Below are 57025 nucleotides of genomic sequence, written 5' to 3' on the forward strand. Positions count from 1 at the left end.
GTACGGCGGTCGATTCGAAACCTTCAATTACAGTGGGCAGCAACGATTGAGTGTAGTCGAGGTGGCGACGGACGCCACGGAACGCAAAACCAGGTCGGGTTGGTGGTCTAGTCTGGTTATGACACCTCCTTGACATGGAGGAGGCCGGCAGTTCAAATCTGCCCCAACCCATTTTTCGAGCGACAAATTGTGAGGAGCGGAGTCGTTCGAAACGGCTTCGCCGTTTCGTGATGACGAAAGACGCGCCGCGTTTTTCGAACCACGACGAACACGTCGCTCGAAAATTGTTACGGGGAGATTTAAACCAGACGAGTCGCAGCGCCCGAACGCAGTGAGGGCGACCGTCTCGGCGTAGTTCGAATCTGTCCCAACCCGTTTTGACGGAATAACTCCGACGAGCGACCCGTGACGCTATAGGCCACGGGATCGCGAACGATAGCGCCGAACACGGCGAGACGACCGTCGCACTGGGTTTAGATCTGGACGGTTGCTCGCTCTGTTCTCGAGGAGTCAGAAGACGATGTCTTCGGTGAGTCTATCGCATCGACGTCTCATTTCGAAGGATTCAGCTAGTCGAGTATCATCTACGAAACTGGCGATCTGATCGATCACCGCAGTAGTACTACAAGGTGCAGGGAAAAGCGTAACTGACGCCTGAGCGAACTCACTAGGAAATGGACAGTGAACCGTCCGCAAACTGGGAGTACAAAGTTATCGAGCCGCCGAGCGAGTTGACGAAACGCGAATCCTCGAACCCCGAGAGGCGGCTCAACGAACTAGCTGCCGACGGATGGCGACTCGTCGAGACCGTCTCGTACGACGGCGGCGGTACGAAGTTTTTGATCTTCGAGCGCTCGCTCGAGGACTGACTCTCGAGCCACACGATGAAGGATCTCTCGACCGACGACACGATGCGGGAGCGAGCCGACGAGAACCGCTACAAGCTCTGGGTACTGCTCAATGCGAATCGATGGCTACTCTCCGGGGTGATGGCGGCTGGCGTTTTTTTCGCGTTGATGCTCTGGGGCGTGTCGCGGCCGCCGTCGGCTCACCATGTAATGGCGACGACCGACTGGGTCAAGATGTCGTTTCAGGCGTTGATCGGTGCGCTCATCACGGGAACCACACTCGTCGTCTCGATCAATCAGCTGGTTCTCTCCCAGGAGATCGGACCGCTCGGCAGCCAGCGCCGTCGGATGGACCTCGCGATGGACTTCTACAAGAACACGGACGACCTGCTCGATTTTCCGAGCCCCGCCAACCCCGCCCTGTTCCTCAAGGAGCTAATCGATGCAAGCAGCGACCGGGCCCGCGCGTTCGAGGATACGGTACAGCGCAGCGACGACGAAGATCTCCGTACGCACGCCGAGGAGTACGTCGAGGACCTCCGCGAGAACGCGCAGGTAGCGACGGACGATCTGGAAAACGCCGATTTCGGGTCGTTCGACGTGATGAAGGCGGCGCTGAACTACAACTACGATCGGAAAATGTACGACCTCCGCTGGCTGTTGAACGAGTACGAGGGGAGTCTCACGAGCGAGCAGCGCGACGCGGGTACGGAGACGCTGACGGCGCTCACGATGTACGGACCCGCGCGTGAATACATCAAGACACTCTACTTCCAGTGGTCGCTCGTCAAACTCTCACAGGGAATTCTGTATCTCGCGGTGCCGGCACTCGTCGTCGCTGGTGGAATGGTGATGCTCGTCGATGGAAGTACGTTCGTCGGCACCATCCTCGGCGTCGATGTCTGGTTGTGGGTGATCAGTGCCGCGTACACGATCTGCGTGCTTCCGTTCTTGCTGTTCGTCTCGTACATTCTCCGTCTGGCAACGATCGCGAAGCGAACGTCCGCCATGGGTCCGCTCGTTCTCCGCGGAGACTGAGATCGCGACGATCGCTGAATCCTCGCCCCGCTTCCCGCTATTGTCCGCCGAAAACTCCCGATCGAGTTCCGTCCAGTCTCGTGCCACATGTTACTCACTTCCGCTCTCCTCACCCACAATCCGGGAGTACTTACGTGCGGAGTGCTGTTGTTTATCTAACCGAAAGAGGCGCTGTCCCTGGCACAGCTGGGACTGAACGTTCGTTTTTGGAATTCCCAAGAACGTGACCGAGACGCTTGCTCACGTTGCCGAACGTTTGCGTTCTCACGCGAGCGGCCACTCCGGCCGCGAGGCTGTGTTCTCCGGACTGCTATGATCGGATCTACCAATGGAAATTGAAATTGCGACGATTGGCGGCTACGAGGAAGTCGGCCGACAGATGACCGCTGTTCGCGCCGGTGACGACATCGTGATCTTCGACATGGGACTGAACCTGTCGAAGGTCCTGATTCACGACAATATCCGAACGGAAGGGATGCACAGTCTCGACCTGATCGACATGGGTGCGATCCCCGACGACCGGGTGATGAGCGACCTGGAGGGTGACGTGCAGGCTATCGTGCCGACGCACGGCCACCTCGACCACATCGGCGCCATCTCGAAACTGGCCCACCGATACGACGCACCCATCGTCGCGACGCCGTTCACGATCGAACTGGTGAAGGACGAGTTCGACGACGAGCAGAAGTTCGGCTCCGACAACGAGCTGATCAAGATGGAGGCCGGCGAGACGATGTCGATCGGCGACTCCGACGAGGTCGACCTCGAGTTCGTCAACGTCACCCACTCGATCATCGACGCGATCAACCCGGTTCTTCACACGCCCGAGGGCGCCGTCGTCTACGGACTGGACAAGCGCATGGACCACACGCCGGTCATCGGCGATCCGATCGACATGGAGCGATTCCGCGAGATCGGCCGCGAAGGCGTCCTCTGTTACATCGAGGACTGTACGAACGCGAACAAGAAGGGTCGGACGCCCAGCGAGAGCGTCGCCCGCGAGCACCTCCGCGACGTCCTCTACAGCATGGAGGACTACGACGGCGGCATCGTCGCCACCACCTTCTCCTCCCACATCGCCCGCGTGAAGAGTCTCGTCGAGTTCGCACGAGATATCGATCGACAGCCGATCCTGCTCGGCCGCTCGATGGAAGGGTACTCGGGAACCGCGAAGCGACTCGACGTGGATTTCCCGTCGGATGTCGAGATGGTCGGCTACCGCCAGTCCATCGAGCAGACGCTCGGACGGATCATGAACGAGGGCAAGGAGAACTTCCTGCCCGTCGTGACTGGCCACCAGGGCGAGCCGCGCGCGATGCTCACCCGGATGGCCCGAGGCGAGACGCCGTACGAACTCGACGAGGGTGACAAGGTCGTCTTCTCCGCGCGAGTGATTCCGGAGCCGACCAACGAGGGGCAGCGCTACCAGGCCGAGAAGCTCCTCGGCATGCAGGGCGCCCGCATCTACGACGACATCCACGTTTCGGGTCACCTCTGTCAGGAGGGCCACTACGAGATGCTCGACGCGCTCCAGCCCGAGCACATTATCCCCGCCCACCAGAACATGAGCGGCTTCTCGGGATACGTCGATCTCGCATCCAATCAGGGATACAAACTCGGACGCGATATTCACGTCACCTCGAACGGAGATATCATCGAACTAGCGTGAGGTAACACTCACCGTTTCGGTGAGTGGGATACCAGTAGCGGAGTCGCTGACCCGCCGTTTTCCGGCAGCGGTGCTGAACGTTGGAAACGTCTTGCAGGAGTGCTCTCGTGGCCAGCGCTACAGTAGCCACTGAAAGTCAGTGTACAGCCGACCGACGTCACCTCGAGGTCGACACCACCGACCTCGCCCACGACGGGTGTGCGATCGGTGTGTGACCCGTTCCAGTTGTTACGATAACGGTCAGATCGCAAGTGACCGGTGAAAGTACCGGAGTAATCGCGTTCGCCCGTCCGGTTGTCAGGTGCGACAACGAATGCGAGCGTCGTTTCCCTCAGCATGGAGCTTCATAGGGGAGGTAGCCAACGGTCGAGGAGTGTTACTCCTCTTTGGCTTCCTTGCTCTCTTTGATATCCTGTAGCTGTCCGATCAGATCGTCGGCCGAGCCGCCGGTCTCGAGTGTCATTTCCCCTTCGTAGTCGTTTTCGTGGACGTTTACGGCGGCGTCTTCGTCGTCTTCGTCGGCCACGTTTTGCTGCTGCTGCTCGGACTCGTCGTAGCTACCAAAACCCATAGTAGGAACTGAAACGCCCAGATATATAGCTCCCGTGGTTCACTCGCTCGCACCGTACCGACCGAAACGATTCACACCCGATCGCGCGACGGCTGTGCGACGAGCGTGCATCGGCTTTCAGCGACTCCCCTTCTCCGGGCAGTACTCGAGACTGTATCCGTCCGACGAGCGACCGGCGCCGAGCGCGAGACCGTTTCCGGGAGGATACCCGGAGTACGACGACCGGTTCCTGCGGACGGACTGAACGGCGAGGTTTTCGCCTCGAACGTCCCGTAACCGCGCGAGAGCGACGAACGCGGCGATCTCTCGAGGGCGGGTATCAGTCTAGCGCCCGGCTCGAGGGGCGCCTAGCGTCATGCCCGATTTGTACTTTCGTCGACGGCCGTTCTAGTCGAGTGCAATGTTCGAACCAGGACTTCTCACGACTTCGAAGGGGGTGTCCCGATAATGGCGTGGCAGGACTTCGTCTTCCTCGCGGGCAGTCTGCTGTCGGTCGCGTTCCTGTTCCCGACGTTGCGCGATTCGGCCGCCTGCGTTCCGCGAGCGACGAGCGTGCCGTCGATGGTAATCGGCGCAGTCTACTCGTTTACGTTCCTCACGCTCGGCATGTCGTTCTCCGCGTTCGGCGCGTTCGCAGCCTGCTCGATGTGGTCGCTCATCGTCTGTTTCCGCGCGCCGGGAACCGATCTGGTGGACGCGATCGCGACGCGAACCGGCGGTCGATGGTCGCTGCTCGTCGACGACTGCTACCGGTGGACGCGTCGGCTGTTCGTCCCCGCTCGGTACTCGAGTGACCGATACGTGAACGCGTTCGAGTAACGCCGCCGAGCCGGACTCGTGCGACCGTATCGACCTCTTCTCGCGGATTCTCGCGCTCGCTTTCGCCGCGGCGAGCGAGTACGCTCGTGGCAGTGCTCGGTACACTGCGGTACATTGGCTTTCTCTGCCGGATAAAGAGCCAAGGCCATAGCCGGCGGATGAGAGAACATGCCGTCTTCGCCACCCGCTCCCGAGCGACACTTCGAGACGATCGCACAGTGTGCTCGAGACGGGATCATTACGATCTCGCCCGATCTGACGGTGCGGTACGCGAACCCCGCGGTCGAGGAGATCTTCGGCTACTCGCCCGGCGAACTCGAGGGAGAATCGCTGGCCGGGGTCCTGTCGGAGGACCACGCGAGCGACCTCGAGGAGTGGATCGAGGGATTCCTCGACACCGGCGAAGAACCCGTCGACTGGGGTGACATTCGGCTTCAGGGGCGTCACAGCGACGGACGAACGGTTCCGCTCAGCCTTTCGCTCACCGACTTCGAACAGGACGGCCAGCGATACTTCAGCGGTATCGTTCGAGACGTGACGGAACAGGAGCGACGGGAGGCCCGACTGACGGGACTGAACCGGCTCGGACAGGAACTGAACGACGCGGAGTCGACCGGCGAAATCTGCGACCGGACCGTCGACGCCGCTCGTACGATACTCGAGCATCCGATAGCGGCGATCGGCCTGTACGACGACGAGGGCGGGCGGATCGAGCCGTGCGCCTGGACGCCGGAGGTGGACGAGATCGCGGATTCGGGACGGCTGTTCGCGACCGACCGATCGGTGCCGTGGGACGTATTCGTCACCCAGGAGCGACGCGTCGTGAACGACATCCTCGCCGAAACCGACCTCGAGGCGACCGACACGCAACTCCGGAGTGCGGTGTTCCACCCGATCGGCACCTACGGCGTCTTCGTCGCCGGAGCGACGGAGACGGACGCATTTCACGACGACGTCGATATCACGAGCGTGCTGGTCGGGAACGCGTACTCGTCGATGGAGCGCGTCGACCGGGAGCAAGCGCTGCGCGAACAGCGAAACGAACTCGCCGAGAAGACGGAGTCGCTCGACCGTCTTCGCCGAATTAACGACGTGATCCGGGAGCTGACGACGGCTCTGACAGAGGCGACGGGTCGCGACGAAATCACGACGGAGGTCTGTACGCAGCTCGCGGAGTCCAATCCGTACCAGTTCGCCTGGTTCGGATCGCGCGATCCGACCAGCGGCGAGGTCGTTCCGGAGGCGGCCGCCGGCGGCGAGAGCGGGTATCTCGAGGCGATTACGGTCACCGACAGCGATGACGAGCCCGCGTCGGATCCGACCGGCCGCGCGGTACGGACCCAGACGGTTCAGATCGAAAACGAGATCTACCGAAATCCGCCGTTCGAGCCGTGGCAACAGGAGGCGATCCAGCGCGGCTACCGGTCGAGTATCGCCATCCCGATTATCCACCAGGAGACGCTATACGGCGCCCTCACACTGTACGCGGCCGAGGAAGACGTCTTCGACGCTCTCGAGGTGTCAGTCCTACAGGAGCTCGGAGAAACGATCGCGTACGCGTTGAACACGGCCGAGCGCAAGCAGGCGTTCACCAGCGAGCAGTCCGTCGACCTCGCGTTCGAGATCGGCGAGCGCGAGGGTTCGGTCCTCGCAATCGCCGACGAACTGGGTGGGCGGTTCGAACTCGAGAACCTCGTCGAGCGGAGCGACGGATCGACGACCATGTTCTTCGCCGTTCGGGGACCGGACTCGGACGCGGTCGTCGAATGGGCGAAGCAACGGGCGCAGCTTCACGAGATCCAGCTGCTGGCCGATCGAGACGAGGAGTACCTGTTCGAGTGCATGCTCGAGGAATCGACCGTCTGGTCGCAACTGCAACAACGCGGAAGCGTGATTCGCGAGGCGGTCGCAACGCCCGACTCGGCGCGGATCGTTATCCGCATCCCCCGAAGTGCGGATCCGCGGTCGTTCGATGCGCTCCTGGAGGAAGCGTTCGGAGCCGTCGAACTCGTCGCCCGTCGAGAGCGCGACGAACCGGTGATGACCCCGGAGGAGTTCGAGGCCGAGTTCAGGGACCGACTGACCGACCGCCAGGACGAAGTGCTCCAGACGGCGTACTACGCGGGGTTCTTCGAGTGGCCGCGGGAGACGCAGTCCGGCGAGCTCGCCGACATCCTCGGAATCGCTCAGCCGACGGTGAGCCGTCACATCCGCTCCGGCGAGGAGAAGTTCCTCTCGATGCTGTACGAGGACGAGGACGAAGACGAGGATCGGTGACCGGCTATGATGTTAGCCCCCGCTGTGCGGCGGTGATATCCTGATACTGGCAACGCCTACCCGGCGAGGGCTACAAGGAGTGAATACGATGACTCACTACACCCCGACGGAGTTCGGCGCCGGTGAAGCCGAATCGATGCCGGTCAGCCAGCGCGTCGTTCGCGCGGTCGCGGCCGAGATTGGCGCCGACCCGCTGGAGATGGAGCCGCTCTACGGCGCGATCGATCCGGAGGGCCTGAACGCGCTCTTCGAACCGACGAGGTCCGGTCTCACCCGATCGACGGGAACGGTGACGTTTCGGTACGCGGACTGTACGGTGACCGTCCACGCCGACGGCGGCGTCGAGGTTGCCGCGGAACGCACGAATTGCTCGGTCTCGCAGACCGATCCGAACGCGGTGAACTGATTCGAGATGACTACCCACGGGACGACGAACGCGCTCACACGGTGCGATCAGTGCGGTGACGCCATCGAAACCGCGACGTGGCATCCCGCCGTCCTCGACCGGAACGGCGAGCGGCGGCTGCTCACGTTCTGCGGGCCGGCGTGTCAGGAACGCTGGCAACGACGCCACCGATAACCCCATACGACGACCATGAAATACTGTCTTCACTGCGACTGGTACGCCAGTCGAACGGACGGCTTCGATGCACACGAACAGTCTCGAGAAGCGATCGACCACTTCCTCGATACGGGCCACGCGATCGATTCGATGCCCGAACCGTCGAACGCCGAACCGAATCCCTCTCCGGAGTTCGACGCCGAGGGAGCGACGCGGATTCCGGTGACCGGCGTTCGAGAAGGCGAGTGACGACCGGTGTCGGTTCCACCGCGGCACCTGTAAGCGATCGACACCGGTCACGATCTGCCTGGACCGAACGGTAGAAAAGTCCGGATCGACTCCACCGGGATATGGAGGTTCTCGGCCGGCTGCTGGCGATGCTCGCGGTGTTGCTACTCGGTACCGGATTGCGCTCGTCCGGCCTGTTGAACGCGGCCAGAACCGCGAAATTGAACGCCACCGCCTACTACGCCGCCCTCCCGGCGCTCGTGTTCGTCGCGACTTACGATCAGTCGATCGGCGAACTCCTCTCGGCGGAGCTGCTCGCCGGGTCGCTGATCGTCGTGTTTGCAACCGGCGGAATCGCCTGGCTCGCCCACCGAAACCGGTTCTCGAAGGGGCGCCAGGGCGTCGCGATCATCCAGTCCTATCACTCCAACCTCGGCTATCTCGGACTGCCGCTCGTCGCCGCCACGTTCGACGCGCGAGTGACCGCCATCGCGAGCGTAATCCTCGGGTTCGTCACGCTGGTCCAGTTACCGCTGACGATCGTCGTCCTCAGCACGTTCAGCGGTGCGGACGCCGCGATCGGCCGGGAACTGCGAAACCTCGCGACGAATCCCGTACTGGGTGCGCTGGTGGCCGGGCTGGCGATCGGTGCGTCCGGACTCTCGATTCCGGCACCCGCAGCGGCGGGACTCGACGCCCTCGGTGCCCTCGCGCTTCCGATCGCGTTGCTCTGTGTCGGCGCCGCGCTGCAGGTCGACTCGCCCTCGTTCAGCCTCGAGGCGACCGGTTCGGTCGTGGCGATGAAACTCGGCTGCATGCCGCTGCTCGCCTGGGTGGTCTTCTCGCTACTCGCCGTCGACGCCGCGACGTTCACCGCGAGCGTCGTCATGCTCGGGATGCCGACCGCGGTCTCGACGTACGTCTACGCGAACGAACTCGGCGCTGACGCGGAGTTCGCCTCGCTGAACGTCTTCGTCACGACGGTCGCGTCCGTCGCGACGCTGTTCGTGCTCATCACGGTGATCGGATAGTGCGGCCGCGAAACCGCGCTAGGTGATCCCGTTCACCTCGAGAAGAATCCCACGAGACGGCCGAACAGGCCGCTCTTGCCGTCATCGTTCTCGCCGTCTCCGTCGTCGCCGTCGTCGCGTCCGATCGATCCGGCGAGCGGTCCGGCGTCGGAAGAGCCGCCGCCGATAGCGGACTCCGAATTCTCGAGATCGTCGACGCTCAGTTCGATCTCGTCGATCTCCGGCGTCGTTTCGCGGCCGTCGCCGGCTTCGGCCGCTCGGACGTCCGCACCCGTGACCGTTCCCCGCTCGACGCGGGCCTCGAGGTTTTCGAGCGGCTCCGCCGACGTCTCGCTCGGAAGCGACGCGGCCGCGTCGTCGACGGAGGAAGACGAGTTCGCCTCGGTGTCGGCGTCCTCGTCCCGTCCGTCGGCGTCGGCAGTCGGCTCGTTCGTCTCGTCGGCCGCGGTCGTCTTCGCCGCCGAGTCGTCGGTCCCGCCCGGTGTGGTCGCACGGGACGATCCGTCCGTTCCGTCTTCGACTGCGGTCTCGGTCGTCGCGCCCTCGCGAGTCGCCTCGCGTTTCCGTTCGTCCGCGTCGTCCGTCTCGGATTCGATCGTCGCGGTACTGCTCGAGGACTCCGGCTCCGAGTCGTCCAGCGAGTCGAGAATGTCGTCGACGCTCCGGTCGGAGACGACCCGCTGCGGGCCGCCGCCGGGTTCGAGGTCGTCACCGGAGTCGGCGCCGTCGGCCGACGCGCTCGAGTCGGAAGCCGACGAGTCCGTGAATCGGTCGCTCATGGTGGAGGTGTGTCGCTGCCGACGGCATAATCTTTCCCCATGAAACCGGTTCGAAGAACGAACGGTTGACGCACCGCTGAACGCCGTTTGCCCTCTTACTCAGGTTCTTCCGCCAGAGTTGGATGCGAGCGGACGACGTTGATGACGGCACCTACGAGGATCAGTATGCCGGCGAAGTACAGCCAGGTGACGAACAGAATGACGGCACCAACGGCGCCGTAGGCGGCGTACCGGCCGGCGTTCGCCGCGTAAATCTGGAAGCCGGCCTGGAGAACCGTCCAGCCGACGGCGGCGAAGATCGCACCCGGGAAAACCTCGCGGACGGTGACGGAGATCGGCGGCAGCACGTAGTAGATCGGCAGGAAGACCAGAACGAGCCCGATCAACAGCGTCACCCAGCTAAGCAGGCCGGCGAACGGGATCACGCCGGCCGCGATACCGAGCAGCGTTCCGACGACGATCATCAGGACGATCGCACCCGTTCCGGCGAGGATCACGGTGAAGCCGTCCCGGATCTCGTCGAGCAGCGTATCCTCCGCAACCTCGTCGTAGACTCTGTCGAACGCGAGGCTGAGTCCGCGAAAGACCTTGAGGGCGCCCCAGGAGGCGACGCCGAGGGCGACGACCGTCGCCTGCGTACGGCCCGACTCCGTCGTGAGCGCCTCGGTCACCAGCTCTTCGCCCGCGGGCGGAAGAAAGTCACCGGTGACCAGTATCAGCCGCTCGGCGGCCGCCTGTCCGCCGAGCAACGAACCGACGACGAGCGCGAGCAGGACCAGCGGGATCAGCGAGACGAACGCGTAGTAGGCGAATCCGGCCGCGAGAAAGGAGACGTCGCGGTCGCTCGCCGTCCGGTAGATCGAAACGACCGTCTCCGACAGCTCCGTCGTATCCATACGGGGTTCTACGCGAACGAGAACCAAGAGTCTTCGACTTGCTTACAGTACAGAACCGCTGACGGGCAGCCCGATATTCGGCAATCCTTACCACTCGTGACAGAAGTTGTGCGTCGCGAAGACGCGGCCGTCGTCCTCGAGGACGATCCCGACGCCGCCGCGGTCCCAGGCGTGGGGGACGTTCTCCTCTAAGATCGCCTCCCGGTGATCGGTGGAGTTCATCCACTGATTGACGAGCCCCTCCGCCAGCCCCTCCGCGGTCTGGTACTCGACGGTTCCGTCGTCGCCGGGCTGTTCGACCGGTCTGTCGATCCAGGTCATGGCGATGTTCTCGCCGTAGCCCCGGCAGTAGTTGTCGACATCGTTAAACCGGTCGTAGGGTTGCTCCCCGTCGGGGTTCGTGTGAGCGAAGTACTCGCGCTCGGCCATGTCGCCGCTGTGTGCGCGCGAGACGGAGGCGACCGTCCCGTCCCACTCGAGCGGCTCGAGGCCGTGTTCGGCTCGTCGGTCGTTGACCTCGGCGTGGACGAAGTCCTCGACACCCGGGGAGGAGACCGTCTCGACGCGGGTCTCGTAGCTCGTCTCACCGGGATCGTCCGGATCGGTCACGTCCGGATTGCGTTCGCCGGCCGGCGGCGGGTCGGAACTCGGCGACGGCTGTCCGTCGATACCGATCTCGTCGATCTCCGCTACGTCGTCGACGAGCGACGGACCGATCAGGGCGGCACCGAGGACGATCCCGCCGAGGAGGGCGGCGACGACGAGGAAGTTGATGATTCCGCGCACCACAGCGCGGTCGGTCTGCCGATCGTCCGGGGCCGAACTCACGGGACGGCGGTCTCCCATCGTACCGAACGATGAGCCTGCGAGACAAGAGCGTCGCGGTTGCTCGCAGTCGCTGACACACCGTTGAAACGATCGCGAACGCCGCCGGCTTCGGGCGCGTCACTCTTCGCCGAAGATCGTCTCGTGGAAGCCGATCACGAGTCCGGGCACGACGGCCATGAAGAGGTGTTCTTCGAGCGGAATGCCGGCGACGTCGATACCGGTCCGGAGTTTGATGTCGAAGACGCCTACCGCGAGGGTGTACCGGTCCCAGACGTAGGCGATCGGGTAGAGCGCGAGGATCGTCACGCCCGCCTTGCGAAGCGCGTTCGCGCGTCGAAGCAGGAGGGCGGCGACGGCTCCCCAGAACAGCTCCGTCACGAGGTACGTGTATCGGCCGAAGACGCTGATATCGGGCACCATATTCCCCATACGGCGTCTATCACAAAAGTACGCCGACGGTCCCCACCCGGCAACACCGTGCGGTATGTTAAATACGCCGGCGTGAGTACGTTCGGTCCGTACGATGAATATCGCTGATATCGCCACGAAGGATTACATCGAAGTCGACGTTGGCAAGCGCATGGGGAAGGTCCGTTCCACGTTCGAGGACGGCAACCCCAAGGGGATCATCGTCACCGACGACGGAGCATACGAGGGCGTCATCAGCGAGCGGGAGGTCCTCCAGTCTCACGTCGAAGACGACGCGAAGGTGGCCGCACTAATCAAACCCAGCCGAAACTCGCCGGCCCCGAAGATCGACCGGCAGGAAGACGTCCGAGAGACCGCTCGGATGCTGATCGAGAGCAACGCGAAGGTCGCACCGGTCTTCGAGAACGACGAACTCTGGGGCGTCATCACCGACGACGCCATCCTCGAGGCGGTCCTCGAGAACCTCGACGCGCTCACCGTCGAGGACATCTACACGTCCGATCCCGTCACGCTGCAGGAGGGCGACGGGGTCGGCAAGGCGATCAATCACCTGCGAGAACACGGCATCTCGCGGCTGCCGATTCTGAACGAGAACGGGTTCCTCACCGGCGTCGTGACGACGTACGATATCGCCGACTTCGTCATTCGCGAGAACCACTCGACGACGACCGGTGACCGGGTCGGAGACACCCAGCGGCTGCTCGACGTCCCGATCTACGATATCATGACCAGTCCCGTCAAGACGACGACGCTCGACGCCACCGCCCAGGAGGCCGTCGAGACGATGCTCGAGGAGGACTACGCGGGGCTGATGGTCACGCCGGAGGACGACGCCCGGGTCGTTATCGGCGTCATCACCAAAACCGACGTGCTGCGGGCACTGACGTTCACCGAGGAGGAGCACATGGACGTCCAGATCACGAACATCTCGATGCTGGATACGATCACCCGGGAGGGGATCGTCGAGAGCATCCAGGACGTCTCCGAGAAGTACGCCGACATGCAGGTGATGCACGCTCACGTCCGCTTCAAAGAACACAAGGAGAAGCTTCGGGGCACGCCGCTGGTTCAGTGTCAGATCCGCCTGCGGACCAACAAGGGTCAGGTCGCCGGCACCGGCGAGGGGTACGGCGCCGAGAACGCCTTCCGCGTCGCGCTGGACAAACTCGAGCGCAACGTGCTCGAACTCAAGGGCGTCACCAGCGACGAGGAGTACCGCGGCCAGCTGCTACGGAAGTTGAACGAACTGTAACCGCGTAACCGAACTGCTGCCGTCTCGCGTTTTTGACCGAGCCGTTCGTTGCCGCGCGATCGACCCAGGAGTCAGAACTGCGTCGTCTCGTCGCCCCCCTCGAGTCCCGTCTCCGTGATCCGGAACTGGACCGAGCCGCCGACGGACTTCGAGCGGTGCTTCTCGAGGGTTGCGCGGCGATTCCCACCGCGGAAGCGCTCGATCCGGATGACGGTCCCGGTCCAGTGCTCTAAGGTGTTGCCGCCGAGCGGGCGCGTTCGATCGGAGTCGGGATCGGCGAACACCTGGTTCGTGAGGACGACCGCGAGCTCGTGTTTGCGCGCGAGCGAGAGCAGGTGCGTGATCTGGCGGGCCACGCCGCGAAGCGCCTCGCCGTCGTCGCCCTCGCCGGTCCGCTCGAGGCGATAGAAGCCGGTTGCGCTGTCGAGGACGATCAGCGACGCCCGTTCGGCGAACTCCTCGGCGTCGCGGACGGCCTCCTCCTGTTCGCCGAAGTCGAGCGCGTCCTCGATAACGATCCGCGAGGCGACCGTCTCGAGGTCGTCCGTCTCCCCGCTCGATCCCGACCGTGCGCCGCGCTCGTCGACGCGCGCGTCGAGCAGTTGCTGGAACCGATCGACCGAGACGCCCTCGGTGTCGATGTAGACGGCGGTCTCTCCCGCGGCGGCCGTCTCGACCGCCGCCGAGAGCGCGAGATTCGTCTTGCCGGCGGCCGGCGGACCGTACAGCTGCGTGACAGTCCCGCGTTCGAACCCCCCGTCGAGTAACTCGTCGACCGGCGTACAGCCGGTCGGAATCGGCTCGTCGTTCACGGGTGGTATTGGCAGGTTACGAGCAAAAACCCCCCGAAATCAGTCGCGGTTCGATCGGGAATCGATTCGCGTACGTTTATTCGAGCCGGCGACGAAGGGCGTGGCGTGATCGTCGTCGCCACGTCAGATTTCGAGGTGTACCACGGCGTCGTCAACGAACTCCGCGACCGCGGATCCGCGTTTACGACCGTCGAACCCGGTGATCCGCTCCCGGACGAGACCACCGTCGTCGTCACCGGGACGGACCACGCCGACGACTTCGCGGGCGTGACGACCATCGTCGCCGACCCCGAACAGCCGCGACGCGCCGTCGACCAGGCTCTGACCGCCGTTCGTGGCGACGGCGGACGGACGATCATCGGCGTCGATCCGGGCCGAAAACCCGGTATCGCCGTCCTGGCGGGTGACATGGTCGTCGCCGCGTTCCAGGTGCCGCTGTCCGACGCCGTCGACGTCATCCAGCGCGAGACCGACGAGGCCCCCTCGCCGGTCGTCCGGATCGGCGACGGCTCTCGCCTCCAGAGCGCGACGCTCGTCAACGACCTCGAGGACGTCCGCGTCGAACTCGTCGACGAGACGGGGACGACACCCTACCTCGGAACGGGATCGAGGGGGATGGGCGACGTCCTCGCCGCGGTGAACATCGCCCGTCTCGAGGGCGAGGAGATCGACACGCGCGAGATCGAACCGACGGCGGGAGAACTCCAGATGATTAAAGATCGCGCGCGCGAGCAGAGCGAGACGAACCGTGCGATCGACGAGATGCTCGCGCGCCGCGTGGCCGCGGGCGAGTTGACGATCGACGAGGCACTCGCGGAGCACCGGGGCGACTCGAGCGAGGGCGACGATTCGGATGCGGACGGAAGCTAATCCTCCGCGTCTCAGTTCTTCCACTCACCCGGCTCCGCGCCGTATACCTCGCCCTTCGCCTGCCGGTCGCTCGGCCACTTCGCGATCGCGAGAAGGGCGAGGTAGAACACGGCTAGGAGTCCGACGACGACGACGCCGTGGATTCCCGGGAGCTCGGCCGCCTCGCTCCACTGCGCTTCGGGGGTGAACAGCGTGACCTTCGCGACCCACGCGACGCCGAGGACCGCGAACAGGAGCCCGTAGATGCGCCGAACCCGCCGGGACAGCGCCTCGCGTGCAGTCACCTTGAACGTCGGATGCCGGAGGTCGTTGCCCAGTTCCTCGCGCCACCGCGAGTGCTCGACGCCCGACGGCTCGAGTGCGTTCGCGAAGACGTTCTCCTGGAAGAAGCGGACGCGAGCGCGGTAGAGATCGTAGAACCGATACCGTCGGACCTCGTAGGAGAGGAAGATACACAGGATCACGATACCGACCAGCAGCAGGTATGCGGGCATGTCGGGGCTCGAGAACACCACGGACAGCAGCGCCGCGATGACCGTGATCGCCCAGTTCGTCGTCTGGTCGATCCGGTCCTGTGAGCTGGTCGCCTGACTGACCTCTCCCCGATAGTAGTGGGGAAGTGCGGAGAGAAGCGCCTCCGCGTCGTCCGCGATTTCGGCAGCGATCTCCTGGTCTTCCGGCTCCAGAGGACTATCGGTGTGTTCGGCGTCACTACTCATGCGTATACTATCGACGCGCACGGAGATAACCGCGCCAGCCGCACAGTCACTCGAACGGCGTCAGCCGCGCCGCGTGGACCTCTTTCCGGCCGTGGAATACCGCTACAAGACGAAATTCGGCGATACCGGCTGCGGTCGCCGACGGCGCTTTCGGTGTCGAAGGCACGACCGGTGAGACGACGGTCGCTTTCATCGAACGGAACTCCACCCGACGCGCTGCCCTCGGGGCTAGGCGTCGGTCTCCTCGCCGCTGACCGCCAGGGAGACGTGGGCTTCGGCGGAGTCGGCCGACGGCTCCGCCGGCACCTCGTCCGGATACAGCAGCCAGACGAACCGGGCGTCCGCGTCCGTCGTCGGCTCGAGGTCCTGTTCGTACGTTTCGGTCTCGCCGTCGTCGACCGCGACGTCGAACCGGTCGAGTTCGCGCTGGTCCGCGACGGTCCCGTCGTCGAGTTCCTGCTCGAGCGCGACGACCGTGTAGCTCCTCGGCTCGGATTCGTGGTTGTCGATCCCGACGAGGACTGACTCGGTCGTTCCCGGTTCGAGCACCGGTGTCTCGGACTCGTCCGTCAGCAGATCGCCGTCGGAGTCGAGCAGCGAGATCGCCGAGAAGCCGTCTTCCTCGTTCAGTTCGGGTCCGTAGCCGGCGTGATGGTCGGCAATCGCGAAGCCGACTGCGCCGACGGCGATCACAACCGCGACGGCGAGCGAAAGCGTCAGCGCGAGGTCGGTGACGCCGCTGGGTCGGAGCGCAGCCGTTCTCCGTCGCAACCACTCCCGGTACGGCACGCGAAGCCTGTCAGCGGGCGGAACCGCCCGTCGACGACGAACGGCGACGGCGGTTATCGCCACGGTGACGAGCGACACCGCGATCAGCGTCGGTCCGAGCCGAATTCCCCAGGGCGTCACGTTCATCGCCAGTCCGACCGTCGATACCACGATCACGCTCGCGACGACCGAGAGCGAGAGGCGGTCGACTCCGTCGACGACTCGCTCGCGGTTCGGAAACAGCGCGGCGACGACGACGTAGCCGGGGACGAATAGAACGAACGCGAGTCCGACGGGGACGCGAACGGGCGTTTCGCGGATCGCCGGTACGAACACCGCGACGTTGACGAGTCCGGTTACCAGTACCGCGGCGGCGAGATCCGCCGGCAGCCCTCGAATCGATTCGGACGGTTCGTATGACCCCATCGACCCTGTGCTTCCACGTTCGACGAATAAAACCCGTTAGTCGTCGCTCCGAACGGTCACCGGCGGGTGAACGAGCCGAACGTCGGGGACGCGACGCGTACGCGGCTCGAGCCGCTGATCGATCGAGCCGCGCTGCCGATATTCCCTCCCGTCGAGAAATATCGGGTTACGCCGATCGTCGCGCGGAAATCCGGCGTTATCCCCCCACAGTTTCAAACGCCCGTTCGATGTACTCTCGGCGGATGTCTCGCGTGTCGCACGTTTCGATGCTCGCTCGGTTCTTCCGCCTCTCGCGGAGTGCCGCCACCGAAAGCCGTATGAAGAGGTGCCTATGACGACCGATCTCGACGACGACGGCGCCCCGACGATTCGCAAGGGACCGACGGACGACCTCGTCTCGAGCGACGACGGACTCGAGGCGCACCTCGGTCGGGACTCCAGGTACGAGCGCGACGACACCGTCGCTCGATCGAACCGGAACCGAAACACGGCGCTGGGATTCGCGCTGGTCGGCGCGATCAGCTTCGTCGCCGGCCTCGCCGTCCCCGACGGGCGGCAGGTCCTGTTCGCGCTCGCGGGGATCGGCGGCTTCGCCGCGGTCCTCACGCACTCACTGGCGCCCGGACGGGTCATCGAGGTCCGAGACGCGGCCCGAGTGTACGAGACCTGTGCGGGTAATATCACCCGAACTGCGGCCGAAATCGGAAGAACGGACGACCGGCGTTACGTCCCGGACGCCGGCGACGGCACCGTTACGATTCGGCTGTTCGTCCCTACCGCTTCCGGAGGCGACGGATCCGGCGCGACCGGTAGCGCGCTCGAGGACGGTTCGGGTCGGGAGGGACTGTTCCTCGAGCCGACCGGCGCGTCGTTCGTCGGCGAACTCGAACAGACGCTCGGCGGCGAACTCGCGGACCGTCCCGAGCCGCTGGTCGAACAGTTGACCGCCGCGCTCGCAGAGCGGTTCGAACTCGTCGGTCGCGTCGAGTCGCTCGTCGACCTCGAGGCCGGACGCGTCGACATCGCGGTCTCGGACGGCGCGTTCGGCCCCGTCGACCAGTTCGACCATCCCGTCGCCTCGACGCTTGCGGTCGGTCTCGCGACCGGCCTCGAGCGACCGGTCGACGTCGCGGTCACCCCGGAGACGGATCGCGGGGAGTGGCTCGTGAGCTGTCGGTGGGAACGCGAAGAGAGCGCCAGCGACGCCGGCGACAGGAGTCGTCGCGACTGAGCGCATGATTCTACCCGTCGCGAAGCGGTTCGTCGCCGGCGAGACGGAAGCCGAGGCGCTCGAGCACGTCCGCCGGCTGAACGAGCGCGGCATCTGCGGGATGGTCAACAGGCTGGGCACGCACCACGACAACCGACGGCGAGTGCGCGCCGACGCGACGGCGTACCGAGAACTGGTCGCGGACATCGGCGACACCGGCCTCGACGGCGAGGTGTCCGTCAAGCCGACGCAGCTCGGACTCGACATCGGCGAAGGCGTATTCCGGGACTCGCTGCGGGACGTCCTCGAGACGGCGCGAGAGCGCGACGTCTTCGTCTGGCTGGACATGGAAGAGCATACGACCACCGACGCGACGCTCGACGCCTTCGAGACGTTCGCGCTCGAGTACGACTCCGACGGAACGCGATCCTCGTCGGGCCGACGGTCCGACGGCGGGATCGGGGTCTGTCTTCAGGCCAACCTGAAACGAACTCCCGAGGACGTCGAACGGCTCGCCGGGCTTCCCGGCAAGGTCCGGTTCGTTAGGGGCGGCGCCTACGACGAGCCGCGCGCGATCGCCTACCGGGACCCGGAGCGGATGGATCGGGCCTACCGGGACGTCCTCGAGTACGCCTTCGCCGCCTTCGACGACGGAGTCGCCGTCGCGACGCACGATCCCGCGATTATCGAGCACGCGCGCTCGCTGCGCGACCGGTACGACACGCCGTTCGAGATCCAGATGCTGATGGGCGTCCGGTCGGACGCGCAGGACGAACTCGCCGACGAATACGACGTTCGGCAGTACGTCCCGTACGGAACCCGGTGGAAGCGGTACTTCCTGAATCGGGTGACGGGAACCGACCACACGTTTCGCTTCGTCCTGCGGACGCTGCTCGATCGGGACGCGTTCTCGAGACCCTACTGAGCCGCGAGCCGTCCGCACGGTCCGGCCCTACTCGTAGACCTTCGGGAGTCGATCGACGAGCACGAACAGGCGGCGCTCGAGCCGGGCCGGAACGACCCCGATCCCGTCCACGAGCTCGGAGAGTTCCTCGGCCGTTAACGCCCCGGTTACGATCGCCAGCGTCGCGTACACCGCCGCGCCGAGCGGCGGCACGACGACGAGCGCGAGGATCGCCGAAGGGAGCACTACCGCGACCGGGACGATCACGGCGGCGGTTACCCCGCTCGAGACGAGGACCGGTCGCCATCGGACTCCGGCGAGCGGTCGGTACCCCAGATAGCGCGCGGCCAGCGACTGGAAACCTACGAGGCTTCCGTACCCGATCGAGGTCGCGACCGCTGCACCGGCCATCCCGTACGCCGGAATTAGCGCCAGGTTGAGGACCAGGTTGACGAGCGAACAGCCGCCCGTCGCGACCAGGAGCGGTCGCAGGGATCGTCGTCCCTGGTTGATCGCGAGCGTCGGCCGTGCGACCGCGAATCCGACGACGCCGGGCAGGAGCAACAGCAGCGGCGTGATCGACGGCTCGAACGCAGTCCCGAGGTAGAGCGGGACGAAGTCGGTCGCGAGCGCGGCGACTCCGACCGCGAGCAGCGTCGTGAACAGGAAGACGTACCGGGTGGCTCGATTGGCCTGTCGATGGATGGCCTCGAGGTCGCCGCTCGCCCAGAGGTTCGAGATCCGCTGCAGGAGGACGAGTTGGACCGCCGTCGGCGCGAGCCAGAGGAACTCGGCGATCGAGAGGGCGCCCCTGTAGTAGCCGACGGTCTCGTCGGTCGTCCACCGTTGCAGGAGGATCACGTCGACGTGGTAGAGCGAGTTCAGGAACAGGAAGAACAGAATCGTACTGCCGAGATAGCCGACGATCCCGCGCTTGGGCAGGTCGATGCTCGGCGGCGAAACGAGCGACCGAAGCGGGATCGACTGGGCGATGAAGACCAGCGCGAGCGCGAACGCCGCCGCGCTAGCGACGATGTGGCCGACGAGGACCCCCTCGACGCCGAGCCCCGCGTAGACGAGCGCCAGCGCGACCGTGACGAACAGCGTCTTCTCGACCACCTTCAGCGGCTCCGAACGGGACTCGCGCTCGAGTCCCATCAGAGTCCGCAGATTGTGGTACGCGAGCTGGCTGGCGACCGCGTAACCGCCGAGCAGGTAGAACAGCGACGTGAAGGGGCCGCCGAACGCCCGCGCGGCGAGGCCGGTCCACGCAGCGACCCAGAAGGCGGCCCCGACGAGCAGCCCGAGACCGAGCGCCGGCCAAAACACGTAGCCGTAGACGGCCGCCTGCCACGCCGGATCGGACCGCTCGGAGATGTACTTGCGAACCGCGTCGCTCGTGCCGCCGATGACGACGATGTTGACGATCCCGAAGATCGAGAGGACAAGCGCGTACTGCCCGTACTCCGTCGGCCCGAGTAATCTGACCAGCGCCGGCGTGAAGAAGAAGCCGGCGAGGACGACGAAGAGCTTCGAGGCGACGACTAACCGTACTGCAGAGGAGAGCGAATCGGCCATGGAAACCCGTCGAGACCAACGCGTGCAGCGTACTTAATCCGGGAGTGGATTGGCTCTCGATCGTGTCTGACACGCTCGCCGATACGTTTCGACGCCCGGCTTTTGCTTCCGCGTCCTACGTCCGACCGAACCGCCGGGAAAGCGTTCGACCGAGGTTCAGCGCCGACAGCGCCGGTGCCGGCCGTCCCCGTTCCCAGAGGAGCAGCGGGATCGGCTGCGCGCCGAAGTACTCTTTGAAGCAGAACACGCCGTTTCTGAAGTCCGGCGTCGAGCCGCGGAGGTCGTACGTCTCGTAGCCCCGGTCGATCGCCCACCTGATCGCGTGCTCGTGGAGCAACTCCGGCGCGTGGTACTCGAAGTGGTCCGCTGTGACGGCCGTGTAGAGGTGCTGGACCGACGACTGTTCGTCGTCCGTGATGTACAGGTACGTGCCGCGTCTCGCGCCGTCGGCCCGGAGCGAAAAGATCGCTATCCTGTCCTCGACTCGCTCGAGTTCGGTCAGAAACGAGTACGGAACCGCGTCCATCCCGACGCGGTCCATCACCCTCGTGTAGTCGTCGTAGAAATCGGACAGCACCGCGTCGGTCAGCGGTTCCTCGACGACCTCGAACTCGCTTTCGCGGCCGCGTCTGATGCCACGACGGCGCTCGCCGTGCATTTCCTCGACGATCGCGTTCCAGCCGCGGGTGAGATCGAGCACGAACCGACACGAGTGGACGGCGAGTTCGTAGCCGCGCTCCCTGAGCGCGTTGTGGTAGCGGACGAACCCCTGATCGTAGGTCCGAAACTGGTTGAACAGGACCCGTCCGTTACAGCGGTCGGCGACGCCGTCGAGCAGGAGTTCCAGCGCCCGCTCCTCGTCGGCCATCGCGACCGGGCCGCCGTAGCCCGGTTCGATCGATTTCAGCTGACCGACCGGTCCGAGCTCGGTGACGAAGTTCGGGAGGACGGCGATCGGGTTCCCCTTCTTCGAGACGAGGACGTGTCTCGGCTCGCGGTCCGTTCCCGCCTCGACCGCCTCGAGCCACTCGTAGCGATGGAAGACACAGCCGAGTTCGGACTGTTTGATGACGTTGTTCCACTGGTTCCGATTCACCGCGTCGATGCTATCTATGTGTTCCACTTCGAGGGACATCTGCGAGACCTCGGCGCGTGCCGTTCTCTCACCGGCGTCCTCGAAGAAATAGCTTTGGAGCGTCCGCCGGATATGCTCGGGTTTCTCCTCGCCAGCGGGAACGGTAACGGCGAATTACGATGAGTCGGCTCTATCGCTCGGCGGGCGCGGGCCCGCGAGCCGGGAGTCAGCGTAGCGAGCCCGCGCGGTCGAGGACGGCCGAGTGCAGTCCCGAAAGCGGCGGCGGGTCGTCGGCGCCCGGCGAGAGCGCGACGACGCGGTCGGCGTCGGCGGAGACGTTCGCGAGGAGCCGCGCGTTGTCCTCGCGCTCGAGCATTTCGTTGGTCGCGAGCGTCGAGTCGCCGACGACGATCACGGTCCCGTCGCTGACGGCTTCGACCGTCGCGACGGGGTGCGAGGCGGGGCGCTCGTCTTCCCCGAGCGTCGCGTCCGGATCGTCGACGAGGTAGCTGAATTCGCTCGTGTTCGCGAGCACAGTCGCGCCGTTTGGCTCGACCGCCGTCGCGCGGTTCAGCGCCAGCCGATCGACGTCCGCGGTCAGCGCGTGGTCCGCGACGGACGTCGCGATCGGTCGCGCCGGCCCGCGGTCGTAGTGGCGGTCGTCCCGGAGCACCTGGCCGTCGAGTCGGGCCTCGGCGCCGACAGCTGAGAGGGCGGTGTTCGCCTCGGGCGAGTCGGCGACCACCACGAGCGTACCGCCGTCCCGGACGAACGCCTCGGCGTCCGCCTCGTCGCCGTCGGTCGGCGGCGACGCGATGGCGACGGTTCCGTCGGGCTCAAGCCCGTCGTATCCCGCGGCCGCCTCGTACTCGAGGCCGGGTTCCGACTCGATCTGCTGTCGGAGTTCGCTGGTACCGTCGCCGCTCGGGTTGTACGGATCGTGGGCGACGGTCGAGGTCGAACCCGCCCAGCCGATCGCGACGAGGACGACGACCGCCAGTGCAACGAGCGCGAACCGCGGGCGGTCGACGTCTCGATCGGCGCTCACGGAAGCACCCCTGGCGCGAGTAACTGAACGGTGCGGACGGCGACGACGACGACGGCGCCGGCAATCGCGACGACGGTAATTCGGCGGAGCCGTCTCCGCCAGCGCGGGTCGACCTCGGCGGGAATCAGCAGTTCGTTCAGAACTACGAATCCGAGCACTGCCAGCAGGAAAAACGCGCCGGGGGAGAACTCCCCCAGCGCGACGAGCGCGAGCAGCGCTCCGAGCAGCCAGACGACCTGCAGGCGAACGTACCGGCGGCGCCGCGGCGTTGACATCGACGGCAACCGTTCACGAGCACGTCCGTAAACCTAGCCGATGGTATCGGTCTCGAGTACGCGGTAACGCGGTTTTACGACCGATTCGAGGACTGTACTCGCGTCGGAACCGATCGAGACGCGGCTCAGGAGTGCAACGACACCGATCCGGAGTCGTACACCCGATCGCGGTCCTCGAGCGCGTCTCGCGGGAGGTTCGACTCGTCGACGTACTGCGTGAACTGGAGGGGCCTGTCCTCGAGTTCGTCCTCCCGGACGAGGACGGCGTCGTGGTCGTCGAACATGGCGTCGCCCTCGGCGGCGTCGACCACCGAACACAGCGAGCCGTGGAACGCTCCCATGTACCGACAGGCGATCCGGTCGGTTCCGATCTCCCCGCGGTAGCCGTCGTCGACCGCCGCGAACGACTGGCGCTCGTGGTCGGAGAGGTAGAACGTGTAGAACGGTCGCTCGACGATCGGATTGTCGGAGGCGGTGAGCTCGTTCGAGACGGCCGTGAAGGTGAACAGCGACAGGATCAGCAGGAGGACGAGAAACGCTGCCAGCCCGCCGCGCCGGAGCAGTTCGTACAGCCCGTAGCCGCCGGCCAGCGCGACGAACGCGAAGCCGTAGTGGCCGAACCGGTCGACGTTGACGCCGGCCACCGCGTCGAGCAGGAGCACCGGGCCGGGGAAGACGAGCGGGACGAGGAGGATCGCCACGACGCCGACGGCCGTCGTACGACCGCTCGGCCTCCGGCTACCGTTGCGGACGACGTCGGCGCCGTCGTCGCCGCCGTCCGCGCACGCCGGCCGCCGTCCTCGCTCGAGCAGGAACAGGAACCCAAGGAGGACGAAGAAGAGGACGAACCCGTAGGGAACGAAGTTCGCGACCTCCACCCAGGGGCTCGTGATCACGCCCTCCGGGACCGCCGACTCCGTCGGCTCGAAGAGCACCGCGTAGATCGTTCCCGCGATTCGCGTGACGACGACCTCCGCGGCGTACAGCCAGTAGAGGCTCGTGAACAGGAACGTCACGGCGAGGACGTAGCTGCCGACGATCGGCTCCGACCGGGTGATCGTCCGCTCGGTGAGCGCCACGAGGGCGAGGATCGCGAGCACGAACGGGATCGTCACGGGGTGAGCGACCACGATCGCCGCGACGAGGCCGACGGTCAGGAGCCGAATCCCCGCGGTCGGGCGACTCAGGAGCGCGAGCAACAACGCGAGGAAGAAGATCGAGGCGACGCTGCGCGGGATCGAGTACATCCCGTAGAAGAGGTACAGCGGGAACGAGATCGCCACCAGGCTCGCCAGGAGGGCGTACTTCTCGTCCGGGTGGAGTCGGTGCGCGACGCCGTAGGTGAGACCGACGCCCGCGGCGAAGATTCCGCCGGAGAGGAGGTACATCGCGGTGTACGGCGCGATCCAGCTGCCGAAGACCAGCGAGACGAACGCGGTGTAGACGTGCCACAGCTGGAACGAGTCGTAGCTCGGCAGGAGCGTGGACGTCCGTCCGGTCTCGAGGATCGACGTCGCTATCGAGATGTGCGACGTGAGATCCGTGTGGCCGACGAAGAGCCCGTAGTTCAGGGTGACGCTGTAGATGACGAGCAGGACGGTGACCACCAGGTGATAGAGCGCGATTGCGCGGCTCGTTCGGCCGATCGGCGTCGTCGCTGTTAGCAGGAAACAGCAGAGGTAGAGGAGCGAGGCGCCCGCGTAGAACGCGTACGGACGAACGTCGGTGGCGACCAGCACGAGGACCAGTGCGCCGAGTACGAAGTGAAAAAGCGCCGACCAGACCCGCCAGTCGACCCGGGCCGGTGGCGACCAGCTGCCGGCGTCGGTGCGCACTCCTCGAGCGACGATCGGGGCCGCGATCATCGGAACGGCGACGTACAATCCCAGTATCGACAGGTTACGGAATTCGAGAAGGAGCGGGACGGCGACCCCGAGAACCGCGGCGACGACGAGCGCGACCGAGAGCGGTCGGGACACGTCGAAATCGGTTCGGATCACGGTCGCCTCCGTCTCCGTCGATCGGCCCGACCGGTACGAGCCGCTCGCGCGGCGCGACGCGTTCGGCGTCCGGCGCTCGAGCCGGTCGTTCCCGTCGGGCGGTTCTGCATAGTCGAGGGTTCGCTATGCGAGCCACTGCGAAAAACGTTACAGCACGTTCAGCCGATCCGACGAGTCCGGTGACGCCCGTCGCGATGTGACGATCGAGCTCGGTCTCGGACGTCGGATCCGGTCTCGCGATCGGACGACGCGTCCGCGGGGCCGGCGGTAGATCGAGATTACCGCCGTCGTCGTCCGCGGACAATGTCGCGCTTCTCCGCGTGACGATATCGAACCCTATAGAACGCCTGCGACGTACCTCGGCGAGATGGATCGTCGAACCGTCCTGAAGACGACCGGTGCCGTCGCAACGACGGTGCTGTTAGCAGGGTGTTCGGACGACGCCGAACCCGACGATTCCGACGAGCCCGATGAGTCGGCGGAGTCCGACGAGGCGCCCGACCATAACTCGTCCGAGGACGACGAGCCGGAGGGGTTCGAGGACTCGCTCGCGGACCAGGTCGACGAGGACGACGAGGGGGTCGACGTCGTCCAGATCGACTACGACGAACTCGACGAGCCGACCGACGTCTACCGGGTCTGGTCGGGCGACCCGACCACGTTTTCGTTCGTCGATAACCACACGTTCGACGGGGAAACGGCACTGCGCTGCGATATTCCTCGAGGCGGAAGCGACGGGAGCAACGCGGCGTACTGGTTCCCGGAGAACGGGTACGGACAGCCGCTCGAGGTCCGCCAGCGGGCGATGGTTCGACTGGGCGACGACTGGGCGATGGAGGCGGGCGACGTCTGCCGGTTCTGGTGTCTCGGCCTGAACACGGAGGCGGGAATCCAGGGCTCCGGCGGTCGCGGACGGCCGTCCGGAAACGACGGCTGGTCGAGCATGCTCGCGCTCACGAACCGGGAGAGTCGATCGAACGGCGAGTACAAGCTCGCCGCTTACACCTACCACCTCGATCAGCCGTGGACGAGCGGCGAGTTCGAACTGACCGACGCGCGGGTGCCGGCCGACGAGTGGTTCGCGCTCGAGACCGAGGTCGTGATGAACTCGATCGACGACGACGAGGCGGTACACGACGGCGAGGCTCGCTGCTGGATCGACGGCGAACTCGCCTACGAGCGAACCGACTTTCGCTGGACGACGATCGAAGAGCAGGCGGTCGAGTACGCCGGCCCGCTGGTGCGGTACGGAGGCGGTGAAACCGCGCCGGCAGACCTCGCGATCTACTACGACGAGCACGAACTGCTCGCCGACGACATTCCCGACATTCCGCCGTACGACCAGGATCCGCACTTCGAGGACCCTGCGAATATGGACGCTTACGACGGGCGCGTGACCTACGTCAACGGCGACGGGACCGCGACGTACCGCTTCTACGTCGACGGCGACGTCGTTCACACCGACTGGAGCAACGTCGACGGCCACCAGGCGATGTACAACGACACCGTCGACATCACGCCGGCTGACGCCTCCGAAAGCGGCTACGCGATCGTCGAGGCGACCGCGGAGCCGAACACCGTCGACGGCTACCTCTTCAACGGCGAGTTCGTCGCTATCGACGCCGATCCCGATCCCGTCGAGCTGTGGGTCTCCGGGGAACAGGTCGAACCCGTCGACTACCCGCCGTCTCCTACCGACGCGTGAAGGGAACGGGTTCGCGATCGGGAGACCGGGAGAGTTCGACGGTCGGCAGCTTGCGGACGAGTCCTGCCGGCGGCGTCAACCACGCGCCCAGGTCCGACCGATCGACGTCCCACGAAACCCCCGGCTTTGCGATCGCTCGCAGACACTCGAGCAGTCGCTCCTCCTCGCGGTTGCAGGCGTAGTAGTACAGCTCTCGAAGCGGGAACACCATCTCGCCGTCCGGTCGCGGCGACCGGGCGGGTAACCGATCCTCGAGGCCGAGCGCCGTCGCGACCATCGTCGAGGCGAACCGGTAGCCGTGCGCGCTCGCCAGCGCGTACGACGCCCAGAACTTCGGATTGATCTCCATGAGCACGAGTTCGCCGCTCGCTCGGCGCTTGAACTCGACGAGCGCGACGCCGTGCCAGCCGAGCTCCCGGAGCAACTCGGCGGCCGCAGCCTCGAGTTCGGGGTCGCGACACAGCCGGAGGTGGGTTCCGCTGCCGCCGCGACGCGGGACGGACCGCAGTTCCTCGTGGGCGACGCGGAGTTCGATCTCGCCGTTGCGGACGAACAGCCCGCACGCGTACGTCGGCGACGGGCCGGTGATACACTCCTGTACGAGGACGTCCCCCGTCGGCGCGACGGCCTCGAGACGGTCGTAAACCTCCCAGAACCGATCCGGATCCGCGACGCGAGCCGTCGTCTCGCGGCCGCCGCCCGCCTCCCGCCGCGCCTTGAGAAAGACCGGGAACGCGAGGGTCTCGAGCGATCCGGTCGGCCGGCCCCGAGCGTCGACCTCCTCGACGAGCCGCGAGTAGTCCGTCGGCACGTCGATACCGAGCGCGGCGGCCCGCTCCATCGTCGCCGCCTTGTCAGCGGCGACCTCGAACGCGTCGGGGTCGGGGAGACGGACGGACGCGAACGACGGGAGGTCGTCCCGGACCGACTCGAGGACGGCCGCCGACTCGTAGCCGACGGGGAGGACGAACTGCGGGCGGTGAGCGCGGATCACGGCCCGCAGCGCCTCGAGATAGCCGGGATCGTCGGTCGACGGGATCGTGACGGCGACGTCGCAGTAGTTCGACCGAAGCAGCCGGCTGTACCGCATCGTTCCCGCGCCGACGATCGTCACCCCGAGATCTTCCGACAGCTCCTGCGCGATCACGAGCGCGGTCGGGTAATCGCCGTCGAGAAGCAGCACCCGCGGCCCCGTTCGCATGCCACGTCTCCCGTGATCGCGGGTGAAAAGCGACGCCGATCGTCTCGCCGATCCGCGGCAAGTAATCTCGATTTTCTCCGTCGAACGCGGCTCGTCGAGGAGGCATCTCGTCACCATCCGTCGTCCCTCGTCGCCGCCGCTCGAGGCGGGACGACCGCGTTCGGCGGTCGGAGCCGACCGTCGTCGCGGACAACGAAGAATTAGCGGCGGTGAACGGCGTGTTGACTCCGGTAACACTCGTTTGGAACCGGTCTATTTAGACGCCGCGATCGGGTCAATCACTTTATGGTATCGCTCCACTCCGAATCACTTTCGGGATTGTTTACAGTCTTCCGAAAGAGAAAATTTATGTCGGTAGTCCCCTGTTACCCGGCCGTATGGAACGAGAGCACCCGGCTCGAGAACGGACCGACACGGAGCACAGCGACGGATTTCGCGGGAGTAACGATCGCGTTCTCGGCCGGCGATCGTACCTGAAACTCACCGGCGGGGCGATGGCCGCGCTGGGAGTCGGAACCGGTGGGAGCGCGACGGCCGCCGGCGACGGGTCGGAGGCAGCGGTGATCGACATCGACTACGACGAGTACGAGGACCCCGGCGAGGTGTACGACGTCAACGACGTCCGCGGCTCCTACACTCCCGAGTTCGTGACCGACCGGCCGACGCGCGACGGCCGCTCGCTGCGCACGGAGTTTACGGGGAACTCGAAGATCGCCAACTGCGAGTACCGGCTGCCGGAGCAGGTCGGCGAGTATCAGGACGAGGTGTACACCCGGTTTACCGTCCACCCGGAGAACTTCGATCTCGGCGCGGACGACACGGTCCGGATGTTCTGGGCCCCGCTGACGAACGGCGACGGCTCGTCCGGTGGCGGCTCGGCCGGCGGCACGAACGGCTGGTCGAACGCGATCGGCTTCGCCAACCGGAACGACTCGCCGGCGCCGGAGGGGTACAAATTCTTCTCGTACTGTTACCACATGGACGGCTCCGGCGACTTCCAGATGACCGACGCCGTCGTACAGATGGACGAGTGGAACGAGATCGAGTGTCACGTCAAGGTCAACTCCTACGACGGCGGCTCGGCCAACGCCGACGGCGTGATGCAGTACTGGGTCAACGGCGAACTCGCCTTCGAGGATACCTCGATGCGGTTCACCACCAGCGACGACAACCGGATCGAGACGGTCGGTCCGCTCGGCTACATGATCGGCAGCGGCGGCGGTGCGCTCTACTACGACCAGCACCAGATCGCCCTCGACATGGGCCGCGAGGAGGCCCGGAGCGCGCTCGAGTAACGATACTGCCACAAGGGACACGTCGCGATCGTCAGATCACCAGCGAGGCCGCCAGGCCGAGGAGCGCGACGCCGAGTGCGAGTTTGAGTCGGCCCGCGTCGAGTCGGTGAGCGAGCCACCAGCCGAGTCCGACGCCTCCGAGGTACGCGCCCGTGATCGGAACGAACAGGGCGGTGACGATCGCGTCGAGGAGCAGGTAGTTGAGCGTCGTGAACAGCGCGGTCGCCACGACGACGACCTGCGTGATCGCGATCGTCGCGAGCATCGGCACGCCGACCAGCACGAGCGCCGGCGCCGAGAGCGCCGCGCCGCCGATTCCCAGAAGCCCGCCGGAGACGCCGATCACGAGTCCGACGCCGACGAACCCGGCGGTGTCCCACCCGCCCCGCCCGAGTTCGACGCGGGGCTCGAGGTCGTGGTACTCCCGGTAGACGATCGTCCCGCCGACGACCGCGAGCAGCGCCGCGAGGACGAGGCCGTACAGCCCCCGCGAGAGGTAGGCGTTCAGGCGCACGCCGATCCATGTCCCGCCCGCGGCGGCGCCGCTCACGACGCCGGCGATCCACCAGTCGATCTCGCCCGAGCGCGCGTAGACGAGACTCCCCAGCACCGCGCCGACGGTGAAGATGGCGCTCGAGGTGCCCGCGACCTCGGCGCTCGAGAGCGACGTCGTGAGATAGAGACCGGTGACGATGAGGATCCCGCCGGGGCCGATCGTGGCGACGATCACGCCGCCGACAAAGGCGAGCACGACGAGCGCGACCAACACTTCGGTAGCGACGACCACGTGTCTCGGTCGGCCGTACTCGCCAGACGCGGGTACGGGTTCACCTTGCTGGCCAACGGTCGGTTCGGCTGTCGAGTGTTCGGGACTGGACTATCCACGTTGCGGTGGCGTGTGCTGGATGACGGCGAGCGGAGCGAGGCGCGAGCAGCGCGAGGGCCTCGAAAAGCGAATAGTGCGAGACCAGAGGTCTCGCATACCATGCGAACGGACGCGTAGCGTCCGTGAGCAGACGGTGACCGCGGGGAACCGCGAGTCGAGCGAGCCGTCATCCAATACCGCGCGAGGGATGAGCGAGCGAATCGGGTGGGGAGGACGCGGAAACCCTTGTTGCCAGCGTTAGTCGCGTACTCGAGTAACCGCATGGAACTTCGATCGGCACGCACCCCGTTCGATCGCTACGTATCGACCTCCCGCTCCGGATCGGCGATTAACTCGAGAAGGCCACGTTACGTACAGGTCAAGCAGGTAACGGAGTAGCAATCGAATTCACTGATGACTGTCAAGATTGCCGTGCTACGGAGGATGTATGTATCACGGTGAGTCCACTAGTTCAATCCACACCAGACTGATCCTCCAGATGAGGGACCAGCTTACTATGACTGAGCGCTGCTGCCGTCCAGATTCCTGATCGAACCACCTAAACCTCTCACTCTTCGATACGGAATATTGCCATCATGGATCGGTCGAACAGTGAGTCGGGCTCCGGCGATACGATGCAAGAACGGGAGAGTGAACGCCGTCTCAATCAGTGGATACTGTTGGAGGCAAATCGCTGGACTATCGTCGGCCTCCTCTCGCTGGCAGTATCCATCTCGCTCGTCCTGCTCGCCATCGCCAGTCCTGCTCCCGTCAGTGAGCTTCTGCAACTCGAAGCGCCGGTGGATACTGCTTTCCAGGGACTCATCGCCGGTATCATTACTAGCGTCACTCTCGTGCTAACGATCAACCAGTTAGTGTTATCCCAGGAGCTCGGTCCTCTGGGCCAACAGCGTGACCGAATGCAAGGTGCGATGAATTTCCGCCAAGACGTAGAGGCAGAGACGGAGTTGGCTGTGAGCCCGACGGAAGCATCCGCATTTCTCCGAGCACTCGTTGAGGCTACCGAACGGAAAGCGGTGGCGCTCCAGGACACTGTCGGTGACAGCACTGACGAGGAAGCCGTCGATGAGATCACCTCCTACGTCGACGATCTAACCGAGAATGCCCAAGAGGTGAGCGAGCAATTAGCGGATGCACAGTTCGGAACGTACCAGGTCCTCGGAGCGGCGCTGGATTACGACTATTCGCGGAAGATACACACTGCCCGGCAGATCCAGAGCGATCACTGTGATGCACTCTCGGACGAGACAACCGGAACACTCGACGATCTCCAGGAAGTGTTGGAATTTCTGGGACCGGCGCGTGAACACTTTAAGACGTATTACTTCCAGTGGGAACTGATCAACCTCTCCTACGCGATCCTCTTCACTGCAATCCCGGCACTGATCGTCGCGTTTACGATGGTACTGTTCTTCGATCCCGAACTCGTGTCGGGAACGATCTGGGGAATGGAGAGCGCGCTCCTAATCGTCTGTCTCGCAGTAACTCTCGGTCTCATGCCGTTCATGATACTATTCGCCTACATTCTTCGGATCGCTACCGTAGCGAAGCGGACGCTTGCGATGGGGCCGTTTACCCTTCGCGAAAGTGGAGAAGCAGAGGAGATTCAGTGGGAGGAGTAGTCCGGCCAGCGGCCGACGGGCCTACCGTGTGCACTAGGGCCATCTGTTACAGTCCAGGTAACTGATCAGTGGTCATTCTGGCCACAGTACTGAGTATCTCTATTCAATGCTCGGGTGCAGACTCTGACGATGAATACGCATTTTGTGCAGTACGGCTCTATCAACATATATATTTTCTGATAGAGTAATTACGTTAGGTTCGCACTCTCCGCGTAACGGCTCGGCCGACTCCGGGTTATCCTTACCGCTGGGACGACGCTTCCCGCCGACGCTCGAGCAACTCGTAACACTCCCCGCAGGGGCCGATCCAGGCGTCCATCGCCCGCGCCTCGCGGATTAGCCTCTCGTAGAGCGTCCGGTAGCCCGGAAATTCCTCCTCGTTCACGTACCGCGGGTGCCAGCAGACGGTCATGATCGCGCCGTGCTCGTGGGCCTCCTCGAGCAGCCGCCGACACTCCCGCCAGGCCCACTCGAGCGACGGGGCCGACGGGAGCAGCGCCCGTTCCATGAGCGTCAGCGGGAAGACGACGAACTCGTCGTCGAACGGCCGGATCACGTCGTACCGGCCGTCGAAGCCGTACCGGGTGCTCGAGCCGTAGCTGGCGTCGTACCGCAGCCCGATCGCGCGGTGGTGCTCCCAGGTCCGCTGGCCGATCAGGTTCAGGTAGTGCTGGCGTCCACCGAGGATGGGCTCGTCGAGAATCTCCTCGAGAACGCGCTTCTCCGCCCGAAGGCGGTCCCGATCGTCGTACGAGTCGTACGAGCCGTGGAGGCCAACCTCCCAGCCGCCGCGCTCGAGCGTTCGAAACGCGTCGACCAGTTCCGGATCTGTGGGATCGTACCGACCGGTGTACAGCATCCAGTTCCTCGGGACGAGCCACGCTCGAGGGGACTTCTCTCGGAGGAGCGACTGCTCGTTGAGCACGTAAAACGACGACCGGACGCCGAGGTCGTCTTCCAGGGCCGCGAGCTCCTCGAACTGCCAGTAGGGTCGATCGCCGGTGACGAGCGAGCGGAGGTGCGACGGATCCCGCTCGGTTACGGCGTAGTAGGGGGCCTGGAACGTCTTGTAGACGCGATCGACGTCGTGGGTGAGACAGAGGGCGAACTCGTGGTCCGCTAGCGACGCACTCATCAGGAGACGACCTCCGCGACGGCGCGATCGGTCGCTGCTTCCTCGGCGCCGACGGCGTCCTCGACGACGTCGACGATAAACGCGGTCGTATCGATCTTCTCCGCGAGGACGCGCCGTCGTCGCTTCGCCCAGGTCGACTCGCTCGTTCGCAGGAGTTCCCGCGCGTGGGCGACGATCTCTCCCGGGAGAGCGCCACGAGAGAGCCACCGGAGCAGCCGGTAGCGAGCCTCGAGTTCCTCGAGCACGCCCGCCCGGAGATCCGAGACGTAGAGCGCCGGGGTGCCGAGGAGACAGCTCTCGATCGCCATCGTAGCGCTCTCGCCGAGGAAGAGGTCCGCTCGAGCCAGCAGGTCGTGCATCTGATGGACGGGCACGTCGGTCCGTCGGGCCGCGAGCGTCGGTGGTAGCTCCCCCTCCGCGGTGATCCGGACGGTCGCGCCGAATCGCTCGAGACCGGCGATCACCCGCTCGAGGCCGGCGACTCCCCTCCGACCGACGTCGTGTGCGGCGTTCCAGGAGACCAGCCGCAGCACGACGAGCGGACCGTCCGCGGGCTCGAGACCGGGCGGGGCCGCCGGATCGGGAGTAAACCAGTTCGGATGGAGGTAGGCCAGTTCGTGGTAGCCGGGGTAGCGACGGTGGTGCCCGCCGTAGTCGTCCCAGAACGCGTCCGGCGTGTAGACGCGATCCGCGAACGGAAGCGAGACGGCGTTCTGGAGGGCCGCGTGCTCGGTGTCGGTAAACAGGATTCCGCGGCCGTCGACGAGCGAGGACGCGTGCGCGACCGCCGGCTCGCCGATTCCGAGCACGGCCGCCGGCTGCAACCGACGAACGCGCCGAGCGATCTCGTACTCGTACCTCGACTGCACCGCGAGCAGGTCGAGCGGCGTCTCCACGGGCCTCGCGAACCGCCGGTGGGCGATCCCGTACCGCTCGAGCAACTCGCGGGCGACGTCCTTCTCGCGAGCGAAGACGCGGACGTCGTAGCCGCGGTCGCGCAGTTCGTCGATCGCGTTCCTGAAGAAGTGAACGTGGGCGGGGTGCTGGATGGTACACACGACGCGTCGATCGTCAGCCATGTCGTTGCACCTCCAGTCCCTCGGTGACGCGCAGTTCGAGTCGGGCCGCGAGCGACAGGAACACCGAGCCCGCAGCCAGCAGGAGGGCGCTCGCCGCCAGTTCGACGAGTCCGCGGTCGTCGGACCGGCGTCGGTGGCGGTACAGCGACCGGATTCCGCCGAGGAGGCCGCCACCGACCGTGAGCGCGGCGGCGGCGTAGAACAGCGGGACGGGATGGGCGTCGCCGATCGGGTATCGGGTCGCGAGTCGCCGGGCGAAAGATCGCACGAGCAACGCGGAGAGCTTCGGAACGTACGTGGTGTAGTCGATGGTCGACTCCTCGTCGCCGTAGACGGCCGGCATCGCGACGTCGGCCACGCGCAACTCGTTGGCGTTGAGCCGTACCAGCAGATCGTTGGGGTAGCCGTAGTCCTCGTACATCGATTCGACGTCGATCGACTCGAGCGCGTACACCGAGATCGCCGTGTACCCGTTCTGGGGGTCCATCGTCCGCCAGTAGCCGGACGAGACCTTCGTCAGGAGCGTGAGCAGCGCGTTTCCGAACAGCCGGAATCGCGGCATCCCCTTGCGGTAATTATCGCTTACCAGCCGGTTTCCCTTCGCGTAGTCGGCCTCGCCGTCGACGATCGGATCCAGCAGCGAGGGCAGGTGGTCGGGATCCATCTGGCCGTCGCCGGCCATCACGGCCGCGACGTCGAGTCCGTCTTCGAGCGCCCGCAGGTACCCGGTCTTGATCGCGCCGCCCACGCCGCGGTTCTCCGCGTGGCGGATGGGAACGGCCCGACGGTCGAACGCCGATCTACCGTTCGCGACGAGCGTGTCGCGTTTCCGGACGGTCGCCCGCGCCTCGTGGTTCACCCGGGCGGCGCGGCGGGTGATTTCGGTCCAGGTGTCGTCGGTCGATCGGTCGTCGACGACGTAGACGCGGTCGACGTACCTCGGTACCGTCTCGATCACGTCGCCGACGAACTCCGATTCGTTGTACGCCGGCACGACGACGCCGATCGTGTGCCCCCTATACATCGGTTCCCTCCTCCGCTTCGACGCCGCTCTCTCCCGCGTCGCCCTCCGCTGCTCCATCGCGTCCCGTTCCGATCGTGTACACGCGGTGAGAGTCGGGAACCGCGTCGTCCTCGAGGGCGTCGCGGCCGTCGACCACGACCAGTTCGCCGCCGTCACGGCCGAGCGCGTTCCAGTCGATCGTCTCGAACTCCTCGTGGGGCGTCACCAGTACTACGGCGTCGAAACCGTGGTCGTCGATCCCTCGCTCGTCGATCGACTCGAGCGGAAGCGGCGTCAGCCCGTGTCGCTCGAACGCCTCGAACGACTCGAGCAGCGGATCGACGCCGTAGACCGCCGCTCCGCGCTCGCCCAGTTTCTCGGTGATCGCGAGCGCCGGCGACGCGCGGATCTCCTCGACGCCGGGGCGGTAGGTGAGTCCGAGTACCAGCACCGAAGCGTCGCCCAGCGCGGTCCCGGTCTCCGACAGCGCCGCCTCGAGTCGATCGACCGTGTACGCCGGCATCGAATCGTTCACCGCGCGCGCGGCCCGCAACAGCGGCGCGTCGGTCTCGAACGGCTCGATCACGAAGTACGGATAGTACGGAATGCAGTGGCCGCCGACGCCGGGGCCCGGGTCGTGGATGTCGCAGTAGGGCTGGGTGTTCGCGAGGTCGATCGCCTCCCGCACGTCGATTCCGAACTCGTCGGTGAACGTCGCGAGTTCGTTCGCCAGCGCGATGTTGACGTCGCGGTACAGCCCCTCGAAGACCTTGACAGTCTCCGCGGTCGTCACGTCCGAGGTGGGAATCACCCCGGACTCGTTGAGTTCGCCGTACACCAGTTCGGCGACGCGGGTGCTCTCGGCGTCGACCCCGCCGACGACCTTCGGATACGCGCCGCGGATGTCCTCGAGCGCCCGGCCGCTGGAGGTTCGTTCCGGACAGCACGCGAGGCCGAACTCGCCGCGCTCGAGCCCGGATTCGCCCTCGAGTGTCGGTAGAACTCGGTCCACTGTCGTCCGAGGCGGGACCGTACACTCGACGAAGACCGCGTCGCCGGGTGCCAGTCCCGAACCGATCGCCTCGACGGCGGCGTCGAGCGCCGCGAGGTTCGGTTCGCGGTCGTCGGTCAGCGGCGTCGGGACGACGACGACGTGGATCGCGGCCCGGTTCGCAGCCTCGCTCGGCTCGGTCGTCGCCGCAAGCGCTCCCTCGTCGACGGTTTCGCGCACGAGTTCGGCCAGGCCGGGTTCGCGCTTCACGTGGCAGTCGCCGTTTTCGACCGAGTCGACGACCGCCGGATCGACGTCCGCGCCGACGACGTTTCCCGTCACGTCGGCGAAGACGGCGGCGAGCGGCAGCCCCATCTTCCCGAGTCCGTAGACGGCCACCGGAACCGACCCGCTCGTGAGCGCCGAACGCTGTCGGTCGGTCGGGGCAGCTATCCCGTACGGGGACTCGGCGGTATCGTCCGGCGGACTACCGGTCCGTCGGTGCAGCCCCCGCTCCGAATCAGTCATGCGGCACCTCCACGTCGACCGTTGGCCTGCCCTCGGTCTCCCGCGCCTCGATCTGCCGTGCGATCTGGAGGGCTGCGAGTCCGTCGTCGACCGTCACCTTCGGCGTCCCGTCCGTTCGGACGGTCTCGAGGAACGACTCGAGTTCGTTCCGCAGCGGCTCGTCGTTGGGAACGTGGGGTCGCTCGACGAGGCTCTCGTGTCTGAATCGGATATCGCCGCCGTTCTCGACGTACTCCGGCACCGAGCGACGGTGGATCTCGATCGACTGGTCGATGTAGTCGACCTCGACGAGACACTCCTCCGCGGTGACCTCGAGCGTCCGCACCTTCCGCTGGGTCAGTCGGCTCGCCGTCAGCGACGCCATCGTGTCGGAGAACTCGAGCAGGGCTGAGGCGTGACGATCGTCCGCGACGCCGCAGCTCATGACCGCGACGGGCTCCTCCCCGAGCAGCGCCAGCACGATGTCGATGTCGTGGACCATCAGATCGACGATGGCGCTGTCGTCGATCCGCCGGTCCGGCGGCGGGCCGAGTCGACGCGCGGTAACGCCGATAATCGACAGATCGTCGAGGATGGTTTCGAGGGTCTCGACGGCGGGGTTGAACCGTTCGACGTGGCCGACCTGTACCGGCACGTCCGCCGCGGCCGCTTTCGCTCGCAACTTCCGCCCCGTCTCGGGGTCGTCGACGACCGGCTTTTCGACCAGGGTCGGGACGCCCATCTCCAGGCAGGTCGTCACGACCTCGTAGTGGTGGACGGTCGGGACGGCGACGGAGACGGCATCGACTCGCTCGAGAAGCGTCTCGAGGGAGGCCGCCGTCGTTCCGTGTCGTCCGGCGACCGCGCTCGCTCGCTCGGCGTCGACGTCGAAGACGCCGATCAGGTTCGCCGCCGCCAGTTCGTCGTATACGCGCGCGTGGTGCTGTCCCATCGATCCGACCCCGATCACGCCGACGTCGAGCGAGCGCTCACCCGCCATAGGACGCGATCACCTCCGCGATACGGTCGACGTCGTCGTCCGAAAGAGCCGGATGGACCGGCACCGAGACGACCTCGGCGGCCGCCCGCTCGGCGCGGGGAGCGTCGTGGCTCACACCGTCGTAGGCCGGCTGTTCGTGGATACACCGCGGATAGTAGACCGCAGTTCCGACGTCGTGGGCCTCGAGGCGTTCCCGGAACGCCGCCCGCTCCCGAGCGCGGACGGTATACTGGTGGTAGACGTGCTCGCTGCGGTCGGGGTCGACCGGCGGCTCGATCCCGTCGGTCCCCGTGACTGCGGCGGTGAGGCGAGTTGCGTTCTCCCGCCGGCAGGCGACGAACCCGGGAAGCCGCTCGAACTGCGCGCGACCGATCGCGGCCGCGACGTTCGTCATTCGGAAGTTGTGCCCGACCGACGCGTGCGTGTAGCCGCCGACTCGCCCGTGGTCGACGAATCGCTCGACGCGCTCGGCGACGTCGTCGCGGTCGGTCAGGACCATCCCGCCCTCGCCCGTGGTCATGTTCTTCGTCGGATAGAACGAGAAGCAGGCGGCGTCGCCGAACGAACCGACTCGCTGGCCGCGATAGCTCGCCCCGTGAGCCTGGGCGCAGTCCTCGACGAGGGGAATCTCGAGGTCCGCTGCAAGTTCCACGAAGGCGTCCATCTCCGCGGGACAGCCGTAGAGGTGGACGACGAGGATCGCGTCGACGTCCTCTGTGCGCGCTGCGTCGCGGGCCGCCTTCGGTTCGAGGTTGTACGTGACCGGATCGACGTCGGCGAACACCGGTTCGGCGCCGGCGTGTCTGATTGCGTTCGCCGTCGCGACGAACGAAAACGGGGTCGTGAGGACGCGGTCGCCCTCGCCGATCCCGAGCGCGACGAGCGCGGCGTGCAGCGCCGCCGTTCCGTTCGCGGTCGCGATCGCGCGATCGGTGCCGCAGTAGTCGGCGAACTCCCGCTCGAACTCGCGGACGACCTCGCCCTCGGCGAGCATTCCGGTCTCGAGAACGCGGGTCACGCGATCCACCTCGTCGTCGCCGAGGACGGGACTGGCGATCGGGATCATGGTTCGTCGTTCCCTCCTCGAAGCGGCTCCGGAAGCGGTTCGTGTCCCGCCGGAACGCCGACCGCGAGCGTCTCGGCGGGAACGTCGCGCGTGACGACCGCACCGGCGGCGACGAACGACCCCCGACCGACGGTGACGCCGGGGAGAATCGTCGCGTTCGCACCCACCGAGGCGTGCTCCTCGAGCGTCGGCCCCTCGAGTTCCGACTCCTGGCGAAGGGGATACGGATCGTTCGTCAGGACGGCGTTCGGACCGAGGAAGACGTGATCGCCGATCGCCGTCTGCGGCGGGACGTAAACCCCAGTCTGCAGACTGGCGTTCGAACCGACCGTCGCGGTGCCGTCGATGGTCGCGTTGGTTCCGACGAGGACGTCGTCTCCGATCTCGGTCCGCTCGCGAATCAACGCGAAATGTCCGGTCCGAAATCGGTCGCCGATGACGACGTCGTCGTAGACGATCGTCCCGGGCCTGATCGCGGGGTCGGATCCGACGACCGGCGGATTCGAGTTCTCGCTGTACTCGTAGCCGACGGTCGTCGTAACTGCCGTACGTTCGTCTGACAGGCCCTCACTCATGTTCTCTCCCTCGTTCCATGGAGAGAGGGTTTCAAAAGCCGAAAAGATCGTTGCGAGCGTTAACACGCTCAAATTCCGCTCAAATCACACGTTCGATCTGCCAGAACTCGACCGGTCGGTCGGTTCTGGTTTCGCTCCGGACACGATTCAAACTCCGGGCTCGCGAGCCGACAACTTCCGGTTACACCGGCAAAACGGGACGTCGAGACGATCGTTCAAGTCGCCGTCAGAGCATTTTCCGAGCGGAGTCGGCGCGGAACGAGATCGGCGACGCTCGGCGGTCTCGAGGGATCGCATATCCGAATTACTCCCGCGTGACGGAACAGAACCGGTCGTTTCGTCGGATACGGTCGGACACTTCCACCGCGAGTTGTCGATCCGTTCGATTCGCGGTATCGGTCCGTCTTCGCGGCGTTCGTCCGCATCGCGCCCTCGCACTGGCGACGTAGTCGAACGAGCGCGTAACGAGCGAGACGACGCGCCCTCTGCTCGAGTTCGGAAGAAACGGAAGAAACGTCCGATACGGAAGTCGGTTACCTGACTGATACGTTCGCGTTACGCCGCAACCCAAACGTTCGTCGCAGCAACCGACGTGAACTGGACGTTCTCGTTCTGCTGCATACTCACCTGCGCGGCGTTCGCGCTGCCGCCGTCGTCAGCGACTGCCAGCGCCATCTGCTGTTCGTTGATGTTCTGCTGGGTAACGAACTGGTGTTGTTCGATCTCCGCGCTCGCGTACTGGTCGACGTCGTGCGTCTGGTCGCCGTTAGCGGTGTCGTAGTCGTACGACATGCCGGCAGCGCCCTCGATGTCGTTTCCGTCCACGGTCACGGACGTACTCTTCGTCTGCGTGACGTCGTCGTGAGCGTAGCTCGGCCCCGCGTAGACGTTAAGCGCCGACGCGTAGCCGATCTGCGCGTTCACGTTCTGTTGCTGGGCCCACTGCACGGCGGTCGCGTCACTGTCGTTCGTGGCGATCGCCATCGCAGTGTTCTGCAGGTTGACGTTGAGCTGCTCGACGGCCTGTCCCTGGGTCACTTCGGACGTGGCTTCCTGCGAGATACCGTTCTTGTCGGCCTTCGTGTCGTCGCCGCCGGTCGTCGATCCCTGGGTGGAGACGACGTCGCCGCCGTTGCCGGCGCTCGCGACGTTCATCCCGGGCATCGAGGCGAGGACGTTCACGGCCTCGGCGGATCCGAGCTGTTCGTTGATGTTGGTCTGCTCGGTGATCTGGATCGCCGTTGCGGTGCTGTTCTCGCCGATCGCGATGGCGACGGCAGCACCCTGTTCGTTGACGTTTACCTGTTCAACGTCCTGCCCCTGTTCGACTACCGAGCTCGCGCTCTGGCTCGCATCCGCGCCGCTCGTTCCTTTCTTCGGCTTGTCGCTGAACTTGCCGTCGCCGAGGTAGACGTTGGACGCGTTAGCGGCACCGTCTTGCAAGTTGTAGTTGGACTGGGCCGTCTGCTGGAGAGCCGTCGCTTCGCTGTCGTTCGCGGCGAGCGCGAACGCGGTGCTCTGTTCGTTGACGTTCGCCTGGCTGACGTTCTGCGCCTGGGTGACGGCCGCCTGCGCTTCCTGGCTCGCGGTCAGTTCGTTCTTGTCACCCTTGGTGTCGTTGACACCCCAGCCGTTGAACTCCTGGCTGTCGCCGTTACCCATGACGAGGTAGACGTCGCCGACGTCCTCGAACTGGGTTTCCTGAATCTGGCCTTCCTGGTTCTCGGACGTCGCCACGCCTTCCTGAACGTTGGAGTTCAGCTGGCTCGCTTCCTGCACGGCGGTCGCCTCTCCACCGTCGATGGAGATCGAGGTCGCCATACCCTGTTCGTTGATGTTTACCTGTTCAACGTTCTGGTATTGAACGACATCGGAGACCGCCTCTTGCCCTTCAGCCGTTGCTCCGGGGTTGTCGGTCACGTGCGCATCGAGGAACTCCTCGAGCGATTGCTCGCCGAGATCCGCGCCGAAGACGAGGTAGAGTTCCTCGCCGTCCTCGAGCGCGTGAAGCGTCTTGGAGTCGGCATCCGTGTTCGTAGTGTCGCCGGCCATCGCTGCCGGTGCGCCGGCGGCCAGCATCGATATGGCGACGATACAGGCCATCAGGACTGTCGTAAGTTGTGAGCGTTTCGTGTGTGTATTTGTCATCGTTCGTGTAATCTCTGACGTGATAGTGTTGCGTTCTGAGCCGATTCGACGCGAACCGTCGTATTTCGATGACAGACATAGTTATCTGCGAGTTGAAGCGTGTATGAAGCGGCCTACTGATCGGAAAGAGGTACATTGTAGACCGAAGGCATCGTCTTCGGAGTGAAACGAACCCGTTCTACTGCGTATCGCCGGTATCAACTGGGAGCCGAACCGGCCTCCACGAGGGCGGCAACGAGGGCTACAAAGGGGGTTTCGACGAGGTTCGGAGCACGAATCATTTCGTTCGTAAGGCGGAATTGTCGTTCAATCCGGTTAATTGCAAACTGTTTTGCCGTCCGAGTTTCGTGACGGGGTCGAACCGTTATCGAGACAACTGTTAACAATGCTCGCGATAGTCTCGGCGTATCGTCGACGGCGAGATACCCCTCGCGGACGGACTTTCACACAGATTTCCGTTGTCTCCCCCTTAGAAACACTAATACGCCCATTCGTCCCGAAACTGTTCTCCGGATTCAAGTCGGATTCCGTGATGAGGGACAGTACGGGTAACGCGCCACAGCGGAAACACGTCCGCGGTAGTCACGGTGAGCCGTCGCTCCACGCGAGAGACGGCCGCCCTCGCGTGTGGTGTGTCCCGGTGACCAACAATGAAGCGCACACTCACGATCACGCTGACGGTAGCACTGATTGGCAGCCTTATGTTCATGGGGTTCGCCGGAACTGCGGCGGCACAGGAACTCGATATCGACGTCGAGCAGGAAACCGGCGACGCGACGAACTACGCTGAGGTCGACCAGACCAACAACAACGCGCAGGTCGGTATCGCGGAGGCGAACGCGGCCGCAGCGAGTGACGGCCACTCCGATAAGCACAAGAAGTCCGGTAGCAGTGGCGGCGACGCTTCGGCTGCTGCCTCCGCTAACGTCGACCAGGTGCAGGTCGTTGATCAGAACAACACCGCAACGGTAGATCAGAACGCTGAAACCGGAGATAACGAGGCCGAAGTCGAATTCGAATTCGACATCGAGGCTTTCCTCGGCGCCCTCACCTAAGCAATCCGCACGCATCGATTCGTTTTCTTTTTTAGCCGCGTACGTCGCGACCCGTCGAGAGACCGTGACCTGTTCGTTGACGGCGTACGGTCACGGCTGAACACGACGCGACCCTCGCGTAGATTCGATCGTTTCCGTCGTAGAGCGGCGAGATGCGACGCCGAACGCGAGTCACGAAAGTGCGGTAGAGCGCGGCGTCGGTACACTATCGACGACGGAACTCCGCACGTCGAGTGCTCGAGCAGAAGATCTCGACGATCCGGGGCCGTCACCGCCGCCCTCCGTTCCGGACGGGACCGGTTCTCGAACTGACGTCCGTGCTGCGTAGCGAGCGAGGAACGCACCAGGGCGGGACCCGCGAATCCGCCGAAGTAGGCCGAACGCGTCTCGGACCGGCCCTTCCGGGAACGGTTTCGATCGTTCTCCTCACGCGGTGCGCGCCCGAGGTTGACGACGAAATCACCTCACGATCACGCCGAGGGCAGCACCGATCAGCGCCCCCGCGCACGTGGAGGTACACGAAAACGGAAACAGCAGAGACCGTCACCATCGAGACGGGGCGGAAACCGGCGCCCAGGCGACCTCTGCGACGGTCATCAGGATCGCCGTTCGCGTACAAATTCTTCACGGGCGAGTTTTCGATCCCGAACGCGTCGAACTCGTTTTCCCGCGCGGACCGAATCTCATCGCGGCCTTCCTCGCGACCGTTCGGATCCTCGATCCGTTCTCACGGCCCGTCCAGACGATCCGCTCTCATCAGAGATTTCCCATCCGGGACGGCGAAACGCGACGCTGAAACGATCGGACCGCGAGGAATAGCGGGGCGATACAGCCGATGAATCGATACTTTCGGCACGAAACTGGTCTCTGGGTTCAAGTACTGTTCCGTGCTGACGATCAATCGGGCAACGCGTCACCGAAGTGGGTCGCAATAGCGTTGAGCGAACGACTCGCTCGATAGTATCGGATCCGTTCGTGTGACGCGTGCCACTTCTAAACAATGAAGCGCACACTCACGATCACGCTGACGGTAGCACTGATTGGCAGCCTCATGTTCATGGGGTTCGCCGGAACTGCGGCGGCACAGGAACTCGATATCGACGTCGAGCAGGAAACCGGCGACGCGACGAACTACGCCGACGTCAACCAGACCAACAACAACGCGCAGGTCGGTATCGCGGAGGCGAACGCGGCCGCAGCGAGTGACGGCCACTCCGATAAGTACAAGAAGTCCGGTAGCAGTGGCGGCGCTTCGGCTGCTGCCTCCGCTAACGTCGATCAGGTGCAGGTCGTTGATCAGGACAACACCGCAACGGTAGATCAGAACGCTGAAACCGGAGACAACGAGGCCGAAGTCGAATTTGACGTCGAGGCTTACCTCGGCATCCTCAACGGCTAAGCAATCCGCACGCATCGATTCGTTTTCTTTTTTAGCCGCGTACGTCGCGACCCGCCGAGGGACTGCGATGCGTTCACCGGCGATCCGTGTGAATTCGTAGGTTCGGCGAAACCGCCGTCGTACGGAATGTCGGACGGCGAACGCTGCGTAAGCGTGCTACAGTGCAGCCTCTCGCACCCGGACTCGAGAACGAATCCCGATTCGACCGCTGAACGGATCACTCCTCGAGCGAACGGCGATACCGGGCGTTCGCCCGCTCGAGAACCGTTCGGACTGGCAACCCGGTCTTCGCCGCGACGGCCAGCGCGTCGTCGTACTCCGCGCTCACGTCGTACACCTCCCCGTCGACGTCGCTCGCGATTTTCACGGTAACCTCGTAGCGCTCTCCGTCGATCTCGAGCGCCACCGTTTCGAACTCCCGCTCGGCGATCCAGCGGTGGGTCGCGCCGGCGTCGCGGACGCCGAGCGTTCCCGTCTCCTCGGCTAGCGCCCGCGCGACCCGCTCGCGGTCTTCCGGCTTGCAGATCACCTTCACGAGGTGGCCGGGCCGGGACTTCTTCATCGTCGCCGGGATAATCGAAACGTCGCGCGCGCCCGCGCTCGCGAGAGTTTCCTGAAGTCCGCCGAGCACCTCCGGTGTCGCGTCGTCGAGGTTCGTCTCGAGCACCGCGATGTCGTCCTTCGCGAGTTCGTTCCCGCCGTCCCCCACTAGCGCCCGGAGCACGTTCGGGTGCGGATCGAGGTCGTAGCCGCCGCCGCCGTAACCCGAGTCCTCGAGGTCGAGCGACGGCAGCGATTCGACGCCGTCGGCCAGGTGGCCGAGGATCGCCGCTCCCGTCGGCGTCAACAGCTCCGCATCGACCGGGCCGCCGCGGAGCGGCCAGTCCGCTCGCTGGGCAATTTCGACGACCGCGGGCGTCGGGACGGGGTACTCGCCGTGGCTCATCGAGACCGTCCCGCCGCCGGTCGCGAGCGGCGTCGTTACGATCCGCTCGGGCTCTATGTCGTGGACGAGCGCGACTGCGCCGACGACGTCCGCGATCGCGTCGTCGGCGCCGACCTCGTGGAAGTGGATCTCCTCGAGGGATTCCCCGTGGACGCTCGCCTCGGCCTCCCCCAGTAGCTCGAAAATTGCGAGCGCGTCGCGTTCGATCGCCGGCTCGAGGTTCAGTTCCTCGACGATCTTACGGACCTCGAGGTAGCTACGGTGGGGGCCGTGGCCCTCGGCGTGGACGCCCTCGTCGTGCGCGTGTTGGTGGTTTTCTTCGCCGTGATCGTAGTCGTGCGAGTGGTCGTGATCGCCGTCGTGATGGTGCTCGTACCCATCGTCGTGGCCCTTCTCGTGATCGGTCGATCGGTCACCGTCGGCGTCGGCATCCGTCAGGATCACGTCCACGGTCGTCGCCGCGATGCCGCTCTTGACCGCCTCGTCGATCCGATACTCCAGGTCCAGCGACGTCGTGACGGGCTCGAGCGCCGTCGGATCGGCCCCGGCATCGAGCAACGCGGCGAGGATCATGTCACCGCTTGCACCCATTCGGCCGTCGAACGCGAGCGTTTGCATACTGCAACGAGCGACCGGCGGAGTCAAAAATCCACCTTCTCAGTTTCTGCAAACCGGTTCTCAGTTCCTGCAGAAGGTTCAAAACCCACCGAAGCCGGTACATCTATGTGTCCTCCCATCTCAGTTAGATATGGTGTTACCTAGCACGGTGGAGATTAACGCTAGCAAAAAGCCTATCCGCTCCCGAATCGGAATCACTGACATCGCCGTCCATCCTGAATCATGAACGAAGTCCAACTGGAGGTTGCGAAGGCGTACCCGAACGACTCGGGTCGTGGCATCGCCCGACTCGACCCGGACACGCTGTTGCATCTCAAGCTAAGTCCGGGCGACATTATCGAGATCGAAGGTGCAGATACGACTGCCGCAAAGGTGTGGCGTGCTGACCGGCAGGACTGGAACACCGATACCGTCCGCATCGACGGATTCACCCGGCAGAACGCCGATGTTGGCATCGGCGAACGGGTGACGATCCGAAAGGCGGAGGCGACGAAGGCGGACAAACTCGTCCTCGCGCCGCCGGAGGAGGCGTCGGTCCAGTTCGGATCGGACGCCGCCGGCATGGTCAAACGGCAGATTCTGAAACGACCCGTCGTCGGCCGGGACATCGTTCCCGTGATGTCCTCGACGAACCATCCGTTCATGCGGTCGCCCGGCCAGGCGATCCCGCTGATCGCGGTCGAAACCGAACCGGAGGGCGTGGTCCTCATCACCGAGGACACGGACGTCGAACTCCGGGAGGAGCCGATCTCCGGCTTCGAGAAGACCGGCGGCGGGATCACCTACGAGGACATCGGCGGCCTACAAGGAGAGATCCAGCGGGTGCGCGAGATGGTAGAGTTGCCGATGAAACATCCCCAGATCTTCAAGAAACTGGGGATCGAGCCGCCCCAGGGGGTCCTGTTACACGGACCGCCGGGGACGGGGAAGACGCTGCTCGCCAAGGCGGTGGCCAACGAGACCTCCGCCAGTTTCTTCTCCATCGCCGGCCCCGAGATCATCTCGAAGTACTACGGGGAGTCCGAACAGCAGTTACGCGAGATCTTCGAGGACGCGAGCGAGGAGTCGCCCGCGATTATCTTCATCGACGAACTCGACTCGATCGCGCCCAAGCGTGAGGACGTGACCGGCGAGGTCGAGCGTCGGGTCGTCGCCCAACTGCTCACGATGATGGACGGCCTCGAGGCTCGCGGCCAGGTCATCGTCATCGCGGCGACCAACCGGGTCGACTCGGTCGACCCCGCGCTCCGTCGCCCGGGTCGGTTCGACCGCGAGATCGAGATCGGCGTCCCCGACGAGGTGGGTCGCGAGGAAATACTCCAGATCCACACGCGCGGAATGCCGCTCTCGGACGACGTCAACCTCGCACATCTGGCCGACGAGACCCACGGCTTCGTCGGCGCCGACATCGAGTCGCTGACGAAGGAGGCCGCGATGAAGGCCCTTCGCCGGTACCTGCCCGAGATCGACTTGGACGAGGAGGACATCCCGCCGAGCCTGATCGACCGGATGATCGTCAAGCGCCAGGACTTCCGCGGCGCGCTCAACGAGGTCGAACCCTCGGCGATGCGGGAGGTCCTCGTCGAACTGCCGAAGATCTCCTGGGACGACGTCGGCGGTCTCCACGATGCGAAAGAGCAGGTCAAGGAGTCCGTCGAGTGGCCGCTGAACAACCCCGAACGGTTCGACCGGCTGGGAATCGATCCGCCGGCCGGCGTCCTGCTGTACGGTCCGCCGGGCACCGGGAAGACGCTGATGGCTAAGGCGGTCGCCAACGAGACCAACGCGAACTTCATCTCGGTGCGCGGCCCGCAGTTGCTCTCGAAGTGGGTCGGCGAATCCGAGAAGGCCATCCGCCAGACCTTCCGCAAGGCGCGGCAGGTCTCGCCGACGGTGATCTTCTTCGACGAACTCGACGCGCTGGCGCCGGGCCGTGGCGGCGAGGTCGGTTCAAACGTCTCCGAGCGGGTCGTCAACCAGCTGCTGACCGAACTCGACGGTCTCGAGGAGATGGAGAACGTGATGGTCATCGGCGCGACGAACCGTCCCGACATGATCGATCCCGCCCTGCTGCGGTCGGGTCGATTCGACCGGCTGGTCATGATCGGCGAACCCGACATGGAGGGCCGCGAACGGATTCTCGACATCCACACGGAGCACACGCCTCTCGCCGCGGACGTCAACCTGCGCGAGATCGCCGAGATCACGGACGGCTACGTCGGAAGCGACCTCGAGTCGATCGCCCGCGAGGGAGCGATCGAGGCACTGCGCGAGGACCACGAGGCCGACATCGTCGAGATGCGTCACTTCCGTCAGGCCATGGAGAACGTCCGACCGACGATCACCGACGACATCCTCGACTACTACGAGCAGATCGAAGAGGAGTTCCAGGGCGGCTCGAGCGGCCCCGACCCGACCGGCCGCCGGGGCAGTCGGATCGGCTTCCAGTAGTCTCGCCGCGCGACGCCGAGCGACGATCGGCGCGACGCGGCGACCGGCTTTTCCCATCGAAGTGTTGGTCGCGATTACATCGACGATATGGACCGGTTTCTGAACGATCGCTGTCAGTTTTCGGGCGAATATTCCGACGGTAGCATCCGCGAGACAGCCGAACGCCGTCGTTCGGAACCGCGTGTCCGGCGCGTTCGTTCCATCCCCCGAACGATCCGAACTGCTCATCGAAACGAGTGATTGTACGCGGCGACGACGCGGCCGACCCCGTCAGACGTTCGGTGAACGGAGCGCTACCGGTTATCCGTTCGCTCGCGCTCGGTTCGGTTCAGTTAGTCCCTTACTCGAGTGAATTCTACACAACCCGTCGAAACGGTCTCGCCGATATATGTGCGCACGTGGTAGATAGACGTTCGTCGCCAGGTGTTTCGATGTCGAGTCCCCCAACAACCCACGATTCCCCCACTTCTCCTTCCAGCGAGGGCACCGAGAGACAGAACAGTGATCGAGTTCTTGAGCGACTGCTCCCCCGACTCGCCGACCCCATCCGGAAGATCGGTTTCTGGACGGCGATCGTTCTGCCGTTCCTGTACGTCCCCCTGCTCGTAACCGGGCTGTCGACGGCGACCGAGACCGGGACGTTTCTCGTTCTCCTGGCGGTCAACCTCCTCGCGCTCTACGTCGGTCACGCACACCGACAATAGAGCCGGCCCTGACCCCCTCCGTTCTTTACTCGGCTCACTGCCCGGAGCGACGCCGCCTGGCAGCGACGACCTCCTGACGGAGCGCGCGGCGCTTTACGAGAACGAAGCCGACGGCGATCAGCGTGAAACCGGCGACCGTCGTCGCATCGACGACCTCGCCGAGGTAGAGCCAACCGACGGTCGCCGTGAATATCGGGGCGACGTAGGAGACCATGTTGATCTCCACCGCGCCGAGTCGCTCGAGCAGGTCGAAGTAGAGCAGGAAGCCGAACGCGCTCGCGGCCAGCGCCAGGTACGCCAGCGCCCCGATCGCCTCGGGATCGGTCCAGGTTGCCGGCTCGACCGGTTCGGCGAGCGCGAGACTCACGAGGTGCATCAGGAGAGCACCGCCGAGCATCGACCAGGCCTCCATCGTCTCGATCGGGACCGACGCGTCGATGCGCCGCGTGAGGACGCTTCCGAGCGCGAACGCTGCCGCCGCACAGAAGACGAGGAACTTCGCCACGGCGTCCGTCGCGAACAGGTTCGAGGGATCCGGCTGGACGACGACGGCGACGCCGAGCAGCCCGACGAAGACGCCGACGACGCCGATAGCCGAGAGCGCGTCGGACGGAACCAGGGCCCGCGCGAACCCGGCGGTCAACACCGGCGAGAGACTCACCAGCACGGCGGCTGCCGCCGCCGTCGTGTTCTGCTGGCCGACGAACAGGAACACGTGGTAGGCCGCGATCAACAGGACGGCCCCGACGACGACTGTCGCCCACTCGCCCCGTCCCGCGGGTCGCCAGTGATCGACGGCATACATCGCGTACGCGAGCATCGCTACACCCGCTATGTCGTACCGGAGTGCAGCGAACAACACGGGCGGAAAGTGTTCGAGCCCCGCACTGATCGCGACGAACGAACTTCCCCAGACGACTGCGAGAACGAGAAAGAGCGCGGCGTTTCGATATCGGCTCACACTCGCCGTTTGACGAGTGACGTCCTATTCGTTTCGAATCGAAACGAACGCCGATCGAGATGTGAGAGGGAGATGATCGGGATTCGAGGGTCTGGCGCCGGTACCGCGACCCGCGACCGGTGGGGCCGGAATCGAGCGGCTCTAGAGCAGCGGCCGTTCCCGGATTTCGGGCTTCTCTTCGGTCTGTTTGAACTGCTCGAGCAGCGGTCGAATGTCGTCGAACCCTTCCTTGAGCACGACGTCACCGCTTCGCAGGTCGTAGTCGATGATGTCGTAGTCCGCGAGCCGCGGCAGGTGGTTGTGGGCGAGCGAGACGTAGATGCGCTGTCTGTGGTCGGAGCCGAGCGACTCGTCGGTGTCGTCGCGCTCCCACGCGGCGATCCGAGAGACGATCTCCTCGAGGTTTCCGCGCCGGTCCTCCGCGAGCTGGTAGAGCAGATATCGGCGCTTAGACTCGGCTAACAGCGAACATGCGGCCTCCATACGAGAGTGGGTCGTCTGCTTCATACTTGGAGAAAGCCACCGTTTGTAATTACACCTGCTGCCAAAACGAATTGGTTTGTAAATTCTGGCGACGGTCCGCGTTTTTGTCACACCGTCCGTCTCTCCGCAGTTCTCTCGGCGGAGGAGGGTCGAGTCGCCGGTTCCCGAGAGCTACTGCAGCGGTTCCGTCCCTTCGTGCCGGTCGGCCGCCTCGCCGTAGAGGTGACAGGCGGCCGGGTGACCCCCGTTTCCGAGGCCGGGATTCCGTCGCTCACAGACGCTCTCGTACTCCGCGCGCAACTGCGCGGCGGCTTCGTCCCAGTTTCCCTTCGCCAGTTCCGACAGCGCCCGACTGACTATCTCGTCGTGCGCTGCGGGGAGCTCCGCGTCGAGTAGTCGGTCCTGAAGGGCATCGGTAAACGCGGGTACGTCCTCGCCGGGGACGGTACCGTCCTCGAACCCGAACCGGCCCTCGTCGCCCACCGTCTCCAGCGAGATGTCGCGACGCTCGACGCGCTCGCGCAGCGTCATCAGTTCGCGGTAGGTGTCCTGGTCGATCTCGAGGTCTTCGGGCGGGATGACCCTCGGACACCGGGTCCGGAATCGGCAGCCGCTCGGCGGGTCCCGGGGCGAGGGGACGTCGCCGGAGAGCGTCTCCCGATCGCGGTCTCGCTCGCCGGTCGCCGCGCGCGGAACGCTCTCGAGCAGCGCCTGCGTGTAGGGGTGTTTCGGATCGTCGAAGAGTTCCTCGACGGGGGCGATCTCGACGATCTCGCCGAGGTACATCACGGCGACGCGGTCGCAGACGTGGCGGATCACGGAGAGGTCGTGGCTGATCAGCAGGTAGGTGAGATCGAACTCCGCTTGCAGGTCGTCGAGCAGGTTCAACACCTGCGCCTGGACCGAAACGTCGAGCGCCGACGTCGGCTCGTCGAGGACGATAAACTCCGGCTCGAGCGCGAGCGCGCGGGCGATACCGATGCGCTGGCGCTGTCCGCCGGAGAACTCGTGAGGGTAGCGCTCGAGCTGGTCGGCCGAGAGGCCGACGCGCTCGAGGAGGTTCCGAACCCGTTCGCGCCGTTCGCTCTCGGTGCCGATCTCGTGGACATCGAGCGGCTGCTGGACGGTTTCGCCGATCGTCATCCGGGGATCGAGACTCGAGAACGGGTCCTGGAAGACGACCTGCGCTTCCCGCCGGAAGTCGGTGAGTTCGCTCCCGGAGAGATCGTAGACGTTGTTGCCGTCGAATTCGACCCGGCCGTCCGTCGGTTCCTGAAGTCGCAGGACCGTCTCGCCCGTGGTCGACTTGCCACAGCCGGACTCGCCGACCAGGCCGAGGGTCTCTCCCTCCCTGATCTCGAAGCTGACGCCGTCGACCGCTCGAACCGGGACCGGGTCAGCGCCCAGCAGCTGATCCAGGAGCGAGTCCTGCTCCCAGAAGTACTTCTGGAGGTCGTCGACGCGGACGAGCGGCTGCTCCGATCGGTCGGTGCTCACAGTCGACCACCTCCCGAGTCCTCGACGGGCGGCTGCGCTCGCTCGGGCTGGATGTCGTCCTCTGTCTCGTCCGGATCGGCGTGTTTGTCTGCGGCGGCCCGCTCGGACTCGTCGAAGTAGTCCGACGGAAGCGCCCGCTGCTCGCTGTACTCCCGCTCCGCGAGCACACACCGGACTTCGTGATCCTCGCTTCCCGACGCCTCGAACGCCGGCGGATGGTCGAGACAGTCTTCCATGGCCTTCGGACACCGATCGGCGAAGTAACACCGGTCGCCCATCTCCTCGTCGACCAGACTCGGAACGTTACCGGGGATCGGCTGGAGCCTGTCGGCGGCTCCCTCGAGGTCGGGTACCGAGCCGAGCAGTCCTTCCGTATACGGGTGGACGTAGTCGTCGAAAACGTCCGTCAGCGTCCCCCGTTCGACTATTTCACCGGCGTACATCACGCCGACCCTGTCGCACATGCGCGCGATGACCCCCAGGTTGTGCGTGATCAGCAGGATCGTCATTCCGGTTTCCTCCTGGAGTTCGTCGAGGAGGTCGAGCACCTGGGCCTGAATGGTCACGTCGAGCGCCGTCGTCGGCTCGTCGGCGACCAGGACGTCCGGTTCGCCGGCGAGCGCCTGCGCGATCATCGCCCGCTGAAGCATCCCGCCGGAGTACTCGTGGGGGTACTCGTCGGCGCGTTCGACGGGGTCGGGGATTCCGACGAGCTCCAGTAGCTCGATCGCTCGCTCGCGGCTCTCCTCGCTGATGTACTTCTTGGATGGTAACACCGTCGAGAGCATGAGCGAGCCCAGCGAGTACTCGTCGGACTCGGTCCGAGCGCGAGTCGATCGCGGCCGGGCGCTGGCTCGCCGCTGGACCTCGACGGCTTCGGCGAGTTGCTCGCCGACGGTGAGCGTCGGATTGAAGCTGCTCTCCGGGTCCTGAAAGATCATGCTGAACGACGTTCCCCGGAGCGACCGCCTGACGCCTTCGGGAAGCTCGAGCAGGTTCACGAACTCCCCGTCGACTGCGTCTGGATAGTCGTCCGCGACGTCCTCGGCGAAATCGGCGTTCCGGTATCGGATCTCCCCGGCGGTGATCTCCCCCGGCGGTTCGATCAGGTCCATGATCGATCGGGCGGTAACACTCTTGCCGCTGCCGCTTTCGCCGACGATCCCGAAGACCTCTCCCCGTTCGATCGTCAGATCGAAGTCCGAGACCGCGTTTATCTGTCCCTCTTGCGTGAAAAACCGCGTCGAAAGGTCGCGTACCTGAAGTATATTCTCTGTCATCGTCCCTCACCCTCGATGTTCGGATCCAGTGCGTCGCGGAACCAGTCGCCGAGTAGATTGACGCCGATCACCGTCAGGACGATCCCGATCCCCGGGAGCATCGAAACCCACGGCCGAGTCCTGAGAACGTCCTGTCCTCGCTCGATCTCGTACCCCCACGAGAGCGTCGTCCCGGAGAACCCGAGATACGCGAGCGAGGCCTCGAGCAGGATGATGACCGCCACCTGGATCGTCGCGAGGACGATTATCGGCGTCAGACTGTTCGGGAGCACGTGTTTGAGCAGAATCGTCCCGTCGCTCGTTCCGAAGCTCCGAGCCGCCTTGACGTACTCTTCGTTGCGAATCGACAGCGCCTCGCCGCGAGCGACGCGTGCGAACCAGACCCAGGTGACGAGCGCGACGACGATGGTCACCGTTCCGGGGATCGGGATGGATTCGGGCATTCCGTCGGCGAAACCGGCCATCACTATCGGGTCGGGAACCATGACCGGCGACGATCCGAACACGCCGATCAGGGCCAGTGCGAGTACGAGCGCCGGAAACGCGAGCATGGTGTCCGCGATACGCATCAGTCCGTCGTCGACTCGCCCGCCGTAGTATCCCGCGACGAGCCCGACCGGGACACCGATCGCCAGTGCCATACTCGTTCCGAGGATCCCGACGAGCAGCGATACCCGCGCTCCGTAGAGGAACCGCGAGTAGACGTCCTGTCCGACGTTGTTCGTTCCGAGGACGTGCTCGGTGGTCGGCTCGACCGTCATCTCGACGAGATCACCGTCCTCCGGGATCTGCGTCGTGTATTCGTGTCCGAGCGGCGGATACTCCGCTCCCTGTTCGTCGTAGTGTCCCGTCCGCGACGGATCGTGGGTGGCCAGAACCGGCGCGAAGATCGCCATGAAGACGATGGAGACCAACAGCAGCAGTCCGAGTTTCGGGAGCAAACTCTCGGAAAACGTCTGTTTCAGATTCGACTTGACTCGGTCCGAGATCATTCTTCTCTCACCTGCGGATCGAGGGAGGTGTACAGCGCGTCGACGACGATATTGATCGACACGAACGCGATGGCGATGAACACGACGATCCCCTGCATGAGCGGCCAGTCTCGCGCGTCCAGCGCGTCGATGAGGCGGAGCCCGAGTCCCGGCCAGTTGAACACCGTTTCCGTGATGACCGCACCGCCCATCAGGGTCCCCATCTGCAGTCCGAGGACGGTGATTATCGGGATCATCGTGTTCCGCAACACGTGTTTGTACCGGATCAGCACCGACGGTAATCCTTTCGCCCGGCTCGCCGTGACGTAGGGTTTCCCGAGCTCGTCAACCATACCGCTCCGGGTGAGGCGGGTGATAAGCGCGGTGAAGTACGTTCCGAGCGTAATCGCCGGCAGCGTGATGTATTTCAACCAGACGAGCAGATCGTAGACCGAGCCGTACCGAACGAGCGTCACGACGGCCTCGGCGAATCCGACCGGCCGCCGGCCGGTCGGGAAGAGACCGGCCCACACGCCCAGCAGCAAGATCAGCATGAGTCCGAGCCAGAAGTTGGGCGTCGAGATGCCGAGCAGCGAGAACAGCGTCGCCCCGTAGTCTGAGGCCTCGTTCCGCCGCGTCGCCGAGATCACGCCCAGCGGGATCGCGATGACGACCGCGACGATCGTCGCGGCTATCGCGAGTTCGATCGTCGCCGGAACGCGCTCTATCACCATCGCCTCGACTTGCCTGTTGGACCGCCAGGAGTAGCCGAAGTCGCCGACGACCATTCCCTGGATATAGTCGAAGTACTGGACGTAGATCGGCTCGTTCAGCCCCTCCTGTTCGCGGACGTGCTCGATGAGCTCCTGCGTCGCTCCCTCCCCGAGCATCAGTGTCGCCGGATCGCCGGGTGATACCGCTCGGAGCCCGAACATGATCGTGATCACACCCCAGATGACGAACACACCCTGGAGTATCCGCCGTACGAGGAACTTCCCCATCGTCATTGGAATATATTACCCGCCGTCATTGGAACGTGTCGAGTGAATCAAGGGAGAGATAATTACCGTTTCGCTTTACTTAGGTGTCAATAGCTACTGCTCCATTCCCCAGATGTAGACCGTTTCGTCTTCGCGAGGGTCCCACTGGATGTCCTCTCTGACGCCGTAGATACTCTCCTGGGTGTGGAGGAACAGGAACGGCGCCTTCTCTCGGGCCAGTCGGTTGACTTCCTCGAGTTGCTCGCGTCGATCGTCCGGATCCTCGATCTGCTGGCTCTCCAGGATCGCGTCGCTGAGCTCCTCGTCGTCGAACGTCCGGGCCTCGTTGTCGGGGATGGTAAAGAAGCCCTGTACCCCGTAGTCGGTGTCGCCGGTAATGGTACCCCACCCGATCAGGTAGAACGGGATCTCGAATCCGTCGGGATCGACCCCAGCCGAGTTCGCGTCCGAGACGACGCCGAAGTCTTCGATGCTCGCCTCACAGCTGACGTTGTCGAGCTGGTCGATCTGATCGGCGACCGTCTCGCCGACTTGAGCGTCGTTGAGGTACCGACCCTGTGGCACGACTAGTTCGATCTCCGCGCCGCCGTAGCCGCTCTCCTCGACGAGGCTCTCGGCCGTGCCGATATCCTGTTCGTAGGGTTCGATCTCGTCGTTGAAGCCGTTGATTCCGGGCGCAACCGGCTGTCCTCTCGCTTCGCCGTACCCGCTGAGCACCGAATCGACGATCCCCTCGTTGTCGACGGCGTAGTTCATCGCCTGCCGGAACTCCTGGCTGTCGAACGGCTCGACCGTGTTCTTCATCGGGCAGAAGATGTTCCGGAAGCTCGTCACCTCCCTGATCTCGACGTCGTCGGCGTCCTGAACGGTCGCGACGTCCTCCGGCAGGATGTTGATCGTGAGGTCGGTCTCGGCCGTCTCGAGTGCCGCGACTCGACCGCTGGATTCGCCGTCCGCGTTGAACGTCACGCGCTCGAACGGCGGTTCGTCGCCCCAGTAGTCGTCGAACCGCTGGAGGACGATTTCCTCACCGGAGGTGAAGTCGACGACCTCGTACGGCCCCGTTCCGTTGAAGTCCTCAGGGTCAGCGCCGGAGATCGCCTCGTTCTCGGCGTCGTAATTGTCGATCGCCCACTCCATGTTGAGCGCACGTGCGTAGTTACCGAACTCGAACTCCGCAAGGCCCGGCGCCGCACCGTACTGGATCTCGACCGTCGTCTCGTCGAGAGCCTCCGCACCCTCGATCGAGCCGAGTCCGTACGAGCCGATGTCGCTGACGACGCCCATGTCCGGATCGACCGTCCGTTCGATCGTCCACGCAACGTCCTCCGCGGTCAGGTCGTCGCCGTTGTGGAACACCACGTCGTCCCGCAGGTAAAGCTCGGTCGCGCCCTCACCCTCCTGGATTTCCCAGTCCTCGACGACGCGCGCGAAGATTCCCTCGCCGGGTTCGAAATCGAACAACGGCTCGTAGATGTGGTCGTACACGTCGAAGTAGTCCCCGGTAATGTGATCGAGCGGATCGATGGTGTCCGGAAACTGCGACAGCGTGATCGTAATCTCGTTCTCGCCGTCGCCGTCGTCTCCCCCGTCGGGATCGTCTAAACAGCCGGCGATCGCGCCCAGCCCTGTCGTTGCTCCAGCAGCGCCGGTGATTTTCAGCAGCGTCCGCCGATCGATACTGTGTCTGTTGGCACCCTTCATACCACATGGAAAAACAGGCAGGTATTTAATAAGTGTTGATGATCCTACTTTCTCTTCAGCGGTGTCGTTCATTCCAACTAGATCTGCTGTACAAACGCGAGGCTCTCGCACCCTGTGATATCGCCCACAAGCTTAAGTGAGCTACACGACCTACATCGGGTATGGCCGCTCACGGCCGGTCTGCCCTGCGGGACCTGTTCGACGAGTCGCCTACGCCGCACATTGCCCATCCTCCGCGCACCCATCACCGTGACTTCTACGTCGCTACCGACGGGTCGTTCCGCGAGTCGGGCGGTGGCCTAGGCGCCGTCATCGAAACGCGCGACGGCACCCGTGTCGCTCGTATCGCGACCACGGACACGCCGCCGGACAACAACGTTGCCGAGTACCGGGCGCTCCACCTCGGGTTGGACGTACTCGCCGCTCGAGCGCCGCGAGACGCCCGCGTCGGCGTCCTCGTCGACCACGACGCGCTCGCCAGCAACGTCAACAACATCGTCCTCGCGACCGGACACCCGGATCGAAAGCCGCCGCGCCCGGTCTCGGTGCCGGCGGCGACGCGCTATCACTGGCGCGGGATTCAGGCCCGACTCAACGGCTTCGCGGAGATTCGAGCCGCCCGGATCGACAGCGACCAGAACCCCGCACACCCGCTCGCGAACGCCCCGACCCAGTACCAGCACGTAAACCGGGAGGCCGACCGCTGTGTCCTCCCGGAGCCGCCGGAGGCGACGGCGGCGACCGAGTTCCCGCCACCGTCTCGAGCCGACCGCAACGGTGGCGGCGGCCGAGCCTCCGACTGAGCCGCTGACCGCCTCACCGGAGAACGG

At 64.9% G+C, this 57025-nt stretch carries 53 protein-coding genes and 1 tRNA gene; 22 read left to right on the top strand and 32 right to left on the bottom strand.

Features of this window, described 5'->3' with window-relative positions; translation table 11 throughout:
• Positions 1 to 96 precede the first annotated feature (96 nt).
• The 4 genes from NED97_RS09380 (at position 97) to NED97_RS09395 (ending at position 3555) form a co-directional block, all read left to right on the top strand.
• A tRNA-Val gene (locus NED97_RS09380) sits at positions 97 to 171 on the top strand.
• A 503-nt stretch (positions 172 to 674) separates the two neighbouring features.
• Positions 675 to 869 (top strand): DUF4177 domain-containing protein, encoded by a 195-nt coding sequence (locus NED97_RS09385; RefSeq protein ID WP_252490428.1) that lies wholly within the window; start codon positions 675 to 677, stop codon positions 867 to 869.
• 15 nt (positions 870 to 884) lie between these two features.
• Positions 885 to 1886, top strand: coding sequence for a hypothetical protein (locus NED97_RS09390; protein WP_252490429.1), 1002 nt, complete (start codon positions 885 to 887; stop codon positions 1884 to 1886).
• Positions 1887 to 2214: 328 nt separating this feature from the next.
• Positions 2215 to 3555, top strand: coding sequence for a ribonuclease J (locus tag NED97_RS09395; protein ID WP_252490430.1), 1341 nt, complete (start codon positions 2215 to 2217; stop codon positions 3553 to 3555).
• Positions 3556 to 3931: 376 nt separating this feature from the next.
• Here NED97_RS09395 and NED97_RS09400 read toward each other — a convergent pair whose 3' ends face one another.
• Positions 3932 to 4126, bottom strand: coding sequence for a DUF5786 family protein (locus tag NED97_RS09400; RefSeq protein WP_252490431.1), 195 nt, complete (start codon positions 4124 to 4126; stop codon positions 3932 to 3934).
• A gap of 447 nt (positions 4127 to 4573) precedes the next feature.
• Between NED97_RS09400 and NED97_RS09405 the strand changes: the two genes are divergently transcribed.
• The 6 genes from NED97_RS09405 to NED97_RS09430 all read left to right on the top strand — a co-directional run bounded on the left by NED97_RS09405 (position 4574) and on the right by NED97_RS09430 (position 9043).
• Positions 4574 to 4945, top strand: coding sequence for a hypothetical protein (locus NED97_RS09405; protein WP_252490432.1), 372 nt, complete (start codon positions 4574 to 4576; stop codon positions 4943 to 4945).
• Between the two features lie 168 nt (positions 4946 to 5113).
• Positions 5114 to 7222: a bacterio-opsin activator domain-containing protein gene (locus tag NED97_RS09410; RefSeq protein ID WP_252490433.1), complete on the top strand. Its 2109-nt coding sequence runs from the start codon at positions 5114 to 5116 to the stop codon at positions 7220 to 7222.
• Between the two features lie 88 nt (positions 7223 to 7310).
• Positions 7311 to 7628 carry a HalOD1 output domain-containing protein gene (locus NED97_RS09415; RefSeq protein WP_252490434.1) on the top strand — a complete coding sequence of 106 codons (318 nt, stop codon included), beginning with the start codon at positions 7311 to 7313 and terminating at the stop codon, positions 7626 to 7628.
• A 6-nt stretch (positions 7629 to 7634) separates the two neighbouring features.
• A complete protein-coding gene (locus NED97_RS09420; protein ID WP_252490435.1) occupies positions 7635 to 7802 on the top strand; it encodes a DUF7576 family protein in 168 nt (55 codons plus the stop codon).
• A gap of 15 nt (positions 7803 to 7817) precedes the next feature.
• Complete coding sequence (locus NED97_RS09425) at positions 7818 to 8033, top strand: hypothetical protein (RefSeq protein ID WP_252490674.1); 216 nt, start codon at positions 7818 to 7820, stop codon at positions 8031 to 8033.
• Positions 8034 to 8134: 101 nt separating this feature from the next.
• The gene (locus NED97_RS09430) at positions 8135 to 9043 is read left to right on the top strand and encodes an AEC family transporter (RefSeq protein WP_252490436.1); all 909 of its coding nucleotides are present in this window, start codon (positions 8135 to 8137) and stop codon (positions 9041 to 9043) included.
• A gap of 32 nt (positions 9044 to 9075) precedes the next feature.
• On the opposite strand, the gene NED97_RS09435 is transcribed toward NED97_RS09430, so the two are convergent.
• From NED97_RS09435 to NED97_RS09450, 4 genes are all read right to left on the bottom strand, one after another.
• Positions 9076 to 9822: a hypothetical protein gene (locus tag NED97_RS09435; RefSeq protein WP_252490437.1), complete on the bottom strand. Its 747-nt coding sequence runs from the start codon at positions 9820 to 9822 to the stop codon at positions 9076 to 9078.
• A gap of 95 nt (positions 9823 to 9917) precedes the next feature.
• Positions 9918 to 10718 carry a YihY/virulence factor BrkB family protein gene (locus NED97_RS09440; protein WP_252490438.1) on the bottom strand — a complete coding sequence of 267 codons (801 nt, stop codon included), beginning with the start codon at positions 10716 to 10718 and terminating at the stop codon, positions 9918 to 9920.
• An 87-nt stretch (positions 10719 to 10805) separates the two neighbouring features.
• On the bottom strand, positions 10806 to 11564 hold the full coding sequence (locus NED97_RS09445) for a CAP domain-containing protein (RefSeq protein WP_252490439.1): 759 nt from the start codon (positions 11562 to 11564) through the stop codon (positions 10806 to 10808).
• 99 nt (positions 11565 to 11663) lie between these two features.
• Positions 11664 to 11966, bottom strand: a complete 303-nt coding sequence (locus tag NED97_RS09450; protein WP_252490440.1) for a lycopene cyclase domain-containing protein — start codon at positions 11964 to 11966, stop codon at positions 11664 to 11666.
• Between the two features lie 103 nt (positions 11967 to 12069).
• Between NED97_RS09450 and NED97_RS09455 the strand changes: the two genes are divergently transcribed.
• On the top strand, positions 12070 to 13227 hold the full coding sequence (locus tag NED97_RS09455) for a CBS domain-containing protein (RefSeq protein ID WP_252490441.1): 1158 nt from the start codon (positions 12070 to 12072) through the stop codon (positions 13225 to 13227).
• Positions 13228 to 13298: 71 nt separating this feature from the next.
• Here the strand turns inward: NED97_RS09455 and radB are convergent, their stop codons facing one another.
• Positions 13299 to 14039 carry a DNA repair and recombination protein RadB gene (radB, locus tag NED97_RS09460; protein ID WP_252490442.1) on the bottom strand — a complete coding sequence of 247 codons (741 nt, stop codon included), beginning with the start codon at positions 14037 to 14039 and terminating at the stop codon, positions 13299 to 13301.
• 105 nt (positions 14040 to 14144) lie between these two features.
• On the opposite strand from radB, the gene NED97_RS09465 reads away from it, so the two are divergent.
• A complete protein-coding gene (locus NED97_RS09465) occupies positions 14145 to 14909 on the top strand; it encodes a hypothetical protein (protein ID WP_252490443.1) in 765 nt (254 codons plus the stop codon).
• An 11-nt stretch (positions 14910 to 14920) separates the two neighbouring features.
• Here the strand turns inward: NED97_RS09465 and NED97_RS09470 are convergent, their stop codons facing one another.
• The 3 genes from NED97_RS09470 to NED97_RS09480 are packed head-to-tail and all read right to left on the bottom strand — an operon-like array spanning position 14921 to position 16822.
• Positions 14921 to 15628 carry a DUF2270 domain-containing protein gene (locus NED97_RS09470; RefSeq protein WP_252490444.1) on the bottom strand — a complete coding sequence of 236 codons (708 nt, stop codon included), beginning with the start codon at positions 15626 to 15628 and terminating at the stop codon, positions 14921 to 14923.
• Between the two features lie 46 nt (positions 15629 to 15674).
• Positions 15675 to 15821, bottom strand: a complete 147-nt coding sequence (locus tag NED97_RS09475; RefSeq protein ID WP_252490445.1) for a hypothetical protein — start codon at positions 15819 to 15821, stop codon at positions 15675 to 15677.
• A gap of 35 nt (positions 15822 to 15856) precedes the next feature.
• Positions 15857 to 16822 carry a DUF1616 domain-containing protein gene (locus NED97_RS09480; RefSeq protein WP_252490446.1) on the bottom strand — a complete coding sequence of 322 codons (966 nt, stop codon included), beginning with the start codon at positions 16820 to 16822 and terminating at the stop codon, positions 15857 to 15859.
• A gap of 331 nt (positions 16823 to 17153) precedes the next feature.
• On the opposite strand from NED97_RS09480, the gene NED97_RS09485 reads away from it, so the two are divergent.
• Complete coding sequence (locus NED97_RS09485) at positions 17154 to 18053, top strand: hypothetical protein (RefSeq protein ID WP_252490447.1); 900 nt, start codon at positions 17154 to 17156, stop codon at positions 18051 to 18053.
• Between the two features lie 4 nt (positions 18054 to 18057).
• Positions 18058 to 18957 carry a proline dehydrogenase family protein gene (locus NED97_RS09490; RefSeq protein WP_252490448.1) on the top strand — a complete coding sequence of 300 codons (900 nt, stop codon included), beginning with the start codon at positions 18058 to 18060 and terminating at the stop codon, positions 18955 to 18957.
• Between the two features lie 27 nt (positions 18958 to 18984).
• On the opposite strand, the gene NED97_RS09495 is transcribed toward NED97_RS09490, so the two are convergent.
• The 5 genes from NED97_RS09495 to NED97_RS09515 form a co-directional block, all read right to left on the bottom strand.
• Positions 18985 to 20514, bottom strand: a complete 1530-nt coding sequence (locus NED97_RS09495) for an oligosaccharide flippase family protein (protein ID WP_252490449.1) — start codon at positions 20512 to 20514, stop codon at positions 18985 to 18987.
• A gap of 115 nt (positions 20515 to 20629) precedes the next feature.
• On the bottom strand, positions 20630 to 21649 hold the full coding sequence (locus NED97_RS09500) for a peptidoglycan bridge formation glycyltransferase FemA/FemB family protein (protein ID WP_252490450.1): 1020 nt from the start codon (positions 21647 to 21649) through the stop codon (positions 20630 to 20632).
• 166 nt (positions 21650 to 21815) lie between these two features.
• Positions 21816 to 22637 carry a DUF4350 domain-containing protein gene (locus NED97_RS09505; RefSeq protein WP_252490451.1) on the bottom strand — a complete coding sequence of 274 codons (822 nt, stop codon included), beginning with the start codon at positions 22635 to 22637 and terminating at the stop codon, positions 21816 to 21818.
• Entirely contained in the window at positions 22634 to 22912 is a 279-nt protein-coding gene (locus NED97_RS09510) for a hypothetical protein (RefSeq protein WP_252490452.1), read from the bottom strand. Before NED97_RS09510 ends, NED97_RS09505 begins: the two co-directional genes overlap by 4 nt.
• A 125-nt stretch (positions 22913 to 23037) precedes the next feature.
• A complete protein-coding gene (locus NED97_RS09515; RefSeq protein WP_252490453.1) occupies positions 23038 to 24912 on the bottom strand; it encodes a hypothetical protein in 1875 nt (624 codons plus the stop codon).
• Positions 24913 to 25279: 367 nt separating this feature from the next.
• Between NED97_RS09515 and NED97_RS09520 the strand changes: the two genes are divergently transcribed.
• On the top strand, positions 25280 to 26617 hold the full coding sequence (locus NED97_RS09520) for a twin-arginine translocation signal domain-containing protein (RefSeq protein ID WP_252490454.1): 1338 nt from the start codon (positions 25280 to 25282) through the stop codon (positions 26615 to 26617).
• On the opposite strand, the gene NED97_RS09525 is transcribed toward NED97_RS09520, so the two are convergent.
• Entirely contained in the window at positions 26604 to 27818 is a 1215-nt protein-coding gene (locus NED97_RS09525) for an ATP-grasp domain-containing protein (protein WP_252490455.1), read from the bottom strand. The genes NED97_RS09520 and NED97_RS09525 overlap by 14 nt on opposite strands.
• 377 nt (positions 27819 to 28195) lie before the next feature.
• On the opposite strand from NED97_RS09525, the gene NED97_RS09530 reads away from it, so the two are divergent.
• Entirely contained in the window at positions 28196 to 29113 is a 918-nt protein-coding gene (locus tag NED97_RS09530) for a hypothetical protein (RefSeq protein ID WP_252490456.1), read from the top strand.
• Positions 29114 to 29144: 31 nt separating this feature from the next.
• Here NED97_RS09530 and NED97_RS09535 read toward each other — a convergent pair whose 3' ends face one another.
• Positions 29145 to 29900: a sulfite exporter TauE/SafE family protein gene (locus NED97_RS09535; RefSeq protein WP_252490457.1), complete on the bottom strand. Its 756-nt coding sequence runs from the start codon at positions 29898 to 29900 to the stop codon at positions 29145 to 29147.
• A gap of 674 nt (positions 29901 to 30574) precedes the next feature.
• On the opposite strand from NED97_RS09535, the gene NED97_RS09540 reads away from it, so the two are divergent.
• On the top strand, positions 30575 to 31621 hold the full coding sequence (locus NED97_RS09540; protein WP_252490458.1) for a hypothetical protein: 1047 nt from the start codon (positions 30575 to 30577) through the stop codon (positions 31619 to 31621).
• A 241-nt stretch (positions 31622 to 31862) separates the two neighbouring features.
• Here the strand turns inward: NED97_RS09540 and NED97_RS09545 are convergent, their stop codons facing one another.
• The 8 genes from NED97_RS09545 to NED97_RS09580 all read right to left on the bottom strand — a co-directional run bounded on the left by NED97_RS09545 (position 31863) and on the right by NED97_RS09580 (position 41125).
• Positions 31863 to 32756, bottom strand: coding sequence for a polysaccharide deacetylase family protein (locus NED97_RS09545; protein WP_252490459.1), 894 nt, complete (start codon positions 32754 to 32756; stop codon positions 31863 to 31865).
• Complete coding sequence (locus NED97_RS09550) at positions 32756 to 33835, bottom strand: DUF354 domain-containing protein (protein WP_252490460.1); 1080 nt, start codon at positions 33833 to 33835, stop codon at positions 32756 to 32758. The genes NED97_RS09545 and NED97_RS09550 overlap by 1 nt, the downstream gene beginning before the upstream one ends.
• Positions 33828 to 34859: a glycosyltransferase family 2 protein gene (locus tag NED97_RS09555; RefSeq protein WP_252490461.1), complete on the bottom strand. Its 1032-nt coding sequence runs from the start codon at positions 34857 to 34859 to the stop codon at positions 33828 to 33830. The genes NED97_RS09550 and NED97_RS09555 overlap by 8 nt, the downstream gene beginning before the upstream one ends.
• Positions 34852 to 36357, bottom strand: a complete 1506-nt coding sequence (locus NED97_RS09560; protein WP_252490462.1) for a nucleotide sugar dehydrogenase — start codon at positions 36355 to 36357, stop codon at positions 34852 to 34854. Before NED97_RS09560 ends, NED97_RS09555 begins: the two co-directional genes overlap by 8 nt.
• Complete coding sequence (locus tag NED97_RS09565) at positions 36350 to 37336, bottom strand: Gfo/Idh/MocA family protein (protein WP_252490463.1); 987 nt, start codon at positions 37334 to 37336, stop codon at positions 36350 to 36352. Before NED97_RS09565 ends, NED97_RS09560 begins: the two co-directional genes overlap by 8 nt.
• A complete protein-coding gene (locus NED97_RS09570; protein WP_252490464.1) occupies positions 37326 to 38402 on the bottom strand; it encodes a DegT/DnrJ/EryC1/StrS family aminotransferase in 1077 nt (358 codons plus the stop codon). Before NED97_RS09570 ends, NED97_RS09565 begins: the two co-directional genes overlap by 11 nt.
• Positions 38399 to 38977, bottom strand: a complete 579-nt coding sequence (locus NED97_RS09575; protein ID WP_252490465.1) for an acyltransferase — start codon at positions 38975 to 38977, stop codon at positions 38399 to 38401. The genes NED97_RS09570 and NED97_RS09575 overlap by 4 nt, the downstream gene beginning before the upstream one ends.
• Positions 38978 to 39532: 555 nt before the next feature.
• Positions 39533 to 41125 carry a hypothetical protein gene (locus NED97_RS09580; RefSeq protein WP_252490466.1) on the bottom strand — a complete coding sequence of 531 codons (1593 nt, stop codon included), beginning with the start codon at positions 41123 to 41125 and terminating at the stop codon, positions 39533 to 39535.
• Positions 41126 to 41775: 650 nt separating this feature from the next.
• On the opposite strand from NED97_RS09580, the gene NED97_RS09585 reads away from it, so the two are divergent.
• Both NED97_RS09585 and NED97_RS09590 read left to right on the top strand, forming a co-directional pair.
• Positions 41776 to 42180: a hypothetical protein gene (locus tag NED97_RS09585; RefSeq protein WP_252490467.1), complete on the top strand. Its 405-nt coding sequence runs from the start codon at positions 41776 to 41778 to the stop codon at positions 42178 to 42180.
• Positions 42181 to 43180: 1000 nt separating this feature from the next.
• Entirely contained in the window at positions 43181 to 43579 is a 399-nt protein-coding gene (locus NED97_RS09590) for a hypothetical protein (protein ID WP_252490468.1), read from the top strand.
• A 217-nt stretch (positions 43580 to 43796) separates the two neighbouring features.
• Here the strand turns inward: NED97_RS09590 and larC are convergent, their stop codons facing one another.
• Complete coding sequence (gene larC, locus NED97_RS09595; RefSeq protein WP_252490469.1) at positions 43797 to 45143, bottom strand: nickel pincer cofactor biosynthesis protein LarC; 1347 nt, start codon at positions 45141 to 45143, stop codon at positions 43797 to 43799.
• A 222-nt stretch (positions 45144 to 45365) separates the two neighbouring features.
• Here larC and NED97_RS09600 point away from each other — a divergent pair, with 222 nt between their 5' ends.
• Positions 45366 to 47594 carry a CDC48 family AAA ATPase gene (locus tag NED97_RS09600; protein ID WP_252490470.1) on the top strand — a complete coding sequence of 743 codons (2229 nt, stop codon included), beginning with the start codon at positions 45366 to 45368 and terminating at the stop codon, positions 47592 to 47594.
• A gap of 431 nt (positions 47595 to 48025) precedes the next feature.
• Positions 48026 to 48298 carry a hypothetical protein gene (locus NED97_RS09605; protein WP_252490471.1) on the top strand — a complete coding sequence of 91 codons (273 nt, stop codon included), beginning with the start codon at positions 48026 to 48028 and terminating at the stop codon, positions 48296 to 48298.
• A 34-nt stretch (positions 48299 to 48332) separates the two neighbouring features.
• Here the strand turns inward: NED97_RS09605 and NED97_RS09610 are convergent, their stop codons facing one another.
• The 7 genes from NED97_RS09610 to NED97_RS09640 form a co-directional block, all read right to left on the bottom strand.
• Positions 48333 to 49259 (bottom strand): DMT family transporter, encoded by a 927-nt coding sequence (locus NED97_RS09610; RefSeq protein ID WP_252490472.1) that lies wholly within the window; start codon positions 49257 to 49259, stop codon positions 48333 to 48335.
• Between the two features lie 141 nt (positions 49260 to 49400).
• Positions 49401 to 49766, bottom strand: a complete 366-nt coding sequence (locus NED97_RS09615; RefSeq protein WP_252490473.1) for a DUF7344 domain-containing protein — start codon at positions 49764 to 49766, stop codon at positions 49401 to 49403.
• Positions 49767 to 49913: 147 nt separating this feature from the next.
• Positions 49914 to 51239, bottom strand: a complete 1326-nt coding sequence (locus NED97_RS09620) for an ABC transporter ATP-binding protein (RefSeq protein WP_252490474.1) — start codon at positions 51237 to 51239, stop codon at positions 49914 to 49916.
• A complete protein-coding gene (locus tag NED97_RS09625) occupies positions 51236 to 52519 on the bottom strand; it encodes an ABC transporter ATP-binding protein (RefSeq protein ID WP_252490475.1) in 1284 nt (427 codons plus the stop codon). Before NED97_RS09625 ends, NED97_RS09620 begins: the two co-directional genes overlap by 4 nt.
• Positions 52516 to 53511, bottom strand: a complete 996-nt coding sequence (locus tag NED97_RS09630) for an ABC transporter permease (RefSeq protein WP_252490476.1) — start codon at positions 53509 to 53511, stop codon at positions 52516 to 52518. The genes NED97_RS09625 and NED97_RS09630 overlap by 4 nt, the downstream gene beginning before the upstream one ends.
• A complete protein-coding gene (locus tag NED97_RS09635; RefSeq protein ID WP_252490477.1) occupies positions 53508 to 54497 on the bottom strand; it encodes an ABC transporter permease in 990 nt (329 codons plus the stop codon). The genes NED97_RS09630 and NED97_RS09635 overlap by 4 nt, the downstream gene beginning before the upstream one ends.
• Positions 54498 to 54584: 87 nt before the next feature.
• Positions 54585 to 56195 carry an ABC transporter substrate-binding protein gene (locus tag NED97_RS09640; RefSeq protein WP_252490478.1) on the bottom strand — a complete coding sequence of 537 codons (1611 nt, stop codon included), beginning with the start codon at positions 56193 to 56195 and terminating at the stop codon, positions 54585 to 54587.
• A 161-nt stretch (positions 56196 to 56356) separates the two neighbouring features.
• Here NED97_RS09640 and NED97_RS09645 point away from each other — a divergent pair, with 161 nt between their 5' ends.
• On the top strand, positions 56357 to 56998 hold the full coding sequence (locus tag NED97_RS09645) for a ribonuclease H family protein (RefSeq protein WP_252490479.1): 642 nt from the start codon (positions 56357 to 56359) through the stop codon (positions 56996 to 56998).
• The last annotated feature ends 27 nt before the right edge of the window (positions 56999 to 57025 follow it).

This window comes from Natronococcus sp. CG52 (genome assembly GCF_023913515.1).
Lineage (GTDB): Archaea > Halobacteriota > Halobacteria > Halobacteriales > Natrialbaceae > Natronococcus > Natronococcus zhouii.

Coding starts and splice junctions, on each gene's coding strand:
- NED97_RS09385 (WP_252490428.1), top strand. CDS start 675: ATGGACAGTGAACCGTCCGCAAACTGGGAGTACAAAGTTATCGAGCCG.
- NED97_RS09390 (WP_252490429.1), top strand. CDS start 885: ATGAAGGATCTCTCGACCGACGACACGATGCGGGAGCGAGCCGACGAG.
- NED97_RS09395 (WP_252490430.1), top strand. CDS start 2,215: ATGGAAATTGAAATTGCGACGATTGGCGGCTACGAGGAAGTCGGCCGA.
- NED97_RS09400 (WP_252490431.1), bottom strand. CDS start 4,126: ATGGGTTTTGGTAGCTACGACGAGTCCGAGCAGCAGCAGCAAAACGTG.
- NED97_RS09405 (WP_252490432.1), top strand. CDS start 4,574: ATGGCGTGGCAGGACTTCGTCTTCCTCGCGGGCAGTCTGCTGTCGGTC.
- NED97_RS09410 (WP_252490433.1), top strand. CDS start 5,114: ATGCCGTCTTCGCCACCCGCTCCCGAGCGACACTTCGAGACGATCGCA.
- NED97_RS09415 (WP_252490434.1), top strand. CDS start 7,311: ATGACTCACTACACCCCGACGGAGTTCGGCGCCGGTGAAGCCGAATCG.
- NED97_RS09420 (WP_252490435.1), top strand. CDS start 7,635: ATGACTACCCACGGGACGACGAACGCGCTCACACGGTGCGATCAGTGC.
- NED97_RS09425 (WP_252490674.1), top strand. CDS start 7,818: ATGAAATACTGTCTTCACTGCGACTGGTACGCCAGTCGAACGGACGGC.
- NED97_RS09430 (WP_252490436.1), top strand. CDS start 8,135: ATGGAGGTTCTCGGCCGGCTGCTGGCGATGCTCGCGGTGTTGCTACTC.
- NED97_RS09435 (WP_252490437.1), bottom strand. CDS start 9,822: ATGAGCGACCGATTCACGGACTCGTCGGCTTCCGACTCGAGCGCGTCG.
- NED97_RS09440 (WP_252490438.1), bottom strand. CDS start 10,718: ATGGATACGACGGAGCTGTCGGAGACGGTCGTTTCGATCTACCGGACG.
- NED97_RS09445 (WP_252490439.1), bottom strand. CDS start 11,564: ATGGGAGACCGCCGTCCCGTGAGTTCGGCCCCGGACGATCGGCAGACC.
- NED97_RS09450 (WP_252490440.1), bottom strand. CDS start 11,966: ATGGTGCCCGATATCAGCGTCTTCGGCCGATACACGTACCTCGTGACG.
- NED97_RS09455 (WP_252490441.1), top strand. CDS start 12,070: ATGAATATCGCTGATATCGCCACGAAGGATTACATCGAAGTCGACGTT.
- NED97_RS09470 (WP_252490444.1), bottom strand. CDS start 15,628: ATGAGTAGTGACGCCGAACACACCGATAGTCCTCTGGAGCCGGAAGAC.
- NED97_RS09475 (WP_252490445.1), bottom strand. CDS start 15,821: ATGAAAGCGACCGTCGTCTCACCGGTCGTGCCTTCGACACCGAAAGCG.
- NED97_RS09480 (WP_252490446.1), bottom strand. CDS start 16,822: ATGGGGTCATACGAACCGTCCGAATCGATTCGAGGGCTGCCGGCGGAT.
- NED97_RS09485 (WP_252490447.1), top strand. CDS start 17,154: ATGACGACCGATCTCGACGACGACGGCGCCCCGACGATTCGCAAGGGA.
- NED97_RS09490 (WP_252490448.1), top strand. CDS start 18,058: ATGATTCTACCCGTCGCGAAGCGGTTCGTCGCCGGCGAGACGGAAGCC.
- NED97_RS09495 (WP_252490449.1), bottom strand. CDS start 20,514: ATGGCCGATTCGCTCTCCTCTGCAGTACGGTTAGTCGTCGCCTCGAAG.
- NED97_RS09500 (WP_252490450.1), bottom strand. CDS start 21,649: ATGTCCCTCGAAGTGGAACACATAGATAGCATCGACGCGGTGAATCGG.
- NED97_RS09510 (WP_252490452.1), bottom strand. CDS start 22,912: ATGTCAACGCCGCGGCGCCGCCGGTACGTTCGCCTGCAGGTCGTCTGG.
- NED97_RS09520 (WP_252490454.1), top strand. CDS start 25,280: ATGGATCGTCGAACCGTCCTGAAGACGACCGGTGCCGTCGCAACGACG.
- NED97_RS09525 (WP_252490455.1), bottom strand. CDS start 27,818: ATGCGAACGGGGCCGCGGGTGCTGCTTCTCGACGGCGATTACCCGACC.
- NED97_RS09530 (WP_252490456.1), top strand. CDS start 28,196: ATGGAACGAGAGCACCCGGCTCGAGAACGGACCGACACGGAGCACAGC.
- NED97_RS09540 (WP_252490458.1), top strand. CDS start 30,575: ATGGATCGGTCGAACAGTGAGTCGGGCTCCGGCGATACGATGCAAGAA.
- NED97_RS09545 (WP_252490459.1), bottom strand. CDS start 32,756: ATGAGTGCGTCGCTAGCGGACCACGAGTTCGCCCTCTGTCTCACCCAC.
- NED97_RS09550 (WP_252490460.1), bottom strand. CDS start 33,835: ATGGCTGACGATCGACGCGTCGTGTGTACCATCCAGCACCCCGCCCAC.
- NED97_RS09555 (WP_252490461.1), bottom strand. CDS start 34,859: ATGTATAGGGGGCACACGATCGGCGTCGTCGTGCCGGCGTACAACGAA.
- NED97_RS09560 (WP_252490462.1), bottom strand. CDS start 36,357: ATGACTGATTCGGAGCGGGGGCTGCACCGACGGACCGGTAGTCCGCCG.
- NED97_RS09565 (WP_252490463.1), bottom strand. CDS start 37,336: ATGGCGGGTGAGCGCTCGCTCGACGTCGGCGTGATCGGGGTCGGATCG.
- NED97_RS09570 (WP_252490464.1), bottom strand. CDS start 38,402: ATGATCCCGATCGCCAGTCCCGTCCTCGGCGACGACGAGGTGGATCGC.
- NED97_RS09575 (WP_252490465.1), bottom strand. CDS start 38,977: ATGAGTGAGGGCCTGTCAGACGAACGTACGGCAGTTACGACGACCGTC.
- NED97_RS09580 (WP_252490466.1), bottom strand. CDS start 41,125: ATGACAAATACACACACGAAACGCTCACAACTTACGACAGTCCTGATG.
- NED97_RS09585 (WP_252490467.1), top strand. CDS start 41,776: ATGAAGCGCACACTCACGATCACGCTGACGGTAGCACTGATTGGCAGC.
- NED97_RS09590 (WP_252490468.1), top strand. CDS start 43,181: ATGAAGCGCACACTCACGATCACGCTGACGGTAGCACTGATTGGCAGC.
- larC (WP_252490469.1), bottom strand. CDS start 45,143: ATGCAAACGCTCGCGTTCGACGGCCGAATGGGTGCAAGCGGTGACATG.
- NED97_RS09600 (WP_252490470.1), top strand. CDS start 45,366: ATGAACGAAGTCCAACTGGAGGTTGCGAAGGCGTACCCGAACGACTCG.
- NED97_RS09605 (WP_252490471.1), top strand. CDS start 48,026: ATGTCGAGTCCCCCAACAACCCACGATTCCCCCACTTCTCCTTCCAGC.
- NED97_RS09615 (WP_252490473.1), bottom strand. CDS start 49,766: ATGAAGCAGACGACCCACTCTCGTATGGAGGCCGCATGTTCGCTGTTA.
- NED97_RS09625 (WP_252490475.1), bottom strand. CDS start 52,519: ATGACAGAGAATATACTTCAGGTACGCGACCTTTCGACGCGGTTTTTC.
- NED97_RS09630 (WP_252490476.1), bottom strand. CDS start 53,511: ATGATCTCGGACCGAGTCAAGTCGAATCTGAAACAGACGTTTTCCGAG.
- NED97_RS09635 (WP_252490477.1), bottom strand. CDS start 54,497: ATGACGATGGGGAAGTTCCTCGTACGGCGGATACTCCAGGGTGTGTTC.
- NED97_RS09640 (WP_252490478.1), bottom strand. CDS start 56,195: ATGAAGGGTGCCAACAGACACAGTATCGATCGGCGGACGCTGCTGAAA.
- NED97_RS09645 (WP_252490479.1), top strand. CDS start 56,357: ATGGCCGCTCACGGCCGGTCTGCCCTGCGGGACCTGTTCGACGAGTCG.